Annotated in this window: 52 protein-coding genes (1 of these 52 running past the window's edge); 34 read left to right on the forward strand and 18 right to left on the reverse strand. The window is 52.0% G+C overall.

Features of this window, described 5'->3' with window-relative positions:
• Nucleotides 1-147, forward strand: the 3' end of a protein-coding gene (locus L2725_RS03260) for a putative bifunctional diguanylate cyclase/phosphodiesterase (RefSeq protein ID WP_249247632.1). 1,350 nt of this gene lie to the left of the window's left edge; 147 of the gene's 1,497 nt are visible here — the last part of the coding sequence; the start codon falls outside the window, past its left edge; it ends in the stop codon at nt 145-147.
• Between the two features lie 29 nt (nt 148-176).
• On the opposite strand, the gene L2725_RS03265 is transcribed toward L2725_RS03260, so the two are convergent.
• Nucleotides 177-509: a DMT family transporter gene (locus tag L2725_RS03265; RefSeq protein ID WP_162807077.1), complete on the reverse strand. Its 333-nt coding sequence runs from the start codon at nt 507-509 to the stop codon at nt 177-179.
• 105 nt (nt 510-614) lie between these two features.
• Nucleotides 615-1,034, reverse strand: coding sequence for a thioesterase family protein (locus tag L2725_RS03270; protein WP_249247633.1), 420 nt, complete (start codon nt 1,032-1,034; stop codon nt 615-617).
• A 210-nt stretch (nt 1,035-1,244) separates the two neighbouring features.
• Here L2725_RS03270 and L2725_RS03275 point away from each other — a divergent pair, with 210 nt between their 5' ends.
• Nucleotides 1,245-1,670, forward strand: coding sequence for an OsmC family protein (locus L2725_RS03275; protein WP_249247634.1), 426 nt, complete (start codon nt 1,245-1,247; stop codon nt 1,668-1,670).
• A gap of 338 nt (nt 1,671-2,008) precedes the next feature.
• Nucleotides 2,009-2,605, forward strand: coding sequence for an FMN-binding negative transcriptional regulator (locus L2725_RS03280; protein WP_249247635.1), 597 nt, complete (start codon nt 2,009-2,011; stop codon nt 2,603-2,605).
• A gap of 154 nt (nt 2,606-2,759) precedes the next feature.
• On the opposite strand, the gene L2725_RS03285 is transcribed toward L2725_RS03280, so the two are convergent.
• The 3 genes from L2725_RS03285 to L2725_RS03295 all read right to left on the reverse strand — a co-directional run bounded on the left by L2725_RS03285 (nt 2,760) and on the right by L2725_RS03295 (nt 8,113).
• Nucleotides 2,760-3,770 (reverse strand): FUSC family protein, encoded by a 1,011-nt coding sequence (locus tag L2725_RS03285; protein ID WP_249247636.1) that lies wholly within the window; start codon nt 3,768-3,770, stop codon nt 2,760-2,762.
• A gap of 105 nt (nt 3,771-3,875) precedes the next feature.
• Entirely contained in the window at nt 3,876-7,016 is a 3,141-nt protein-coding gene (locus tag L2725_RS03290) for a multidrug efflux RND transporter permease subunit (RefSeq protein ID WP_249247637.1), read from the reverse strand.
• Complete coding sequence (locus L2725_RS03295) at nt 7,016-8,113, reverse strand: efflux RND transporter periplasmic adaptor subunit (RefSeq protein WP_249247638.1); 1,098 nt, start codon at nt 8,111-8,113, stop codon at nt 7,016-7,018. The genes L2725_RS03290 and L2725_RS03295 overlap by 1 nt, the downstream gene beginning before the upstream one ends.
• A 410-nt stretch (nt 8,114-8,523) precedes the next feature.
• Between L2725_RS03295 and pyrC the strand changes: the two genes are divergently transcribed.
• Nucleotides 8,524-9,552, forward strand: a complete 1,029-nt coding sequence (pyrC, locus tag L2725_RS03300) for a dihydroorotase (RefSeq protein WP_249247639.1) — start codon at nt 8,524-8,526, stop codon at nt 9,550-9,552.
• 456 nt (nt 9,553-10,008) lie between these two features.
• On the opposite strand, the gene L2725_RS03305 is transcribed toward pyrC, so the two are convergent.
• The gene (locus tag L2725_RS03305; protein WP_283164199.1) at nt 10,009-11,100 is read right to left on the reverse strand and encodes a metallophosphoesterase; all 1,092 of its coding nucleotides are present in this window, start codon (nt 11,098-11,100) and stop codon (nt 10,009-10,011) included.
• Between the two features lie 183 nt (nt 11,101-11,283).
• Nucleotides 11,284-11,886: a TIGR02466 family protein gene (locus L2725_RS03310; RefSeq protein WP_249247641.1), complete on the reverse strand. Its 603-nt coding sequence runs from the start codon at nt 11,884-11,886 to the stop codon at nt 11,284-11,286.
• 250 nt (nt 11,887-12,136) lie between these two features.
• Here L2725_RS03310 and L2725_RS03315 point away from each other — a divergent pair, with 250 nt between their 5' ends.
• A complete protein-coding gene (locus L2725_RS03315; RefSeq protein WP_249247642.1) occupies nt 12,137-13,333 on the forward strand; it encodes a dicarboxylate/amino acid:cation symporter in 1,197 nt (398 codons plus the stop codon).
• A gap of 114 nt (nt 13,334-13,447) precedes the next feature.
• Nucleotides 13,448-13,984: an RNA polymerase sigma factor SigZ gene (gene sigZ / locus L2725_RS03320; protein ID WP_115135349.1), complete on the forward strand. Its 537-nt coding sequence runs from the start codon at nt 13,448-13,450 to the stop codon at nt 13,982-13,984.
• A 24-nt stretch (nt 13,985-14,008) separates the two neighbouring features.
• Here the strand turns inward: sigZ and hmuQ are convergent, their stop codons facing one another.
• The gene (hmuQ, locus tag L2725_RS03325; RefSeq protein ID WP_249247643.1) at nt 14,009-14,314 is read right to left on the reverse strand and encodes a heme-degrading protein HmuQ; all 306 of its coding nucleotides are present in this window, start codon (nt 14,312-14,314) and stop codon (nt 14,009-14,011) included.
• A 216-nt stretch (nt 14,315-14,530) separates the two neighbouring features.
• Nucleotides 14,531-16,198 (reverse strand): energy-dependent translational throttle protein EttA, encoded by a 1,668-nt coding sequence (gene ettA, locus L2725_RS03330; protein WP_115135346.1) that lies wholly within the window; start codon nt 16,196-16,198, stop codon nt 14,531-14,533.
• Between the two features lie 349 nt (nt 16,199-16,547).
• Between ettA and L2725_RS03335 the strand changes: the two genes are divergently transcribed.
• The gene (locus L2725_RS03335) at nt 16,548-17,609 is read left to right on the forward strand and encodes a hypothetical protein (protein WP_249247644.1); all 1,062 of its coding nucleotides are present in this window, start codon (nt 16,548-16,550) and stop codon (nt 17,607-17,609) included.
• A gap of 165 nt (nt 17,610-17,774) precedes the next feature.
• On the opposite strand, the gene L2725_RS03340 is transcribed toward L2725_RS03335, so the two are convergent.
• Nucleotides 17,775-18,989 carry an MFS transporter gene (locus tag L2725_RS03340; protein ID WP_249247645.1) on the reverse strand — a complete coding sequence of 405 codons (1,215 nt, stop codon included), beginning with the start codon at nt 18,987-18,989 and terminating at the stop codon, nt 17,775-17,777.
• An 8-nt stretch (nt 18,990-18,997) separates the two neighbouring features.
• Nucleotides 18,998-19,198, reverse strand: a complete 201-nt coding sequence (locus tag L2725_RS03345) for a hypothetical protein (protein ID WP_249247646.1) — start codon at nt 19,196-19,198, stop codon at nt 18,998-19,000.
• 429 nt (nt 19,199-19,627) lie between these two features.
• Here L2725_RS03345 and glyA point away from each other — a divergent pair, with 429 nt between their 5' ends.
• The 10 genes from glyA (at nt 19,628) to L2725_RS03395 (ending at nt 27,565) form a co-directional block, all read left to right on the forward strand.
• On the forward strand, nt 19,628-20,881 hold the full coding sequence (gene glyA, locus L2725_RS03350) for a serine hydroxymethyltransferase (RefSeq protein WP_115135343.1): 1,254 nt from the start codon (nt 19,628-19,630) through the stop codon (nt 20,879-20,881).
• A gap of 160 nt (nt 20,882-21,041) precedes the next feature.
• Nucleotides 21,042-21,491, forward strand: a complete 450-nt coding sequence (nrdR, locus tag L2725_RS03355) for a transcriptional regulator NrdR (RefSeq protein ID WP_115135342.1) — start codon at nt 21,042-21,044, stop codon at nt 21,489-21,491.
• A gap of 47 nt (nt 21,492-21,538) precedes the next feature.
• Nucleotides 21,539-22,681, forward strand: coding sequence for a bifunctional diaminohydroxyphosphoribosylaminopyrimidine deaminase/5-amino-6-(5-phosphoribosylamino)uracil reductase RibD (ribD, locus tag L2725_RS03360; protein ID WP_249247647.1), 1,143 nt, complete (start codon nt 21,539-21,541; stop codon nt 22,679-22,681).
• 55 nt (nt 22,682-22,736) lie between these two features.
• Nucleotides 22,737-23,393, forward strand: a complete 657-nt coding sequence (locus L2725_RS03365) for a riboflavin synthase (protein WP_249247648.1) — start codon at nt 22,737-22,739, stop codon at nt 23,391-23,393.
• 77 nt (nt 23,394-23,470) lie between these two features.
• Entirely contained in the window at nt 23,471-24,574 is a 1,104-nt protein-coding gene (gene ribBA, locus L2725_RS03370; protein WP_249247649.1) for a bifunctional 3,4-dihydroxy-2-butanone-4-phosphate synthase/GTP cyclohydrolase II, read from the forward strand.
• Between the two features lie 168 nt (nt 24,575-24,742).
• A complete protein-coding gene (gene ribH / locus L2725_RS03375) occupies nt 24,743-25,219 on the forward strand; it encodes a 6,7-dimethyl-8-ribityllumazine synthase (RefSeq protein WP_115135338.1) in 477 nt (158 codons plus the stop codon).
• Between the two features lie 15 nt (nt 25,220-25,234).
• Nucleotides 25,235-25,639, forward strand: a complete 405-nt coding sequence (nusB, locus tag L2725_RS03380) for a transcription antitermination factor NusB (RefSeq protein WP_115135337.1) — start codon at nt 25,235-25,237, stop codon at nt 25,637-25,639.
• 58 nt (nt 25,640-25,697) lie between these two features.
• Nucleotides 25,698-26,654 (forward strand): thiamine-phosphate kinase, encoded by a 957-nt coding sequence (gene thiL, locus L2725_RS03385; protein ID WP_249247650.1) that lies wholly within the window; start codon nt 25,698-25,700, stop codon nt 26,652-26,654.
• Complete coding sequence (locus L2725_RS03390) at nt 26,655-27,149, forward strand: phosphatidylglycerophosphatase A family protein (protein ID WP_249247651.1); 495 nt, start codon at nt 26,655-26,657, stop codon at nt 27,147-27,149. It abuts the gene before it with no gap.
• 230 nt (nt 27,150-27,379) lie between these two features.
• Nucleotides 27,380-27,565 carry a hypothetical protein gene (locus tag L2725_RS03395; RefSeq protein ID WP_115135334.1) on the forward strand — a complete coding sequence of 62 codons (186 nt, stop codon included), beginning with the start codon at nt 27,380-27,382 and terminating at the stop codon, nt 27,563-27,565.
• 50 nt (nt 27,566-27,615) lie between these two features.
• Here L2725_RS03395 and L2725_RS03400 read toward each other — a convergent pair whose 3' ends face one another.
• Nucleotides 27,616-28,539 carry a M14 family metallopeptidase gene (locus L2725_RS03400; RefSeq protein WP_249247652.1) on the reverse strand — a complete coding sequence of 308 codons (924 nt, stop codon included), beginning with the start codon at nt 28,537-28,539 and terminating at the stop codon, nt 27,616-27,618.
• Nucleotides 28,540-29,092: 553 nt separating this feature from the next.
• Here L2725_RS03400 and gltS point away from each other — a divergent pair.
• Complete coding sequence (gene gltS / locus L2725_RS03405; protein ID WP_115135332.1) at nt 29,093-30,316, forward strand: sodium/glutamate symporter; 1,224 nt, start codon at nt 29,093-29,095, stop codon at nt 30,314-30,316.
• Nucleotides 30,317-30,389: 73 nt separating this feature from the next.
• Here the strand turns inward: gltS and guaD are convergent, their stop codons facing one another.
• Both guaD and recN read right to left on the reverse strand, forming a co-directional pair.
• On the reverse strand, nt 30,390-31,763 hold the full coding sequence (guaD, locus tag L2725_RS03410; RefSeq protein ID WP_249247653.1) for a guanine deaminase: 1,374 nt from the start codon (nt 31,761-31,763) through the stop codon (nt 30,390-30,392).
• A gap of 259 nt (nt 31,764-32,022) precedes the next feature.
• Nucleotides 32,023-33,684: a DNA repair protein RecN gene (gene recN / locus L2725_RS03415; RefSeq protein WP_249247655.1), complete on the reverse strand. Its 1,662-nt coding sequence runs from the start codon at nt 33,682-33,684 to the stop codon at nt 32,023-32,025.
• 200 nt (nt 33,685-33,884) lie between these two features.
• On the opposite strand from recN, the gene L2725_RS03420 reads away from it, so the two are divergent.
• Entirely contained in the window at nt 33,885-34,784 is a 900-nt protein-coding gene (locus L2725_RS03420; protein WP_249247656.1) for a LysR family transcriptional regulator, read from the forward strand.
• A 19-nt stretch (nt 34,785-34,803) separates the two neighbouring features.
• Here the strand turns inward: L2725_RS03420 and L2725_RS03425 are convergent, their stop codons facing one another.
• The 3 genes from L2725_RS03425 to barA are packed head-to-tail and all read right to left on the reverse strand — an operon-like array spanning nt 34,804 to nt 38,423.
• Complete coding sequence (locus L2725_RS03425; RefSeq protein WP_249247657.1) at nt 34,804-35,028, reverse strand: hypothetical protein; 225 nt, start codon at nt 35,026-35,028, stop codon at nt 34,804-34,806.
• A gap of 4 nt (nt 35,029-35,032) precedes the next feature.
• Complete coding sequence (locus tag L2725_RS03430; RefSeq protein ID WP_115135329.1) at nt 35,033-35,629, reverse strand: YjaG family protein; 597 nt, start codon at nt 35,627-35,629, stop codon at nt 35,033-35,035.
• Nucleotides 35,586-38,423, reverse strand: coding sequence for a two-component sensor histidine kinase BarA (gene barA / locus L2725_RS03435; protein ID WP_249247659.1), 2,838 nt, complete (start codon nt 38,421-38,423; stop codon nt 35,586-35,588). Before barA ends, L2725_RS03430 begins: the two co-directional genes overlap by 44 nt.
• 100 nt (nt 38,424-38,523) lie before the next feature.
• Between barA and rlmD the strand changes: the two genes are divergently transcribed.
• From rlmD to L2725_RS03505, 14 genes are all read left to right on the forward strand, one after another.
• A complete protein-coding gene (gene rlmD / locus L2725_RS03440; protein ID WP_249247661.1) occupies nt 38,524-39,849 on the forward strand; it encodes a 23S rRNA (uracil(1939)-C(5))-methyltransferase RlmD in 1,326 nt (441 codons plus the stop codon).
• 196 nt (nt 39,850-40,045) lie between these two features.
• Nucleotides 40,046-42,253 carry a GTP diphosphokinase gene (gene relA / locus L2725_RS03445; protein WP_249247662.1) on the forward strand — a complete coding sequence of 736 codons (2,208 nt, stop codon included), beginning with the start codon at nt 40,046-40,048 and terminating at the stop codon, nt 42,251-42,253.
• Nucleotides 42,254-42,264: 11 nt separating this feature from the next.
• On the forward strand, nt 42,265-43,059 hold the full coding sequence (gene mazG / locus L2725_RS03450) for a nucleoside triphosphate pyrophosphohydrolase (RefSeq protein WP_346429380.1): 795 nt from the start codon (nt 42,265-42,267) through the stop codon (nt 43,057-43,059).
• A 119-nt stretch (nt 43,060-43,178) separates the two neighbouring features.
• The gene (pyrG, locus tag L2725_RS03455) at nt 43,179-44,816 is read left to right on the forward strand and encodes a CTP synthase (RefSeq protein WP_248934457.1); all 1,638 of its coding nucleotides are present in this window, start codon (nt 43,179-43,181) and stop codon (nt 44,814-44,816) included.
• A 247-nt stretch (nt 44,817-45,063) separates the two neighbouring features.
• Nucleotides 45,064-46,356: a phosphopyruvate hydratase gene (eno, locus tag L2725_RS03460; protein ID WP_249247663.1), complete on the forward strand. Its 1,293-nt coding sequence runs from the start codon at nt 45,064-45,066 to the stop codon at nt 46,354-46,356.
• A gap of 98 nt (nt 46,357-46,454) precedes the next feature.
• Nucleotides 46,455-46,754, forward strand: coding sequence for a cell division protein FtsB (gene ftsB / locus L2725_RS03465; protein WP_248934766.1), 300 nt, complete (start codon nt 46,455-46,457; stop codon nt 46,752-46,754).
• Nucleotides 46,755-46,768: 14 nt separating this feature from the next.
• A complete protein-coding gene (ispD, locus tag L2725_RS03470; protein WP_428985255.1) occupies nt 46,769-47,506 on the forward strand; it encodes a 2-C-methyl-D-erythritol 4-phosphate cytidylyltransferase in 738 nt (245 codons plus the stop codon).
• A complete protein-coding gene (gene ispF / locus L2725_RS03475) occupies nt 47,503-47,988 on the forward strand; it encodes a 2-C-methyl-D-erythritol 2,4-cyclodiphosphate synthase (protein WP_249247665.1) in 486 nt (161 codons plus the stop codon). Before ispD ends, ispF begins: the two co-directional genes overlap by 4 nt.
• 20 nt (nt 47,989-48,008) lie before the next feature.
• Nucleotides 48,009-49,085, forward strand: coding sequence for a tRNA pseudouridine(13) synthase TruD (truD, locus tag L2725_RS03480; protein WP_249247666.1), 1,077 nt, complete (start codon nt 48,009-48,011; stop codon nt 49,083-49,085).
• Nucleotides 49,082-49,828 carry a 5'/3'-nucleotidase SurE gene (gene surE, locus L2725_RS03485; protein WP_249247667.1) on the forward strand — a complete coding sequence of 249 codons (747 nt, stop codon included), beginning with the start codon at nt 49,082-49,084 and terminating at the stop codon, nt 49,826-49,828. The genes truD and surE overlap by 4 nt, the downstream gene beginning before the upstream one ends.
• Nucleotides 49,825-50,463 carry a protein-L-isoaspartate(D-aspartate) O-methyltransferase gene (locus L2725_RS03490; protein WP_115135318.1) on the forward strand — a complete coding sequence of 213 codons (639 nt, stop codon included), beginning with the start codon at nt 49,825-49,827 and terminating at the stop codon, nt 50,461-50,463. The genes surE and L2725_RS03490 overlap by 4 nt, the downstream gene beginning before the upstream one ends.
• A 30-nt stretch (nt 50,464-50,493) precedes the next feature.
• Entirely contained in the window at nt 50,494-51,384 is an 891-nt protein-coding gene (locus L2725_RS03495; RefSeq protein ID WP_428985267.1) for a peptidoglycan DD-metalloendopeptidase family protein, read from the forward strand.
• A gap of 85 nt (nt 51,385-51,469) precedes the next feature.
• Nucleotides 51,470-52,471, forward strand: coding sequence for an RNA polymerase sigma factor RpoS (rpoS, locus tag L2725_RS03500; protein WP_115135316.1), 1,002 nt, complete (start codon nt 51,470-51,472; stop codon nt 52,469-52,471).
• A gap of 165 nt (nt 52,472-52,636) precedes the next feature.
• Nucleotides 52,637-53,602 (forward strand): sigma-70 family RNA polymerase sigma factor, encoded by a 966-nt coding sequence (locus L2725_RS03505; protein ID WP_249247668.1) that lies wholly within the window; start codon nt 52,637-52,639, stop codon nt 53,600-53,602.
• Nucleotides 53,603-53,640: 38 nt separating this feature from the next.
• Here the strand turns inward: L2725_RS03505 and mutS are convergent, their stop codons facing one another.
• Nucleotides 53,641-56,220, reverse strand: a complete 2,580-nt coding sequence (gene mutS / locus L2725_RS03510) for a DNA mismatch repair protein MutS (protein ID WP_249247669.1) — start codon at nt 56,218-56,220, stop codon at nt 53,641-53,643.
• Between the two features lie 385 nt (nt 56,221-56,605).
• Between mutS and recA the strand changes: the two genes are divergently transcribed.
• Complete coding sequence (recA, locus tag L2725_RS03515; RefSeq protein WP_380712683.1) at nt 56,606-57,655, forward strand: recombinase RecA; 1,050 nt, start codon at nt 56,606-56,608, stop codon at nt 57,653-57,655.
• Nucleotides 57,656-57,671 lie beyond the last annotated feature (16 nt).

A 57,671-nucleotide genomic window follows, 5' to 3' on the forward strand; every position in this document is an offset into this window, starting at 1 on the left:
GGGGTGGAAACCCATGGCATTTGTGAAATGCTGACGACCATGGGTGCCGATAAGCTGCAGGGTGAGCTGATAGGTTTGCCTATGACCGCGGAAGATTTGGTACTGTTCCACCGCCAGAAACAGCAGCAGTCAGGAGCCTGCAGTTAACACCAACAGGTTTCAGCTCACGTCCTGAATCAGTGCCCGCCGGTTTTGGAAAACAGGCTGATCACCATCACTCCCGCAATAATCAGTCCCATGCCTATGACTGCTGGCCAGTCCGGGATCTGTTTATAAAGGACGGCGGCGACCACTGAGATCATCACAATTCCCAGACCACACCAAATGGCGTAAGCGCTGCCGACGGGCAGCGTTTTGAGCACCAGCGACAGCGAGTAAAAGGCAACGCCATATCCTGCAATTACCAGCAGGCTGGGCCAGAGTTTGGTGAAACCTTCAGAGGCTTTGAGCGCCGAGGTAGCAATAACCTCACCTATGATGGCGATGGCCAGATACATGTATCCCATGATGAACTCCTCAGATGCCGGACGTTGACGCGGCGGGGATGCGATCTGGCTATTTTGCCCGATGAAAACTGATTCGGCGCAGGGATGGCGGCGTTTATGTGAGCTGAGTCAGACCTCTTGCTGCAATCGGCTCAGAACCTGCTCCGGAATGGCTATCAGTTGCTTGTCAGGCCCAAGAGAAACCATCTCGATGGTGGCCGTGACTGCGGGTCGGCTGGCACCTTCTCGCCAGATAGATTGTTTCCACACGGTACGGAACTGACTTTCGAACGCCACCTGACTGCGGATATCCAGCATATCGGCAAACTCGACGCCCTGATGACAGGTCATATCGCAGCGATAAACGGCAAAACCGCAGCCCTGTTCCTGCCATAGTTGCTTAAGCAATTTGGCCCCAATCATCTCTTCCCGGGCGCGCTCAAAGTAACGCAGAAAGTTGGCGTGATACACCACTCCTGAGAAGTCAGTGTCTTCGTAAAATATCTGTACCGGGTAGTGAAATTCCCGGCTGAAATTCAGCTTGTCCATCAGCTTGCGCACCTAAGTTTGTGTTGGCGCACATTCGCATAATCAATTGCTTATTTCAACTTGCATGCTTTGTCAGCAGGGAGTAAAGTCTTATTAGATTTTTCTAATGATTGATTTGCAGTGTGTTGATTGGGCGAACAAAACCCGGGATTCAGCACTGCTAATCAGTTCTGTGGAACAGGATAGTCAGCAGTACAGTAGAGGTGGAATATGGCTGAAAAGGTAGTTGAAGTAACCACACAAATGGGCGCCGGATGGAAGGTGACGGCACAGGTAAGGGACCACCTGTTGGTGATTGACCAGCCAACCGGTACCAATGAGGGGGCGAACCCGCTGGAGACCTTTCTGTTCTCGCTGGCCGGGTGTATCTCTACCATTGCCAAGATGGTGGCCCGTGAAGAGAAAATCGCCCTGCGCGGCATTGAAATCAAGGTGCGTGGTTCCCTCAACAGCGCGGGTCTGTTGGGTCAGCCCAGCGACGACCCTGTCGGCTTTAAGCAGATAGATATTGATGCGGATATCGACGCCGATATGAGCGTCGATGAGAAACTGGCTTTCCTCGATCGGGTTTGCCACCGCTGTCCTGTGCACGACAACCTGCTCAACAAGACACTGGTGAATCATCAACCTGTTTGAGGCGGTAAAAGCTTAAAGCAACAGCGGCTTGCCACGAAGGACACGAAGCGCACGAAGAAGGGCAAGAGCACCTAAACGATAAAGAGCGGTTGCTGATTTGGCGTTTCGCTCTTGTCTTGCTTTCCCTTCGTGTTCTCAGTGCAGCGAGCAGCGCGAGCATTTCGTGGCTAAATCGTCTTTGTAAGCCGCAGTCAGATTACTGATTGCGGCTTTGTTTTTTATGGGGACAGCATCAGAGGGGAATATGGTCTGTCTGTGAAAATAATGCGCTGTTCATTTGGTACCGCTTTTTGCTAGCTTGGGCCTTCTTCAGGTGTTAACACAGGGACAAAACTCAGATGCATGTACCGGAAAAATGGCAAATGAATGGCACAGATGAGATACATGACTTTATTCGGACGCATGGTTTTGGGGCGTTAATCTCTCCTGACTTTGAAGCTTCCCATCTGCCACTGTTGCTGCGGGCCGATGAGGGCGAACAGGGCGTGCTTTACGGTCACTTTGCCAGGGCAAACCGTCACTGGAAAACAGCAGTGGGCAGGGTACTGGTGATATTTTCTGGCCCGCACTCTTACATCTCTCCGACCTGGTATAAGTCATCTCCTGCTGTGCCCACCTGGAACTATGCGGCCGTGCATGCCGTTGGCGTGCTTGAATTGACTGATGATGCCACCACAATGCAGATGCTGGATAAGACGGTCAGCAAATATGAACCCGAACTTGAGATACCTGCTGAGTACAAGGACAAACTCAGTAAGGGCATAGTCGGCTTTAAAATCACCATAGAAACCCTGCAGGGTAATGAGAAGCTGGGGCAACACCGCTCAGCGGCCGATCAAGCCGGGGTGGCGCAGGCTTTGTGTCTGTCGGACAGTCTGGAGAGCCAGCAGCTTTGTCAATACATGCGCAGGCGTGAAATCGGCCTGGGCAGCTGATATTAAAAGCGGCTCACCACGAAGGACACGAAGCGCACGAAGAAGGGCAAAAGCACCTAAAAGATATAGAGGCTGGTTGCTGATTTGGCATTGTGTTCTTGTCTTGCTTTTCCTTCGTGTGCTCTGTGCAGCGAGCAGCGCGAGCGCTTCGTGGCTAAATGCTCTTCTTGTTCCTGTTTTTTTCCGGCCACCAGTGCTTGGCAAATCTCAGAATGACCAGAGCGGTCGCTACCCACAGGCAGCCAATCAGGGTATCGAAGAAGCGCCAGCGAATAAGCTGCAAGTCGCCGCCCTGATGCACCATGGCAATATCAATCACCAACAGCACCAGGACTGAAATCAGCAAACTGAACCACTGGTAACTCTGGCGCATCACCGCCGGGATAAACAGTGCCAGCACCAGGATAATGGGCGGGTAAAAGTCTCTGGGCAGCCACATCACCAGCATATAAGCGATAAGCACTCCCAGCAGGGTGCCGATAATGCGTTGCCGCAGTCTTTGCCAGGTATTGGCGTCATTGACGTGCATGACAAACAGTACGGTCAGGCCTACCCAGGCGGCGTGCTGGGCATGCAGGGCAAGGCCACTCAAGGTGGCAGCCAGAATGGTGAGTGGCAGCGTCAGGCCAAACAGGGGGCCGTTGATATCGCCGGCCATCAGTTGTTTCAGCTCAGTGGCAGGCGACCAGCCCTGTGGGTCATCCTTTGCCAGTGCGGCGACAATAAAGCTGATAAGCAGCGCCAGTAATGCACCCAGCAGATAGGCGAGGGCAGTATTCAGTGTGGCGGGCAGTCCCATCTCGGCCAGCAACATGGCAGCGGCGGTGAATTTACCCAGTAAGCTCAAATACGCCTGTTCCGGCCTGGGCTGCCCGGCCAGAAACGCGATAAGCACCAGCGCGGCAATGGCCAGCTCTCTGTGGCCCACAAGCAGCACACCCAATGCGCCTGAAGCTATCATCAAACACATGCCGCCAACGATGGCAAACACCTGCTGGCTGGTACCGTGGCGGGGATCCAGCCGCAGAGCAAACATGGCTCCCAGCGCCACAAAGGCCAGGGTTTGCGGGGCATCGATAATATAGCTGAGCAGCAAGGGCAGACCCATTGCGATGGCATAGCCACTGCCACGGATCCACTCAAACCGGGTTGGCGATTCCAGCACCTGTGTTTTCTCTGAAGGGGGATTAGGATTAGTGTATGAAACCGCTAAAGCAAAGGGCAGCCTGAGCTGCCCTTTGTGAAGTATGTTTAATGGCTTTGGGCCAATTTACTGCCCGGCCTGAGGCTGACCTGTGGCAGGAGGCTCGCTGGCCAGAGCGGCGGCTTTGGCTTCCATGGCTTCCAGCTTCTGAGCCACAAAGCCCGGAGACTTGGTATTACCTGAGATCAAACGGTACATGGCCGGGATCACAAACAGGGTCACCAGGGTGGCAAAGCCCATACCGAAGAACACTACGGTACCCACGGCAATGCGGCTTTCTGCACCGGCTCCGGTACTGATAATCAAAGGTACCGCACCCACAAGTGTGGTGAAAGCTGTCATCAAAATGGGGCGCAGACGGCGGGCGGAAGCATCGATAATGGCTTCGTTCAGCTCGAGACCTTTGTCACGCAACTGGTTGGCGAACTCCACAATCAAAATACCGTTTTTGGTCACCATACCTATCAGCATGATCATACCGATCTGGCTGTAGAGGTTCAGACCCTGGCTCATCAGCAGCAAACCAAGCAGGCCACCGAAGATACCCATAGGCACAGTGAACATCACCACCAGAGGGTTGATAAAGCTTTCGAACTGAGCCGCCAGTACCAGATAGGCCACCAACAGCGCCAGACCGAACACCATGGCCATATTGCTCTGGTTTTCTTTAAAGTCTCTGGACTCACCGGCATAGTCGATACTGATATCAGCTGGCAGTTTTTCAATCGCCTGAGCATCCAGGAAGTCCAGCGCTTCACCCAGGGTATAACCCGGGCCAAGGTTGGCTTTCAGGGTAATGGACTTCTGCTTGTTGGTGTGGCTCAGCTTCTGGGCAGAGGCCACCTCTTCAATTTTGGTCAGACTGTCCAGCGTTACCAATGCGCCTGAGTCACTGCGCAGGTAGATTTGGCTCAGATCAGACACTGAGTCAAAGCTGTTTTCGTCACCGCGCAGGTAGACGTCGTACTCTTCACCACGCTCAACATAGGTGGTCTCTTTACGGCCGCCCAGCATCACTTCCAGGGTGTCTGAGATATCCTTGACGCTGACGCCCAGTTCGGCGGCGCGCTGGCGATCTACTGTGACCAGCAGCTCAGGTGTGGTCTCGGCGTAATCCAGATCCACCCCTGTGACTATGCCAGACTCTTCGGCGACGATTTGCAGCTGCTGAGCCCACTTGTTCAGCTCCTGATAGTCACTGCCTCCCAGTACAAACTGTACCGGTTCGCTGGAGCCACCGCGGAAGCCCGGCATCATGGGCCATACCTTCACATCGGGAATGTCCTTAAGGGCAGCAGAGATCATCTTCAGCGCGTCAGTGGCATGCACATCTCTGTCTTCCCAGTCTTCCAGCAGCATGATGACAAAGCCGGTCTGATCACCGGCGCGGCCACCGAATGCCGGAGCCTGCATATTGAATGAACGCAGTACACCCTGACCCAGCAGTGGCAGCAGGCGCTCTTCTACGATATCCATATTGGCTGTCATTCGGTTGTAGCTGGTGCCTTCGGCGCCTTTGACAAAGGCAAACACCACGCCACGGTCTTCCTGTGGTGCCAGTTGGGACGGTACCAGTTTGGCCAGGCCTACACTGCCTGCCACACAGGCGATAATCACCAGCGGGGCGGCAAAGCGGAAGCGAACTGCCACAGCAACGGCTTTGCGGTATACCCGCTCAAGACCGGCAAACTGCCTATCGACCCACTTGGTGAATGGGCCCGGTTTAACGTTGGCTTTCAGCAGGTAGCTGGACATCACAGGTGTAAGAGTTAACGCCACCACGGAGGAGAAGATCACCGCCATGGCCAGAATCACTGAGAATTCGGTAAACAGCAGACCCACCATGCCATCCATAAAGGAGATAGGCAGGAACACCATCACCAGCACTGCCGTGGTTGCCACTACGGCAAAGCCCACTTCACGGGTACCCTTGTAGGCGGCCAGCAGTGGTGGCTCACCCTTTTCGATATGGTGGAAGATGTTCTCCACCACCACGATGGCATCATCCACCACCAGACCAATGGCCAGGATAAGCGCCATCAGGGTTAACAAGTTGATGGAGTAACCCAGCAGGTAGGCGGCGATAAAGGCCGAGATCAGAGAGACGGGTACTGTGACCGCCGGAATAATGGTGGCGCGGGCCTGACCGATAAAGACATACAGCACCAGTACCACCAGAATACCTGTGACATACAGGGTGGAGTACACCTCTTCGATAGAGCGCTCGATAAATACTGTCTTGTCGTAGTTCACCATGAGTGTGGTGCCTTCCGGCAGGAACTTTTGCACCTTGTCCACTTCGGCAGACACGGCTTTGGCGACCTGCAGCGGGTTGGCGTCGGACTGGGTGATGATGCCGATACTCAGGTTGCCTTCACCGTCACTCTTGAACGAGGAGTTTTCGTTTTCGGCACCGATAAATACCCGGGCGACATCTTTCAGGTAGATGGGATAGCCATCGGCAGTGCGGCGCACCACCAGATAGTCGAAGTCTTCCGGCTGCTGATACAGACGGTCAGTACGTACTGACATGACTGTGGTGTCGTTACGCACCTGACCACCCGGGGCTTCAACGTTCTCGGCGCGCAGAGCGGCAATAATGTCAGCTGTGGTGACGTCACGACCCGCCATCAGCTCTGGCTCAAGCTGCACGTACATCACCTGATACAGGGCGCCAGTCATACTCACTGAGCTGACGCCGGTCAGCAGGCTGAATCTGTCTACTAACACTCTCTGGGCATAGTCGGTCAGCTGGGTGCGGTCCATAATCGCGGACTTGAGGTTCAGATACACAGCAGGCTCACCCGAGCCGTTATCCCGCGAGACCATAGGGTCGTCGGCATCGTCGGGCAGGCTGCGCTGGGCACGGGCCACGGCGTCACGCACGTCGCTCACACCTTCAATCAGATCCCAGCCAAGCTCGAACTCTACGGTAATACGGGACATACCGTTACGGGTGACCGAGGTGACCTCTTCGATACCAGAGATACCAGTGATCTGGTCTTCCAGTACCTGAGTGACCTGGCTTTCCATAATGGAAGCAGCGGCTCCCTTATAGGTGGTCATTACCGTGACAACCGGGCTCTCTACATCCGGCATCTCCCTGACAGACAGTTTGCTGAAAGAGACGATGCCGAATACGCACAGCAGCAGCGACAGTACGATGGCAACAACCGGGCGTTTTACCGATACATCAGACAGCAGCATCAGCCATGTTCTCCTGCGACTTCAACTTTGTTGGCGGTCTGCTGTGGCAGCACTTTCACTTTTACGCCGTCGCGCATATTCACCAGACCCTGTACCACGATAACGTCATTCACTTTTACGCCGTCGTTGATCAGTACCTTGTCACCGATACGGGCACCTAGTTTGACCTCGGTGCGCTTCACTTTGGAGTCATCACCCAGGATATAAACGAAACGTTTGGTGCCAGAGTATTCCAGCGCCTGTACCGGGATTGCCGCCTGAGTCACAGCGGGCAGCTTGATATCGGCAGACAGCATCATGCCTGGCATCAATTTCAGCTCAGGGTTGTCAAAGGCAACGCGCACAGTCAGGTTCAGAGTTTGCGGATTTACCCGGGGATCTATAGCCACCACTTGGCCGTTAAAAAGGGTGGTTTGCCAGGCCTGAGAGCGGGCCTGTACTGTCATGCCGCGGCTTAAGCGGGACAGGTATTGTTCCGGCACAGCCAGATCCAGGTGCAGTTGGCTCAGATCATCCAAGGTCACCAGTTCGCTGCCAGTGGTGACCATTTTGCCTTCGGAGAAATCAATCAGGCCGACATGACCGTCAAAGGGGGCCTTGACGTTGTGATAGTCCCGCTCTGCTGCAGCCGCTTCCAGACGGGCTTTGGCCATGGCGACTTTGGCGCGCTGAGCGTCAATTTCACTCTGGGTCACTGCGTCTGAGTCTTTCAGCTTTTCAAATTCGGTCAGTTTGCGCTGTTCATCTTTGAGGTAAGCCAGAGCTTCATCTTCGGCAGCCTGAGCACGGGCATGGTCCAGCTCGAACAACACCTGATCCTTGCTGACCTTTTGATTATCAGTCACCAGAATATGGCTCACCTTACCGGCGACCTGAGGTGCCAGCTCTACCGACTTTTTAGCGGCCAGTTTGCCGATGACGGTGACATGCTGGGCCAGGGTTTCCTGCTCGACCAGGCCGGTTACCACGGCCACTTCACGGGCGGCCCCGCCATGGCCGGGCTTGGCATAAAGGGAGGGACTGAACAGGCCCAGGCAAACCAGGAAAAACATGGTGAACAGGGACAGGGGTAGCAGCGGACTACTGGCTTTTTTCATGGGCTCTTATCTCGCAAAACGGCAATTACGCAAACTTGGACAGCGTATTCTATGAAATTGCAGTAAAAGCGGGGTAAAGCTATGTAAATATCACCACTGATTTGTTGATTTGTGTGATGTGGATCACTCTGGTTGTTCAGCTTTGTAACAAGGTATTACTGGCATTTGGCCTGAGTTCTTGTCAGGGAGATATAAGCTATCTTCTGAAAATTCGCCTTAGTTTATTGTTACCCTCTGGAAAGCCTGAAAATAGTGCTTTTGTTTGGCTATAAAGCCCTGGTTTTGGTAGTGGAATTGCGAACCGGGTAGATTTTACACAGCTTTGACATGAAATTAACGACGATAGACTTGCCCTTGGGATGTTGGGCACATAAGATCCCTGCCACCCACAAAGATAAAGAATAAGCACTATGACCACTTTGACTCTTACCCGCCCTGATGACTGGCACATTCACCTGCGTGATGGAGCCTCCCTGCCTGATACTGTTCGCGACGCCGGACGTTATATGGGCCGCGCCATTGTAATGCCTAACCTGGTGCCTCCTGTGACCAACACACAACTGGCACTGGAATACTATGAGCGCATCAAGTCTCACACTGAAACCGGTTTTGAGCCGCTGATGGTGCTGTATCTGACTGACAACACTGACCCTGAAGAGATCCGTAAGGCTAAGGCCAGCGGTAAAGTGGTTGCCTGTAAGCTGTATCCGGCCGGCGCCACTACCAACTCTGACTCAGGTGTGACCAATGTCGAGAAGATTTACCCTGTGCTTAAGGTGATGCAGGAAGAGGGTATCTTGCTGCTGGTGCACGGCGAAGTGACTGACTCTGCCATTGATATCTTCGACCGTGAGCGCATCTTTATCGAAAATATTCTGTCTAAAGTGGTGGCGGATTTCCCTGAGTTGAAGATAGTGCTGGAGCATATTACCACCAAGGATGCGGTGGACTTTGTGATGTCAGCCAACGACAACGTGGCGGCTACCATTACCGCTCACCACCTGCTTTACAACCGCAACCATATGCTGGCCGGTGGTATTCGTCCTCACTTTTACTGCCTGCCTATTCTGAAGCGCAATACCCATCAGGACGCCCTGCTGGCTGCGGCTGCCAGCGGCAGCAAGAAGTTCTTCCTGGGTACAGACTCTGCTCCGCACACCAAGGATAAGAAGGAAGCCAGCTGTGGTTGTGCCGGTTCTTACACCGCCCATGCGGCGCTGGAACTGTACGCAGAAGCCTTTGAGTCAGTCAATGCTCTGGACAAGCTGGAAGCCTTTGCCAGCCACAATGGCCCTGATTTCTACGGTCTGCCACGCAACACAGACACTGTGACTCTGGTGAAGGATGAGTGGCAGGTGCCCGCGAGCTACCCTATGGCTGATGGCACTGTGGTACCTATCCGCGCCGGTGAAACTATCAGCTGGAAAGTGAAGGCCTAAACTTTCACTTTAAATACAAAAAGCCGCTCATTGAGCGGCTTTTTTGATCCTGCGGGAAAAGCGGTTTCGACCACAAAGGGCTGTGAGGTTATGGGGAAAAGCCAAAGCCAGAGCCAAAGCGGATTACCACGAAGGACACAGAAGACACGAAGAAGGGCAAAAGCTTCACAGGCAAGGGCTTGGGAAATGGCTTTCGTGTTTGCGTCGCTTTTCCTTCGTGTTCTTAGTGAAGCGAGCAGCGCGAGTGCTTCGTGGCCAAACATTCTTTTGCTGTCAGCGCTGTGGCCTTGTTGTGTTTCTCAAAGCCAAAGTGGATCACCACGAAGAACACAGAGGACACGAAGAAAAGCAAAGGAGCTTACCGCCCTTAATGCCTTACCTTCGTGTTCTTCGTGAGTAAACGCAGTGAGCGCTTCGTAGTTAGTGGCTTTTATCCTTGTCAGCGCGACTTAAGTTTCAATCCTGGTCGCTGGTCAGGCTGACCTTGCCACCCTGATACAGGCCACGGCTGAGCTTGCCGTCCTCGACCCAAAGAAGTTCACCGGACTCACCTCTCTTAATGCTGGAGTCAATAGCGATAATCTTGTTGTTGAAACGCCCAAGCACTCTGTCCTGAGAGGTGTGGCCCACCACGATATGGTTAACGCCGAAATGTGCCAGCAGCTGGTCAATCTGCTTTTCATTCAGCATATTTTTGCCTTTGAAATAACCGCGATACCAGGTTGGGCCATTTTTGTAGAACAGGAAGTTGAGCAGCTCTGACTGTTTGATCTCCTGTTTGGGAGTATCTATGTGCTCGCGGTACAGGTTATTGGCCTTACTGATGGTGAGATCTGTCTCCAGCCAGTCAGGGCTGATGCCACCATGCATAAACAGCATATCGTTGATTTTCACCAGGGTGTGCTTACTACGCAGCCACTGTCCCAGCTCGGTTTCTGTGCCATACAGGGCATCATATTTTCTGTCGGTCAGCTCCTCTGTGACCTTGTATCTTGGATGGATATAGCGCAGGTCTCCTTTGAGCACCATCTGCTCATGGTTACCCATCAGCAGGTGCAAACGGCCTCCCGCTTCCTGAGCCTGTTTATCCAGTTGGTATACCAGCCAGAGTACTTCGTTGATTTGTGGACCACGGTCAAACATATCGCCGGTGATCACCAGATGTGCTTTACCCAGCGCCCAGTTGTCATCTTTGTCAATCACGCCCTGATTGCGAAGCAGTGTGTGCATGACATCGTACTGACCGTGGACATCACTGAAGGCGACTATGGTGTCGACACCGGAGAAGCTATCGGCTTCTACGGTGTTTTTCAGTTCATGCAGAGTCGGCTGCGGCAGTTCGCCACAGTTTTCAGGGCGCAGTACTTTGGGAGAGTCGATATGGGTTTGCTTGTGTTCGCTGTGACAGATCCAGCTGGCATTGTCTGGCTTTCTATCCGGTGCAAACACGTAAGGGCCGTCAGTCACATCATGCTGGCTGGCCAGGGAGGAGCCGGTCAGGACAGTAGCAAGCAGACCGGAGCTTAGGAATATCAGGGGCAAGGCCATCAGCGCAGGACGGCGGCTAATTTGGCGAAAAGGCACAGCTTCTTCCTTGGTTATCATTATTCAGGAGTAAGCCCGGTCTTTGCCGGGTAAAGTGTGCCTATCTTGCCAGCTGGTGAAACTGTATACAATCGACTTGTAACGAAAATGTAATTTTATGCAGTGGTTCCAGCTGAGGCCCCAGGGTCAGTCCTGAATATACACATTAAAACTCAGGGAGATCCGCACCTTGTCAGAACGGTTTTGCATCACGCCATGGGGGACGTGGGAGCGGAACAGCACCAGACGATTAGGTTTGGGGGCATAGCTGGCTTCAAAGGTCTCCAGTCCCTGTGAGGATTGATAGCCGCTGGCGCCAAAGGCGGGGTGGTAGAACTTGATATCCCCTGAGTTGGGCTCAGCTTCCAGGTACAGGCTACCGCTGATAAAGGAGGGGCTGGTAGGGTGCATATGGTGATGTACTTCCTGACTGTCGCCGGGGAAGTAGAAGTTCAGCCAACTCTCCCTGATCTCCAGCGCTTTGGCATCCGGATGCAGTTTTTTGATAAAGCCACCGCAGTGTTGAGTCAGCCAGTGATGCAATTCATCCAGTTGGTATTTGTGTAAGACCTGTCTGTGCTCAAGGTGCCGCGACTGAATATAGCTGCGGGATTTGGCGTCGTCCCGGGAAAGTATTTCTTTGTATTCGGTATCCAGCATTTGCGCTACGCTGGACTGGATCATCCCGGCCTCAGCCTCACTGGCATCATGGTGGTATACAGGGGTGGCAAACCAAAGATCGATTTTCATGGTAACTGACTGTTTTTATTGTTTGTCATAACCCTAACATGATGAATCCCTGATAAGAAGTGTTCAGCTATCTGCCCTTATTTTTCATAATTCTTCATCCAGTGGCGGAGCTTTTGTCACATTTGTAATCCAGTACGCATTTAGCGGGCTGATTACAGAGACAGGGCGGCATTATTTTGCGTCTTTTTATGGAAAGATACGTCTAACAGTCCGGTGCCACCTGAGGGCGCCGATTTCCGAGGATAAAAGCGTGCAAAGCAACAGATTCAAAGAGTGGGGATTAATCCTCAAATTGTTTGGCGGCATAGTGCTGGGGGCCGGAGTTGGCCTGGTAGCCGATGAAAATGCCATGGCCGTGGTGAGCTCCATTAAATACACCCTGGGCCAGTTTATTTTCTTTATGGTGCCTTTAGTGATTATTGGCTTTATTGCGCCGGCGATTACCCGCCTCAGGCACAATGCCAATCGTATGTTGGGGGCCGCTATCTCCATCGCCTACCTGTCTGCTGTAGGCGCGGCGACTATGGCGTATTTTGCCGGATTGTGGATTATCCCTCATATGTCGGTGCCCACCTCCATTGAGGCATTGCGTCATGTGCCTGAGGCGGTATTCAAGCTGGACATTCCACCTTTGATGTCAGTTATGAGTGCCCTGGTCACCGCCATCGTATTGGGGATTGCTGTGCTGTCCACCAAGGCCAAACAGTTTGAAGCCCTGCTGGGTGAATTTGAATCTATCATGCTGCTGGTGGTTAAAGGCATGGTGATCCCCGTATTGCCTTTCTTTGTGGCGGCCACTTTTGCGGGATTGGCCTATGAAGGCACATTGACCGAGCAGCTACCGGTATTCCTTAAAGTGGTGGTGCTGGCGATTATCGGCCATGTGATCTGGCTGGCGGTGCTCTATGGCATTGGCGGCGCTCTTTCGCGTAAGAACCCCTGGCAGGTACTGCGCCATTACGGCCCGGCTTACCTGACGGCGGTGGGTACCATGTCCAGCGCAGCCACTTTACCGGTAGCACTGGAGTGCGCCGGTAAGTCTCCTGTGCTGAGACGAGACACTGTGGATTTTGCTATTCCACTGGGAGCGACCATTCATCTGGCAGGCTCTGTGCTGACCGAAACCTTCTTTGTGATGGTGATTTCCCTCATGCTGTATGGCGCGCTGCCATCTATGGGCACCATGGCGCTGTTTATCCTGCTGTTTGGCATTTTCGCCATTGGTGCGCCGGGTGTGCCGGGAGGGACAGTAATGGCCTCCATGGGCCTGGTGGTTGGTGTGCTTGGCTTTGATGCCACGGGCGTGGCCTTGTTGCTGGCAGTGTTTGCGCTGCAGGACAGCTTTGGTACTGCTACCAATGTGACCGGTGATGGTGCCATTGCCCTGATGTTGGAAGGCCTGTTCCCCGGCTCTGATTCTGCATCGTCCCAGGTGGACAAAGTATAGTATCGGGCCTGAACCCGAGATTGCTTTAACACCCCGGGGAGTTTGTTCCCCGGGACTTTGCGGCTAAAATTGCCGGTATCTCATTCCAGCAAACGTCTGTCCCCGGATAACACTATGGAACATCACTGGCAGCTCCATAAAGCCAAACTGCGAAGTTATCTTGCCCGCCATCTTAACCATGATGCCGACACAGATGACATTCTGCAGGAGGTCTACATTAAGGCGCACACTCAGTGGCACACCCTGAAATCTCAAACCAGTTTGAGCGCCTGGCTGCATCGCATTGCCTATAACACTTTGATGGACCATTTTCGCCAATCAAAGCCCTGGGATGAGTTACCTGATTCTCTGGAGTCACCTGACGCAGACGAAACCGAGATGGCGCACCAGCAATTGTCTGAGTGTTTGCGCCCTTTGATGGAAGAGTTACCGGAGAAATATCGTGTGCCACTGGAGATGGCTGATCTGGATGGTAAGAATCAACAACAGGTGGCGGATGAACTCGGATTGTCCCTGTCCGGTGCCAAGAGTCGCGTTCAGCGCGGCCGGATACTGCTCAAAGAGAAGTTCACTGCCTGTTGTGATATTGAGGTTGGCCGTGGCGGAGTGACTTCATTCAGTCCCAAAAAACCGGGATCTCAACGCTGCTGAAAGCCCGGCTTGATTATTAGGTGGTTAAAGCACGGCTTCAAAACACTCCAGCTTTGGTGGGCCTGCATAGATATCCTTGCGGCCTTTACCTGCATTGGCATGGGCCTTACGGAAGGCGTCTGACTTGGTCCAGGCTTCAAATGCCTGTTTTGATTCCCAGATGGCGTGTGAAGAAAACAGGGTGAACTCTTCACTACTTTCGCCCTGCAGCAGATTGAAGGATTTAAAACCCGGCACTGTCTCCAGATAGCTGTCACGGCCAGCCCAGATATCGATAAAGTCCTGTTCACAGCCAGGTTTAATTTTGAAGCGGTTCATGGCGATATACATGTCTGCATTCCTTTCTTTAATGGCTGAGCGATAGACGCTCGCGCAGATTCAACCTTTGAGAGGTCACCCTAACTTGTCCTTTGTCTATCGACAAGCCTTTGAAAACAGATGGCTATGATTTCATTTATCGTTTAAGTGCAAGCTTGTTTCCGAATGAAGCAGGCAATAAAAAAAAGCCAGCGCTGGGCGCTGGCTTTTCAAGGGACAAGAGTAAGCTTATTTGCTCATACGCTTGTACTTCAGACGGTGCGGTTCTACCACATCGGTGCCATAGGTGTTCTTCAACCAGGTTGAGTACTCAGTGTAGTTACCTTCGTAGAAGTTCACCTGACCTTCATCACGATAGTCCAGGATGTGGGTACAGATACGGTCGAGGAACCAACGGTCGTGGGAGATCACCATGGCACAGCCAGGGAATTCCAGCAGAGCCTCTTCCAGTGCACGCAGGGTTTCTACGTCAAGGTCGTTGGTTGGTTCGTCGAGCAGCAATACGTTACCGCCAGCCTGCAACAGCTTGGCCAAATGTACACGGTTACGCTCACCACCGGACAGCTGACCGATAATCTTCTGCTGATCGCCACCACGGAAGTTAAAGCGACCCACATAGGCGCGGCTCGGGATTTCAGTGTTGTTGATACGCATGATGTCCTGACCACCGGAAATCTCTTCCCATACTGTGTTCTTGTCATTCATGGAATCGCGGAACTGTTCAACCGAAGCAATTTGCACTGAATCACCCAGTGAGATTTCACCGCTGTCCGGTTGCTCTGCGCCACTGATCATACGGAACAGGGTCGATTTACCCGCACCGTTGGCACCGATAATGCCGACGATAGCGCCTTTGGGTACAGAGAAAGACAGGTTGTCGATCAGTACGCGGTCGCCATAGGTCTTGGTCAGGTTGTTGACTTCAATGACCTTGTCGCCCAGACGTGGTCCAGGTGGAATGAAGAGTTCGTTGGTCTCGTTACGACGCTGGTAATCACTGGTGTTCAGCTCTTCAAAGCGGGCCATACGGGCCTTACCTTTGGACTGACGACCCTTGGCACCCTGACGTACCCACTCCAGTTCTTTGGCAATGGTCTTTTGACGGGCGCTTTCGGCGGCAGATTCCTGCTGCAGACGGGCATCTTTCTGCTCCAGCCAGGAGGAGTAGTTACCTTCCCATGGGATACCTTCACCACGGTCCAGTTCCAGAATCCAGCCAGCGGCATTATCCAGGAAGTAACGGTCGTGGGTAATTGCCACAACAGTACCTGAATATTCCTGCAGGAAGTGCTCAAGCCAGGCTACAGACTCGGCGTCCAGGTGGTTGGTCGGTTCGTCCAGCAGCAGCATGTCTGGTTTTTCCAGCAGCAGGCGACAGATAGCGACACGACGGCGCTCACCACCAGACAGCACCTCAATTTTGGCATCCCATTCAGGCAGACGAAGAGCATTGGCTGCACGTTCCAGAATGTTGTCCAGGTTATGGGCATCCTGAGATTGAATGATAGCTTCCAGTTCACCCTGCTCTTTGGCCAGGGCATCGAAGTCGGCATCTGGCTCAGCATATGCGGCGTAAACTTCGTCCAAACGGGTCAGAGCGTTTTTGGCCTCAGACACTGCTTCTTCGATGGCTTCACGAACGGTTTGCTCAGGATCCAGTTTTGGCTCCTGTGGCAGGTAACCGATTTTAATGCCTGGCATAGGGCGGGCTTCACCCTCAATTTCGGTATCGATACCGGCCATAATGCGCAGCAGGGTAGATTTACCCGAGCCGTTCAGACCCAAAACACCAATCTTGGCGCCTGGGAAGAAGCTTAACGAAATATCTTTGAGGATCTGCTTTTTGGGGGGAACGATTTTCCCTACCCTCAGCATGCTGTAAACAAACTGAGCCATGGTTAATTCCTGTGTTCAAAATTGGCCGCAGTTTACTAAATTGCAGCATTTACTGCCAGAGAGTAGCGTGGTGTTACTACTCATGGATGATGAAAAAACATTCGCTATTCATTGCTTTGTTGGAGGATTGAACAAGTTGAGGGATAGCTCTTTTTGTTCCTGGTATTTACACCCTGGATTCTACTATCAACAGTATAGTAGGTTGAATGGGACGGCTCGGTTTGGTGACATGAGTTGCTGGTACTACAACAAATACATATAGACTGGTTCGAAAATCCTCCAGTTGTCTGATAGTGTTTTATTGGCGTTGGTAACGGATTGATCGCTTTTCCATATTGAGGAAGATGAGATGATTTTCTTGAGACAGTTTCTAAACGTTATAATCGTTTTGTTAATTTACGCCCCATGGGAACGAACAGAAGCGTTTCAGCTTGATTTAGATAGCAAATTGAAATCAGAAAATGGTGCGTGGTATTTCAATGATAGTAAGTTTATTAGTGGTAAAGGAGTTCCGGTTCATGAATCATTGATTCTGAAATCCGTTCTGGCCGCGAATCTTCCTCAACTGAACGATGAGGAAAAAGTAAATTTAATAGAAGATCTAGTTATAGGTGTCCGCTGGAATGATGACCCTCTTCAAATGTTTCGCCAAGACATTTTAGGGGGCGCCTTAACGTTCAAGCATTCTTGTAAAAAAGATATTGCAGAAAAAGTGGATTCAGAATGGGATTTGCACTACAGAACACATTGCGGAGACATGCAGTTTTTACATGCTATGGCCAGTAGTGAATCAGAGGTAGCAGCAGATACATACAAAAAAATGATTGCTTGGATGGAGTATTCGTATCGGGTGGCGACGGGCTCATTACATGGGGATCTTTACTTTAAAGGCGTTCATTACCGGATGACGGGAGAAAATGCAAAAATATTTAAATCGATAATGCTTGAGGGAAATCCTAAAAGGAAAATGTGGAGAGCGGACGGACTATTTAGTTTGAAATGTAAAAGGCGCTCAGATTTAAAATGTGAACAAATTCCATTTAGCCAAGAAACAACACGCAATATTGCTTTGGGTTCATTACTTCATGTATTGCAAGATTCATTCTCTAGGTCACATACAGCAAGGAACTCTTCGGGGGAGTTGCTATATTTTGGTTTTTATAATGATCAACGCCAAATTCTTCATAATGCTCTTGATAGGGAATATGTCCCACCAACCGAAATTGAGTTGATAAATATATCCGCGAAGATTATTGAGGCAGTAGTTAATGATAGATATAGAGATTACCCATTTGACAAAGTTATAAGAACAGAGCTGGACAGCTGGGGAGAGGTTTCGAAGGAAGTTATAGTGCCCGCATTACGGCCTGTCCGTATGGAGTCCAAGGCTACCGATTTAGGATTGATGTAACACTCAAATTTTAGTTATGGACGTAAGGAATTGCCCACGGCTCAAACTCTTCTTCGATACTTGATTTTGTAAAACATGATCAGTTAAGACCTCTTTAGCCAAGCGGGCTGCAACTCTTCAGTAGCAGCCCGCTTTAGTACAGTACCTTTAAGATATCGTCTCGGGTTAAACGACAGCAAGCTGATTACGCTCAATCGGCTTATCGTTAATTGGCAGGTGCAGAATACCTGCGATAAAGGCCAGTACCACAGTGGCATACCAGATCGCATCGTAGGAGCCGGTAATGTCGTACAGGCGGCCACCGGCCCAGGCACCCAGGAAACTGCCGACCTGGTGGGTGAAAAACACCAGACCGTACAGGGTCGACAGATAACGGGCACCGAAAATCTGACGTACCAGGCCTGAGGTCAAAGGCACAGTGCCCAGCCAGCAAAAACCAATGGCAGCGCCGAATATGGCGGCGGTATCCACGGTGACAGGCAGCATCACAAAGGCACCGATAACCGCAGTACGCATCATATACAAAGCACACATCACGTGGCGTTTGTTGAATCTGTCACCCATTACGCCCCAGAAGTAGGAACCGAAGATGTTGAAGATACCCACATAAGCCAGAGCCATGGCTGCGCTGGAGGCTGGCAGGTGTTTATCTGCCAGATAAGAGGGCAGGTGGGTGGCAATAAACATCACATGGAAGCCACACACAAAGAAGCCAGCATGGATCAGCCAGTAGCCTTTGTGATGGAAGGCTTCACTCAGCGCCTGTTTCAACGTCTGTTCCGGTACTGGAGTCGTTTGATTCTGGCCGTCTGGCTTTGCTGCTGTGTTCATAAACAGACCGAAGGCAGCCATGACTGAGCACAGAGCGGCGAATACCATCATTGCTTGCTGCCAGCCAAAATCACTCAACAGATACTGAGCGCCGGGGATCACCGCAAACATGCCGAAAGAACCTGCGGCCGTTGTCAGGCCAAAGGCCTTGGCAGCATGTTCGGCAGGCACGACTTTGGCCACGGCACCAAGAATAATGACATAGCTGGTGGCACTCAGGCCCAGACCGACCAAAGCGCCCAGTGAGAACAGCAATACACTTGGCTCAGTGGCTATTGAGGTCAGGTATAAACCCAGGCCATAGGCTATTGAGCCACCAATGACCACGCGCTTGGCACCAAAGCGGTCAGCAGCCATTCCCACAAAGGGTTGAAACACGCCGAACAACAGGTTCTGCAGCGCAATGGCAAAGCTGAAGAACTCGCGGCCAGTGCCGAAAAACTCGGAAACCGGCATCATGAAAATGCCGAATGATTGTCTAATCCCCAGACAGATGATCAATATCCCTATCCCCAACCAAACCAGCAGGGGGAAGCGGAAAATACTCATAGAAAAACTCAGTGATGGTGGTGGGCAGAGTCGCCCTGACGGGTGTTTTGTTCGCCGGTTGAATGCTGACCGCCCTGATGGCAACCGGCCTGTGTAGCATGACTGGCCAGCAGCTCAATCAAGCCGGGCGTGTGGTGTACTACCAGCAAGGTGGCAGTCAGCAGCAGTGTCATTCGACACAGCTGGGCACGCAGGGATTGGGAGAACATAAACAATGCCTAATGTAATGAAAGCCGCGCAGTTTACTGGGCCGATCACAGTTTCTCCAATAACAAATTGCCCTTGCCCCTATGCCTCAGGTGCATAGTGTGAAGGTATTCGTGATTTGGAACTGGCTCCAAAGGGAATTTGGCACAAAGACGGCAGGTAAACTGAATGGCGACAATGCACGTAGCAAGATAGGGGACAGGAATTGAGTTTACGTTTTGCCGAACAAGTCAGGCTGTTCATGTCAAAGCCTTGTGCGAAAAGGGATTGTCGTTTGCAGGCTGTGTGAAATAGCGACGATGAACGGATTTCTATACAGCCTTGCAACATTTTCAGGATGACTGGACTGTGATTGTGATCAATCGCGGAGTAGAATACCGCGCAACCCTACGATTAAGAATAAGTTTATTAATTTAACAGCCGGAGTGACCATGCTGACTAAAGACATGAACATCGCGGATTACGATCCCGACCTGTTTGCGGCGATTGAGGATGAGACCCGTCGTCAGGAAGAGCACATTGAACTTATCGCCTCCGAGAACTACACCAGTCCTCGCGTAATGCAGGCGCAGGGTTCTCAGCTGACCAATAAGTACGCCGAAGGTTATCCGGGTAAGCGCTATTATGGTGGTTGCGAGTATGTCGACAAAGTAGAAACCCTGGCTATCGAGCGCGCTAAAGAACTGTTTGGTGCCGTGTATGCCAACGTGCAGCCACACTCAGGTTCTCAGGCTAACCAGGCCGTCTATATGACTCTGTTGAAGCCAGGCGACAAGGTACTGGGCATGAACCTGGCACACGGTGGTCACCTGACTCACGGCTCACCGGTTAACTTCTCCGGCAAGCTGTATGACATCATTCCTTACGGTATCGATGAAGCGGGCAAGATTGATTACAACGAGCTGGAAACTCTGGCCGTTGAGCACCAGCCAAAGATGATTATTGGTGGCTTCTCTGCCTACTCAGGCGTGGTTGATTGGGCCCGTATGCGTGAAATCGCTGACAAAGTGGGTGCTTACCTGTTTGTGGATATGGCTCACGTAGCAGGTCTGATTGCAGCCGGTGTTTACCCGGACCCACTGCCACACGCTCACGTAGTGACCTCTACCACTCACAAGACCCTGGCCGGTCCTCGTGGCGGCATCATTCTGTCTGCCCATAATGACGAAGATCTGCACAAGAAGCTGAACTCTGCCGTATTCCCGGGTGGTCAGGGCGGTCCTTTGATGCATGTTATCGCCGGTAAAGCGGTGGCCTTCAAAGAAGCACTGGAGCCAGAGTTCAAGGTATATCAGGCGCAGGTTGTGGCTAACGCCAAAGCTATGGTGGAAGTGTTCCTGGAGCGCGGCTACAAGATTGTTTCCGGTGGTACTGAAAATCACCTGATGCTGGTGGACCTGATCGACAAAGATATCACGGGTAAAGAAGCTGACGCTGCTCTGGGCCGCGCCAACATCACAGTGAACAAGAACTCAGTGCCAAACGACCCTCGCTCTCCGTTCGTGACTTCCGGTATCCGTATCGGTACGCCTGCCATCACCCGTCGTGGCTTTAAAGAAGATGAAGCCAGGTTGCTGACCGGTTGGATCTGTGACGTGCTGGATGACGTGAACAACGAAGGCAACATTGAGAAGGTGAAGCAGCAGGTTCTTGAGCTGTGTGCCAAATTCCCTGTGTATGCCTGAATCCTGAATTGATGCTGATGGATTGAGTAATTTACCCAGATATGAGGTAGCTCAGCTTTTTCCATTGGTGTAAATAGGATAGACTTTGATGGCCGCCGGCAGCTTGACTGCCCGGCGGCCATTTTGATCTATATCCAGTTAAGGCTCTGCCGGAGGCACAATGCACTGTCCGTTTTGCAACGCAACCGATACCAAGGTTATCGACTCACGTTTGGTGGGTGAGGGCCATCAGGTCCGGCGTCGCCGTGAATGCACAGAGTGCCACGAAAGATTTACCACCTTCGAAGGTGCTGAACTGGTGATGCCACGTGTGATTAAGCAGGATGGCAGTCGTCAGCCCTTTGATGAAGAGAAGCTGCGTGGCGGTATGCTCAGAGCGGTAGAGAAACGCCCTGTGTCCATGGATCAGATTGAGCAGTCGCTCAGTAAGATTAAGTCCATGGTGCGTGCAACAGGTGAACGTGAAATTCCGTCTGAGTTGATTGGTAACCTGATGATGGAGCAGTTGATGCACCTGGATAAGGTTGCCTATATTCGATTTGCGTCGGTATACCGCGCATTTGAAGATGTTTCCGAGTTTGGTGAAGCGATCGCCAAACTGCAAAAGTGATTGAATGCCGGGCTTCACTGCCCGGTTTTACTACCCGGGTACTTCCCATGTGGTCTGCTCAAGATATTCAAATGATGGCCCGTTCCATCCAGCTCGCCAAACGTGGCCGCTTTACCACGGCACCCAACCCCAACGTGGGCTGCGTGCTGACCGTCAATGATGAAATCGTCGGTGAAGGCTTTCATATTCAGGCCGGTGGTCCCCACGCCGAAGTGCATGCCTTGCGCATGGCCGGTGATAAGTCCCGGGGCGCAACTGCCTATGTGACTCTTGAACCCTGCAGTCATTACGGCCGCACACCACCCTGTGCCAAAGGCTTGATTGAAGCCGGTGTCGCCAGAGTCGTGGTTGCCATGACAGATCCCAACCCTCAGGTCGCCGGTCGCGGCATCAATATGCTTAAAGATGCCGGTATTGAGGTGCAGACGGGTCTGCTGGAAGTGGAGGCTCGTGCCCTGAATCCGGGCTTTCTGACCCGTATGGAAACCGGCTTACCCTTTGTGACTGTGAAAGTCGCAGCCAGCCTTGATGGTAAAACCGCACTGTCCAACGGCGTCTCCAAGTGGATTACCGGCCCCCAGGCCCGCGCGGATGTGCAGCGCCTGCGTGCCCGTCACCCGGCGCTGGTTACCGGCATTGAAACCATTCTGGCTGACAATCCCACTCTGAATGTGCGCTTTGATGAGCTGGGCTCAGTGGTCGATGAGACTGGTGTACTGAATGAATCAACCCTGCAGCAACCCTTGCGTGTGGTGCTGGACTCGAGTGCCAGACTGACAGCTGAACAGGCGTCGAACCTGTTTGGTTTTGCCTCGCCCATACTGCTGGTGTCGACTCAGGCATACAGTGATGCGCAATTGGCCGCTTTTCCTGAGCATGTTGAAACCCTGGTGCTTGCCGCCAAAGATGGCCGTGTTGATTTGGCCGCCTTGCTGGCTGAGCTGGGTAAACGGGTGAATGCCGTGCTGGTGGAAGCGGGTGCAACCCTGGCCGGGGCATTTGTGGCGGCTGATTTGGTTGATGAGCTGGTTTTGTACCAGGCGCCAAAATTGCTCGGCAGTCACGGTCGTAACATGTTGGTCTTGCCCGACTGGCAAACCATGGATAGCATTCCTGCCATGACATTGTGTGATGAGCGCAAAGTGGGTGAAGACAGGCGTTTTGTCTTTAACCTGACAAAGCAGCAATAGACAAGATTTTCATTCCGGGACGCTATACGTGCCGGAGTATAAAGAGTGAGTAACTATGTTTACCGGCATTATCGAAGCAGTAGGGACGATTCGTCAGATCCAGCGTCGGGGCGATGATATTCGCCTGACCGTCGCCAGTGGCACTCTGGATTTGGCCGATGTAAAGCTGGGTGACAGTATTGCCACCAATGGTGTGTGCCTGACGGTAGTTGAGCGTCTGGCCGATGGTTATGTGGCTGACGTGTCAGCTGAAACTGTGGCTCTGACCGGCTTTAACCGTTATCAGGTAGGCACTAAGGTGAACCTGGAAAAGGCGGTGACCCCAACTACGCGTCTGGGCGGGCATATGGTGTCAGGTCATGTGGATGGTATTGCTACCGTCGCTGAGCGCAGCAATCGTGGCGCCGCCATTGAATTCTGGCTGGAAGCGCCGGCTGAGTTGGCTCGCTATATCGCCCACAAGGGATCCATCACTATTGATGGCGTGAGCCTGACCACCAACGAAGTGGACGGCAACCGTTTCCGTCTGACGATTGTGCCCCACACCGCGGCTGAAACCACACTGCTGGATATGCATGCCGGCACTCAAGTGAATATAGAAGTGGATCTGGTGGCTCGCTATCTTGAGCGGCTTATCAGCTTTAAAGACGATGACAAATCTGCCGGTGGCGTCACCATGGAGCTGCTGGCCCGCGCTGGTTTTATGCGTTAATCGACAGTATTTGAGTCAAATCTTTCTACAATGCTGGGAGTGTTTCCTTCCAGTCAAAGCAAAATAAAGGTCTTACAATGGCGCTACATACAATCGAAGAGATCATTGAGGATATTCGTCAGGGCAAAATGGTAATCCTGATGGATGATGAAGACAGGGAAAATGAAGGTGATCTCATCATGGCCGCCGATATGGTGACCCCGGAAGCGATTAACTTTATGGCGACCCATGGTCGCGGCCTGATCTGCCAGACCATGACCCGTGAGCGCTGTCAGCAGCTGAACTTGCCGCTGATGGTAAGCAACAACAATGCTCAGTTCTCTACCAACTTTACCGTTTCCATTGAAGCCGCTGAAGGCGTGACCACTGGTATCAGTGCCCACGACCGTGCGGTGACTGTCAAAGCCGCTGTTGCCAAAGATGCCAGGGCGTCTGATCTGGTGCAGCCCGGTCATATCTTCCCGCTGATGGCGCAGGAAGGTGGCGTGCTGATCCGTGCCGGTCACACTGAGGCAGGTTGCGATCTGGCCCGTCTGGCTGGTTTCGAACCTTCAGGTGTGATTGTTGAGATTCTGAATGAAGATGGCACCATGGCGCGCCGTCCGGATCTGGAGATCTTCAGTGAGAAGCATGGCATCAAGATTGGTACCATCGCCGACCTGATTGAATACCGCAACAATACTGAAACCACAGTGGTGCGCGAAGCTGAGTGTCAGCTGCCAACCCGCTACGGCGATTTCACCATGGTGACCTACCGCGACACCATCGACAACCAGTTGCACTTTGCGCTGGTGAAAGGTGATGTTACTGAGGATGTGCTGGTTCGTGTGCACCTGCCAAGCACCTTTAACGACCTGCTGTTCTCTGAGCGTAACCAGAGCCGCAGCTGGCCGCTGGATCTGGCGATGGGGCGTATTGCCGATGAAGGTGGTGTGCTGGTGCTGCTGGGCAATGAAGAGAGCACTGATGACCTGCTGGCCAAAGTGCGTGCCTTCGAAGCGGAAGATAAGGGCGCTCAGCCAATTGCTGCCAAGTGGCAGGGGACATCCCGTCGCGTGGGTGTAGGTTCTCAGATACTGGCTGACCTTGGTGTGACCAAGATGCGACTGCTGAGCTCCCAGAAGCGTTACCACAGCCTGTCCGGTTTCGGCCTGGAAGTGACTGAGTACGTTTCCGAATAAGATTTTGTGCTGCCGCCTGCTAACTATTTGTCATAACAGGCGGTCTGCATCATTGAGTCGAATTTAACTTTTTCAGAAAAATTGCATAGAGCTTGGACGAAAAGCCTGTGGTATCATACCGCCACTTTTCGCCCCGAGCCCGGGTGCTATAGCAACATAGGTAAGATAATGAACGTAGTTCAAGGTAATATCGAAGCGAAAAATGCCAAGGTGGCGATTGTTGTTTCACGTTTCAACAGCTTTCTGGTTGAGAGCCTGTTGGAAGGGGCGATTGACACGCTGAAACGCTTTGGTCAGGTAGCTGATGAAAACATCACTGTTGTCCGTGTTCCAGGTGCGTTTGAGCTGCCATTGGCTGCACGTCGTGTAGCTGCCAGTGGCCAATTCGACGGTATCATTGCGCTGGGTGCAGTGATCCGTGGCGGTACGCCGCACTTTGATTTCGTTGCAGGTGAATGTAACAAAGGTCTGGCTCAAGTTTCTCTGGAGTTCGACGTACCCGTATCTTTCGGTGTACTGACTACAGATACCATTGAGCAGGCGATTGAACGTTCAGGTACCAAGGCCGGTAACAAAGGTGGCGAAGCTGCCCTGGGTCTGCTGGAAATGGTCAATGTGCTGCAAGAACTTGAACAACAGCTGTAATTAACAGGAAATTCAATGAAGCCTTCTGAGCGCCGTAAGGCCCGCCGTTTAGCGGTACAGGCCGTATATTCATGGCAATTGAGCGGTAACAACGTCGCTGATGTGGAACATCAGTTTCTGACTGAGCAGAACCTGGACGGTGTTGATGTTGCTTATTTCCGTGAACTGTTTGCGGGCGCTGCAACCAAGACTGCGCAATTGGACGAGATGCTGGTTCCATTCCTGGAGCGTCCTCTGGATGAAGTGGATCCAATCGAGAAAGCCATTTTGCGTTTGGCTGCCTTTGAACTAACCTTCCGTAAGGATGTGCCGTTCAAGGTAGTGATCAATGAAGCTATCGAGTCTGCCAAGACCTTCGGTGCCGAAGATGGTCACAAGTTTGTCAATGGTATTCTGGACAAGCTGGTTGCACGTAAGTAACAGACAAAACGGTATCCTATGGATACCGTTTTTCTATGGATTGCTCCGGTAATTTACAGTGAAAGAATTTCAACTGATCGAAAATTTCTTCAGCGGACGGGGTCCCCTGCGCCGCGATGTCTTGCTAGGGATTGGCGACGACTGTGCTGTAGTACAACCTGCTGCCAATAAAGCCCTGGCGATTTCCGTCGACACCCTGGTGGAGAATGTCCACTTTTTGCCTGCCATGCCGGCTGCTGATCTCGGCTATAAAGCGCTGGCAGTTAACCTGTCTGATCTGGCATCTATGGGCGCTGAGCCTGCCTGGATGGCGCTGGCGTTAACTCTGCCTGAGCCCGATGAGCTGTGGCTGCGTCGTTTTTCCGAAGGCCTGCTGGATGCTGCGGAATACTATGGTATTGCGCTGGTCGGCGGCGATACCACACGTGGCCCCAAATCTATCACCATTACTGTCAATGGACAGGTGCCGGAAGATAAGGCGCTTACCCGTGGTGGAGCAAAAGCCGGTGACTGGATCTATGTGACAGGAACTTTGGGTGATTCGGCTCTTGGCCTGCAACTGCTGCAGGGTAAACATGATGCCAGATCGGAGCACAGAGAGTACCTGATAGGTCGCCATTACCGGCCAACGCCACGAGTGTTGGCAGGGCAGTGCCTGCGCGGTCTGGCGTCCAGTGCTATCGACCTGTCTGATGGTTTGATGTCAGATATTGGCCATGTGCTGAAAGCATCTGGTGTTGGTGCTGTGGTTAAGGTGGAAGATTTGCCTTTGTCCCAGGCGATGCTGGATACTGTGTCTCCTGAGTTTGCCCAAAGCCTGGCACTGACGGGTGGCGAAGATTATGAGCTGCTGTTTACCGTGCCGGAAGCCCAGAAAGGGGCTTTGGAAACCTCACTGAGTCAAAGTGGCGTTAAGTTTGTCAAAATTGGCCAGATCTGCGCCGGGAACCAATTAAAGCTGCTCAAGGACGGCGAGCCATTTACCCCCGAGAATCTGGGGTTCGAGCATTTTTAAATGAAGTTGTTTGCAAAAGATGAAGCACTGAATCGCCTGTCACTGGCCAATCCGGTGCACTTTCTGGCTTTGGGTTTCGGCAGTGGTCTCGCTGCCAAGGCACCGGGCACATTCGGTACCCTTGCCGCCATTCCTCTTTATCTGGTGCTGGCTCCTCTGGGGCTGACCTGGTATCTGGTGGCGACCGCACTGGCGATTCTGGCCGGTATCTATATCTGTGGTAAAGCATCTGAAGATATGGGTGTACACGACCATGGCGCCATTGTGTGGGATGAAGTGGCCGGGCTGCTGATTACCATGATTGCAGCCCCTGTGGGATGGCAATGGCTGGTTGCCGGGTTTGTATTGTTCCGCCTGTTCGATATTTTCAAACCCTGGCCTATCCGTATTCTGGATGCCAAAGTGCATGGCGGTCTGGGCATTATGGCCGATGATGTATTGGCTGGTGTATTTGCCTTTCTGTCGATGCAGGTACTGGTGCACTTCTTCGGCTAACGCCAGGCCTAACTATCCCATTGATAAAAACCGCTCATTGAGCGGTTTTTTTGTGAGCGGATAACGGGCCTTATTCGTACACTTCTCAAGCCATAACATTTGTAAATGAGAATTACTTGCAAATGAGATTCAATTGCAATAAGCTCTGCGGTATCTGGTTAGGCTTGGTCTGAATTCATCGCTCATATATTCAGGCTGGACGACAGGATAACGGACTGGAGGAGGTCAGGATGAGTGCCAGAAAAGCAGGGCTCTGGAATATTTTGCTGTCGATAGCATTTGGCGCAGCTATTGTATTAATGTCGATTGCCGTGGAAGATCAGGAATTTGTTACCACCGCCATGTTGGTTATGGTGGGCATATGGTTTGTCCCTTTCGCCTGGTTGGCCAGCCGGGGACAGGCTGATGAGCATTAATGCGATAACCAATAGCGAGAAAAAAGGAGCCATCAGGCTCCTTTTTCAGTTTACTGCTTAAGTTGCGCCAGTACGTAATCCAGTCCAGCGGTTACGGCTGCGACCTGAGCATCATTACATTCATCGTCGGTGACCTTGGGGCTGTCCGGGTACACTTCTGTCGTGGTGCAGTATTCGCTGTCGGTCACACCTGCGCACAGGCCCAGCTTCTTCACCGGATAGTTGATGACACCTTCCTGTTCGACCGGCGCACCAATAATATTGCCATTGCTGTCTGGTGGCGCGATATGGGTCACTTTGCGCACTGAGTCGATCATGGCTTTCTGGAACCCTTCCTGAGGGTTCTCGCTGTCGCCGACCAGATAGAAACCATCAGGCACGATATCAGGCTCATACTCTTTACCGTCACGGGCGGCCAGGGCAGGGCGGAACTCACCTTCGTCAGAATCTGTGGTTTCGTGCAGGTCGATATGAATCAGGAAGTCTTTGCCATAAAGGGCAACCAGAGACATCAGGCCTGCCGATTCTTCTGCCGGGCTGTTTTCCACAAAGGAGCGGTTGGGGTCTACGGCATTAGGGTTCCAGCGGTTGATGACCTCATAGCCCCATGGGCTGATACAGGGGGCAATCAGCAGGTTGAAGTCATGCTCGTATTCGCAAGCACGGGTTTGAGCGAACTTAATCGCCCCCTGCACACCACTGGTTTCATAGCCATGTACACCGCCGGTCACCAGCACTTTGGGTTTGTGCTCATCCCAGTTTTTGCTTTTCAACGCCAGCAGTGGAAAACGGGTTTCATCGTAGCTCAGCGCGCCATACTGAATGACATCAAACTTGTCGGCCAGTGCATGGATCTTCTCTACCACTTCTTTGTGGTAGCTGCGCTTTACGGTAATGGATGCCAGCCACTGGGCTTTTTCCTGCTCACCCCAGGGCATACCCGGCGTTCCGATTGGATAGAATGCTGTGCTCATTTTGATTCTTGTTCTCGAGAGTTTGGTAGGGAAAGCATACGTATCCAGAGTGCTGAAAACCAGCCTCATTAAGGAATTATTACTTATTGGAAAGCACTGAGTAAGCCAGGCTTTGCTATATTCCCCTCCGTCAGCAGTCAGTCTTATCCCGGGCAACAATATTCTCTGTCTGAAACGCCTTGAATGTTAGCATTTGCTAATTATCATTTGCCCGTCTGCAGAGTTTCCTTCCGGCATCAGAATCCGCACTTTTTACCCCTTGAATGGATGCGTTTGTTTTTGAAATGTGTTCATGTTCTGCGCTTGGTAAGTTTTGGTTTTGGTATTGCGATCAGAATAGGTTGGAAATTAACAAGATTTTGCCAGAATTTTGAAATAGATCAGGAAGTTGACTGGTTGATTGTCATTTATCATTTAATCGTGATTCCATAGTGAATTCGCAAATGACGATATACCAATTGACGGCACACGGCCCCTTAGGGGAGCCAGTACATGGAAGAATGCAGAATCAGGTATCAGGGAGGAGAGTATTACAACAACTAAATGAGGTACTATGAGTCATGTAATTTCCGTCGGCCCGCTGGAGTCCTTCCTAATCGCTATCAGCGTACTTTTCCTGGGTCACAGTATTAATGCCAAGCTGCCAGTACTGAAGCGTTTCAATATTCCTGAGCCCATTGTGGGTGGTCTGGTGGTGGCAGCAATTATTACCGCGCTGCACTTTAATCACATAGAGCTTAAATTCGACCTGCCATTGCAGAACACCTTTATGTTGATGTTCTTCGCCACTGTGGGTTTGTCTGCCAACTACACCCAGTTGCTAAAGGGTGGCGCCAAGGTGTTTGTGTTTCTGGCTATTGCTTCCCTGTTTATTGTGGTGCAAAACGCTGTGGGTGTTTCCCTGGCGACCATGCTGGGGCTGGACCCGCTGATGGGCTTGATTGCCGGCTCCATTACCCTGACAGGTGGACATGGCACCGGGGCGGCCTGGTCACAGACCCTGTCTGATATGTATGGCCTGCACAATACCCTTGAGATCGCCATGGCGTCAGCCACCTTTGGTTTGATTATGGGCGGTATTATCGGCAGCCCGGTTGCTCAGCGTCTTATCAAAAAGCATAAGCTGGAGTCTGAGTATGGCTGCGGTGACAAGTTGCAACCACACCCGGAAGTGGTGACCTATAACGAAAACGAAGAGGATAAGGTGACCGCCAAGAAGGTCATTGAGATGCTGTTTATCATGATCCTCTGCGTGACCGGCGCCAAGTATCTGGAGCAGTGGGTGAGCGGCTTTGAGATCTCCTGGCTGACGATTCCTGACTTCGTTTATGCCCTGTTTATTGGTGTGGTGGTGACCAATGTATTGGAGGTCACCAAGACACGCCATATCGATACTGAAACCATTGATATTCTGGGCACTGTGTCGCTGTCGCTGTTCCTGGCTATGGCACTGATGAGCCTGAAGCTTTGGAACATCTTTGACCTGGCAGTGCCATTCCTGATCATTCTGGCGGTACAGTCAGTGGTGATTGGCCTGTTTACCTACTGGATTACCTTCAAGATGATGGGCAGTAACTATGACGCTGCCGTGATGGCCAGTGGTCACTGTGGGTTTGGTCTGGGGGCAACGCCAACGGCGGTAATGAATATGGGCTCAGTGGTGAACCGCTATGGTCCTTCACCTCAGGCCTTTATGGTTGTCCCTATTGTGGGCGCCTTCTTTATCGACATTGTTAACCTGATTATCCTGCAGGCGTACCTGTCGGTTATGGGTTAACATCTGCCTTAAAAATAAAAAGGAGCCAATTGGCTCCTTTTTTATATTTGGCTTATACCATGTCAGACAAGCCTCAGGCGTCTTTATTGATCACCTGCTTACCCTGAACATACACCTTGCGCACATTGGTGCGGCGGTTCAGGGCAATAATTTTCTCCAGTCTGTCTCTTGGGGTATCCAGCTCGGGAATCACAAACAGATCTGAGTCGGGCGCCTGAGTATCGATAATCAGGGCATCGAAGGCATATTCTGGGGCGAATAGACCTACTTTGGTATCGATTGCCAGACCGCCGCCGACAGTGGCCATCCAGTAAGACTCCAGGAAGCTGATACGGCTACCGGCTTCGCCACGCTCAGGTGCCGGCAGATGGGTATTGGTACCATCTTCGCGGACACGGGAGTGGTTAACTGCATCCAGACAGGTATGGAACACCGAAGGCACAGGTGCACCTGAGATGTCGGTTCCCAGACCCACATGCAGATCTTTATCCAGGATCTCGCGGGTCTTCATGGCCGCGTTGGCAAAGTACATATTGGACAGTGGGCAGTGGGCGATGCTGGCACCGGTTGCCTTAATGGCTTCACAGTCGTCATCACTCAGGAAGATAGAGTGCGCCAGTATGGTTTTTCGGGTCAGCAGCCCCATCTCCTGATAGATGGCCACATCACTCTTGCCATAGTGCTCCAGACTGTAATCCCGGGCCCAGTCACTCTCGGAGCAATGGGTCTGAACATGACACTTGTACTTAGTTGTGAGTTCGCCAAGCCCCTTCAGCATTTGAGGGGTGCAGCTTGGGACAAAGCGTGGGGTGACCACAGGGGATACCAGACGCTGCTCGTTGCCCGGCAACGCCAGAACATCCTGAATAAACTGCTCTGTATCAGCCAGCCCCTGAACTGTGTCTTCCAGATAGTAATCGGGACATTGACTGGCATCATCCATATTAATTTTACCCACGAAGCCACGCTGTCCCAGCTCCAGACAGGTTTTTGCCAGGGTGACAGAAGCTTCGTTGTGTATGGTCGCGAAGTACACGGCACTGGTGGTGCCATTGGCAAGCAGAGTCTCTACCGCACTGCGATACATAGGCTGTGCAAAGCTGTTATCGGCAAATTTGGCTTCCAGTGGGAAGGTGTAGTCCTGTAGCCAGTCGTACAGCGGCAGGTCCAGTCCTTTACCAGCCTGAGGCCATTGTGGGGCGTGAACATGCAGGTCTACCATACCTGGCATCAGGTATTGGGAGTCAGTCAGGCGGGTCAGTTTTCCGGCTTGCTCAAGCTGCTGGATATTGGCGTCGAATCCGCTGTCATCATCCGTGGTCACAGACAGGATATTGCCCAAATTGTCGATGCATACCAGTGCCTGAGGCAGGTATTCAAAATCGCCTTTAACCGGCGTATGGAAAAGCTGTCCCAATACAGCAAATTGAACTTGGTTCAGGGTCATCTTGGTACTTTTTGTTGAGGGTATCTTTATGGCGCGAAGCATACAGCAACTGCATATATCAGTTATTCAGAATGTGAGATGTGTGGGGGCTGGATCACACTTGGCGTGAGTTATTTATCAGTTCAGTAGTGAGCTCAGTAATTAGGTTAACAAGATAGGTGCAGCTGAACTGATGTGCCGATCATACTCAGGAGAGGGCAGGAGAGGTGAGCGGGAAAACAATAAGCCCGCATGGCGGGCTTAACTGGGTAGCTGAGGCTTAATGCTGCAGTAACTCTTTGGCATTGGCCAGGGTATTGGTGGTGATGGTATCGCCGCCCAATAGTCGCGCCAGTTCTTCGATACGCTGATCGGCATCCAGCGAGGTCATGGAAGTCTCAGTTTGACCCCCTTTGTTGGCTTTATTAACGAACATATGTTGATGTCCGTTACCGGCAACCTGAGGCAGGTGAGTTACACAGAACACCTGAGTGGACTCACCTAACTGTCGCAACATGCGACCAACCACAGCGGCCGTCGGGCCGGAAATACCCACATCTACCTCATCGAAAATCAGGGTTGGGGTAGAGACCTTGCGCGCGGTAATCACCTGAATACCCAGCCCAATTCGCGATAGCTCGCCCCCTGAGGCGACTTTGGAGATCGGCTGTAGTGGCTGCCCTGGGTTGGTGGTCACCAAAAATTCGACACTGTCAGAGCCAAGGGGTGACATGGTCTGCTCGCAGAAATTAACATCAATAGTGAATTTGCCCTTGGGCATATTCAGCTCTTTGATCGATTGAGTTACCAATTTATCCAGCTCTTTGGCATACCGGCTGCGGCTTAGGCTCAGCTTTTGCGCCTGGGCGATATAGGCCTGACGGCTGGCCTCAAGCTCCTGCTCTATCCCTTCAAGCTTGCTGTTGTCGCCATCGATGGCGTCCAACTCCTGTTTAAGCTTGGTATGATGGGCAACCAACTCCTGTGGCGAGACTATATGTTTGCGGGCCAGTTGCATTGCCTGAGACATTCTTTGTTCCAGTTGGGCAAAGTGCTCAGGATCCAGCTCCAGATGACTTTGGTAGCGCTGCAGTTCCGCTGCACTTTCCTGAACAGAGATAAGCGCCTCATTAAGCATATTACCTATGATTTCCAGTTCCGGATCATAGTCCTTAAGTTCATCGGCCAGCATAACGGCTTTGTTCAGCAAAGACTCCACATTGGCATCTTCACCTTCACTGAGCAGATACAGACCCTGCTGACAGTTCTCTATCAGGGCACTGCCATTGGCCAGGCGCTTGTGTTCGGCTTCAATCTCATCGAACTCACCGGGCTGCAGGGCAAACTCATCCAGCTCTTCTACCTGATATTGCAGTAGTTGTTTGCGGGCAATACGCTCCAGAGAAGACTGTTGCAGTCGTTTCAATTCGGACTGGGTTTGTTTGTATCTCTGATAGGACTTGGCAACATTTTCCAATAACAGCTTATGATTGGCATAGCTGTCCAACAGGGTAAGTTGATGCTCACTTTTCAGCATGGCGTGATGGGCATGCTGGCCATGTATACCAACCAGTAGCTGACCCAGTGACTTGAGTTGCTGCAGGGGAACCGGGTTGCCATTGATATAAGCGCGGGAACGACCATCTGCGTTAATGGTGCGACGCAGGATGCACTCATGCTCAGCATCCAAGTCGTTGTCTTCCAACCAGCGTTTGGCCAGGGGGATATCATCAACAGAAAAACGGGCGCTGATTTCAGCTTTACCTGCACCGGGCCGAACACTGGATGCGTCGGAGCGATTACCCAGGCAGAGACCCAGGGCATCGATGGCGATGGATTTACCTGCACCTGTTTCACCGGTAATACTTGTCATACCGGGGCGAAAATCCAGCTCGAGAAAGCGGACAATGGCATAATTGTTGATGCTGAGTTGGCAAAGCATAGTGATTCCCCGTGGAATACGCTGATTGACTAAAAACAATGCAAACACTGTATTGATACACAGTATATACTGATTTTATATACAGTAAACTACTGGATGTGAATTTCCTCTCCCTGTGCCGGAGAAGATTTGATTAACTTCGCATTTTCAGGGGTTTATTGTCTAATTCTAATTCATGGTTGAGGTGTGAGGAGGGGCTGTTGACCGTCACCAAAGTGAATGATTTGGAACTTATCTACCTGTTCGTGCACGTAGTAAACGCCGGCAGTATGTCAGCTGCTGCGCGCAACTTAGGGGTGCCGGTCGCAACCGTAAGCCGCAAACTGGCTAAGCTGGAAGCGGTACAGGACAGACACCTGTTAATGCGCAATACCCGTAAGCTCAGACTCACCGAAGAGGGGCTGATCCTGTTTCAGCGCTATTGCAGTGTGGTCAGCCAGTTTGATGAGCTCAGCAGTGAACGCAGCGACAGACCCGAAGGAACCCTGAGACTGGCTGCGCCTATTGCGATTGTGTCCATGGTATTAATGCCTGCCTTCAACGAGTTTTGCCGGCGCTATCCTGATATTCGATTGCATATCAGCCAGTCCAATCAGGTGGTTGACCTGATTGATGAAGGGGTGGATGTGGCGATAGTGGGGGGGCGACAACCAGATTCCTCCTGGATTTCCAAAACCCTGGGAGTTCTGGACTATAAGTTGATGGCCTCTCCCGACTATCTGGCTGCCAATGGCCGACCTGAACATGCCAATGATCTGTCCAATCACAGACTCATCAAGGTCTGGCCTCTGTATAACTGGCATCTGAAACACCCAAATGGTGAGAACTTTTTCCATGAAGGCGCAGGGCACTTAACCCTGTCTGATCTGCATGGCGCTATCCGTTCGGCGGTCGATAACGGCGGCATTTTGTATGGGCCTGAATTGTTCGCCAAAGGTCAGTTGGAGCGGGGGGAGCTGGAGGTGTTATTGCCCCAATGGATTGGCGAGCAACGGCGTATCTCGCTGCTTTATCACCAGCGAATCCATCAACCTGTGAAGGTGAGACTGTTTCTGGAATTTATGCAACAGCAGGCGGAAGAGTTGTTCGCCCTATCTTGATGCAGTAACAAGCTGCTGGCTATCTGCGTGAACGCAGCAGAGTTGAACCTGGGGAGGTGGCTGGCGGCAGGGTTTGAGAGCGAACCTCGGGAATCACCCCGAGTTCACGGTAAAACTTAATCACCCGCTTAAGCTCAAACAGCGAGCCCAGGCGGGTTTCATCACCTATGGTCAGCTTCCAGCGATCAGTTTTTCCTGAATCATTGGTGAGCATATATCCATCGATGATGAGCTTGTGGGACATGGTATCAGTCTGCCGATATGCCGATATTGGACACGCCGGAGGCGATAATGTCTTTGCGCAGCTCCTTCACCAGCTCAGCGCTGATAGGGTTCTGCTCGATAATATCCAGCAAAGAGGACTGGAGTTCTCGCTCTTCCTGCATGATCTCCTGCTCGAAGATAAAGTCATCCAGCGCATCGCCGTCCAGCTCTGTATCTATTGTAGCTTCAATATAGTTGGCTACGGTGGCAGAAGACAGTTTACTGATGTTCACCATGTCATCTTCCTGTTTGCCCTGAATAGCGCTGAGCAGAGAGGTGAGGGCAACAGCAGCGTCCATCGCCGGGTAAGCGCCGTAAACAACAAAGTCCTCCGGGTCAGGAGTAACAGCATCCAGTCGCTCAAGGTGGACTTCATAGTTGAACTTCAGTTTGCGGTCGTACAAAGATTGCCACAGGAGTTCCAGAACAGTAGACAGCACCTGGCTGTCACCAAACTCACAGACCTCTGCAAAAAGCTGATAGTTGGGATACATGCGCTGACAAAGCGCGGTGGCAAACAACTGCTTCTGCAGTGGTTCAAGCGCCTTTAGGCGTTTGAAGAAGCCGGGTTTTTTGGTCATTGGTTTCGTCCGCAGTTAGCTGGGAAATCACATGTTTCGCAGCAGATTCTACCTTAGTTAGTTCATCAAGTAACTCCAGAATTTCCGGCTCGAGGTCACTGATTTCGGTATTGTGTTTCAGGGCTGACTCTATCTCCTGACACAGTTTGCGGGTGTTTGGCACGCCACAGTAACAACTGGCACCATGAAGCTTGTGTACTGTGCTCAACATGGTCTGTTGGTCATTGTCCTGCAGGGCTTTTTCAATCTGTGTAACTGTTTGTGGCAGGCTGTCGAGCAGCATAGTGAGCATTTCCAGCGCCAGGTCTACTTTTTGATTCGACTGTGCCAGGCACTGCTCCCAGTTCAGGGTTTGCAGATCAAACTCGGAGAATTCAGGCCGGGTGATCCAACGGGTTATCACCTCTTTCAACGCTGCTTCATCAATCGGCTTGGGCAGGTAGGCATCCATCCCGCTGCTCATAATGCGTTGCCGCTCTTCTGCAATGGCGTGGGCAGTTACCGCAATGATGGGCGTTCTGCGATTATTGGAATTCATCCGGATGCGACGGGTCGCGGTAATACCATCGGTACCCGGCATCTGAATATCCATGAAAATCAGGTCGAACTTATGGGCCTGGGCTTCGCTGATCGCCTTGTCACCACTGTTGACCGTGACCACATCTGTCACCAACTCATTGAGCAGGGTATCCATCAACTTGAGGTTGGCAGGGTTGTCATCGACTGCCAGCACTTTAAGCTCATGCTTTTGATGTGCAGCGGCGACCGGGCTTTCCACATTGACAAAGGAGTCGCCCAACTGGGTAAACAGCAGCGCCCGGGCCAGCACATTGTCACCCACTGGTGGAGTTAACAGCTTGTCAGCCAGACGGGTGCAGTTTTCCGGCAGCATCTGTTTGCTGAGGCAATCATCCAGCAATATTAGTTTGCCGACTCTGGGCTTCAGGGTTTCGACAGCTCGGCTGATGCTTTCGGTATCGGGGAATCCAAGGCAGCTGAGGATGGCTATATCCACCTGAGGTGCGTCTTCTATCAAGTGGCATAGGGCTGTGTAGTCACTCACTGGCAGCAGTTTCATACCCCACTTGCCCAAACGGTTGGACAGTACCTGCATACTCAGATTCTTGGGCTGGAACAACAGTACCTGGGCATCCTTTAGTTGGGCAACCGACAGGCTGTCACCAATGGGGAACTTGGCATTGAGCAGGGGCAGGGTAAACCAGAATGAAGAGCCTTTGTGCTGTACTGAGTTAAAGCCGATCTGACCGCCCATCTGGTTAATAAGGCGCTTGGTGATCACCAGCCCCAGGCCTGTACCACCGAAGCGGCGAGAGATAGAGGAGTCGGCCTGACCGAAGGCCTGGAACAGGAGTTCCTGATGGTCTTCACTGATGCCGATACCTGTGTCGATAACTTCACATCTGAGAGTGACTTTATCGCCGGTTTCGCCCACCAGTTTGATATTCAACTGAACACTGCCTTCATCGGTGAATTTGATGGCATTGCCCACCAGATTGGTAATGATTTGCCCGACGCGCATGGCATCGCCACTGACCCCTTCGGGCACGTCATCATTAATATTGACCACCAACTCAAGGCCTTTTTCCCGTGCGCTGCCTGCAAGCAAAGCCAGGGTGTCATCCATCAGATCCCGCAGGGCAAATGGCATGTTCTCCAGTACCATTTTGCCGGCTTCCAGTTTGGAGAAATCGAGAATGTCGTTAATGATGCCAAGCAGGTTGGCGGCGCTGCGCTCAATGGTACGAATATATTCAAGCTGACTGGCGTGAAGAGGCGTCTTTAACAACTGGCGGGCAAAGCCAATCACACCATTCAATGGGGTTCTGAGTTCGTGGGACATATTGGCAAGGAACTCAGACTTGATACGGCTGGCTTCCAGCGCGCGTTTTTTGGCGAGATCCAACTCCACGTTCTGGATCTCAATCTGTTCCAGAGTTTCCCGTAAATCCGATGTCGCCTGGTCAATATTCTGCTGCATCTCGTCATGGTATTCCGACAGGGAGGACGCCATGGCGTTAATCCCCCGTTTCAGCAAATCCAGCTCACCAATCAGGTTGCCTTCAAGTCGGGTGTCCAGCTTACCCTCACGGATTTTCGCCACGACTTTTACCATTTCGGTAATAGGGTGGGTCACGTTCTTAAGCAGGCGGAAGGTAAACAGCAGATTCAGCTGCACGCCAACCAGCACAATAATAAAGGCGGCAACGGCGGCTCTGTGATATTCCAGCAGGGTTTTTTCTTTGTTGAGCAGCAGGGCGATATACCCCAGATACCTCGGACTGTCCGGCTGTCCCTTGGCGCCCTGGGATGGCTCGACAATTCTCAGTTCGCCGGGTTTATACCCCTCATAAATAGGCGTACGCATGATGACGGTATCGCCCAGGGTTTCATGCTCTGTATTCAGCAGCTCGGCCACATTGCCGGGATAGCGCATCACCTCAAAGTCTTTATGATAGTGAGAGGTGATAAACAGTTGATTGTTCTTGTCGAAAATCGCAATGGATTTGACCAAGGGGGAACGACTTAATTGGGCACTTGCCAACAGGCGTTTGCTGGATTCTCTGTCGTTGTTTTCCAGGCCCACTTCGGAAGCGATGGCCAATGGCTCGATGATATTGCTTCCCTGTTCAAGCAGGGTTTCTTCGAGCTGATAAAATCTGTCTATGGTAAAATAGCTGCCCAGCAGGATCCCCATCAGAATAGTCGGTGCCAAAGCCAGCACCATTACCCAGGAACGCAGGCTGTATTTGGTCATGTCTTGGGCATTATTCATTGAAGCGGGAAGATCCTTAAACGGACAAATCATTGTAATGGTACAAGACTGCCAGATATTTCGCAGGCTTTACCAGAGATTTATCGATTCTGAGGCCGAAATGGCACAATTTTTCAAAGCAAAACCAAATAGATCCAAACAACTCTCGGCAAAGCTGTCACTCCAGATCACCTCACTGGATCATCTCGGGGCTGGTATCGCCCAGCATCAGGGCAAAGTGGTGTTCATTCCGGGGGCACTGCCCGGAGAGACTGTCACCGCGCAATTAACTGAACAGAAAAAGCAGTATGCCAGGGGCAAACTGCTGAAAGTTGAACGTGCCAGCGACGCCCGTATCCAGCCAGAGTGTCCTCATTTTGCCCGCTGTGGCGGCTGCGACTTGCAGCATATGGATGTCGCCGCTCAGCGTAACGCCAAAGCTGACGCGCTGGGGAATATGATGAGCCGTGCCTGGGGGCAGGAGTTCAAGGTGGAAGATATTTTGTCGGGCAGTGCCTGGCATTACCGCCGTCGTGCCCGTCTTGCGACCTGGTATGACAAACAAAGCAAGCAGCTGGAGCTGGGGTTCCGTCAGGAAGCCAGCAGCAAAGTGGTTGCGATCGATGCTTGTCCCGTGTTGGCCGAGCCCCTGTCAGACCTGATTTCTCCTCTGCACAGCCTGCTGAATAAGCTGAAGCTGAAATCGACTCTGGGCCATGTGGAACTTATTGAGGTGGAGTTGGGTCGATATGTGGTGATTCGGGTCACCAAAGCCATCAGTGAAAAGGATGGTGCAGCGCTGGAAGCCTTTGCCGCAGAGCACAGGGTAATTGTGCTGTTGGCCGACAACGAGGGCCACTGCTACGACCTTAAAGGTGAGGAAGCCAGCGTCGCCTATCAACTGGATGAACTGGAGTTGGCGTTCAAGCCCGGCAACTTTATTCAGGTTAATGGCGAGATCAATCGTTTGATGGTGGAGCGCGCGGTCGCCTGGCTAGCGCCACAGCCAGATGAGCGGGTACTGGATCTCTTCTGTGGTGTGGGCAACTTCTCTTTACCACTGGCCAGGACAGGTGCTCAGGTTGTCGGTGTGGAAGGTGTGCGTGAAATGGTTGAGCAGGCCAGAGGCAATGCGACTAAAGCGGGAATGGATAATGTGGCGTTTTTCCACGGCGACCTGAGCGCTGACCTTTCGGCCGAGCCCTGGCTGGGCAAGATAGATAAATTGCTGTTGGATCCGGCCCGCGCCGGAGCGTTTGAAAGTCTGCAGTGGCTCAGCAAAATGAAGCCCGCCAGTCTGGTGTATGTGTCCTGTAATCCATCCAGTCTGGCCCGGGACAGTAAAGTATTGCAGGAGAAAGGCTATCGTCTGGCTCAGTTGGCTTTGGTAGATATGTTCCCCCAGACTCATCACATCGAGGCGATGGCACTTTTTGAGCGCTGCTGAAATTAACTGCTGAATCTGCAGGTTTTACACTCAAAACCTTGAATGAATTGTTAAATTCATAATTTTTGTGCGAAATAAGGTAAAAATCTGCGCACTTAACGCCAGCTTGTTTGACAAGCTTCAAACAATGCTGATGATAGGCAGTACAGTAAGGCCTGCAGGACTTTGTCCTGATGTAATAAGGAAGTATGACACCATGGTATCTGTTCGCGAAGCACACTTTAATGATCCGGATTTTCAACTGGAAAAGTGGGTAGACCGTTATGTGGCCGACACCAAAGATGCCGGCATGCTGCTGGCACTTATCCGCCGCATCGATGCCATGGCAAAAGCACAAGAGGTCGAAAGCCGGGAGCTGGTTTCCAAGGCGCGGGAGATGGTGGAGATCCTCGCTCCCCTGAATATGGATATCGAGACGCTGCAGGCGGCGGTGCTGTTTGAGGCCCTTGAAGCCGGATTGATGGACGCTGAGCAGCTGGAAGAGCTGTTCGGTAAAGGCATGGCTCAGCTGGTTGAAAGTGTTATCACCATGGACGGCATCAGCGCCCTTAAGATTAATAATCAATCCCGCTCAGCCGAGCCGCAGATAGACAATATTCGCCGCATGTTGCTGGCCATGGTTGAGGATGTTCGTGCCGTGGTGATCAAGCTGGCCGAGCGTATCTGTCTATTGCGGGCTGTGAAAAATTCAGATGAAGAAACCCGGGTGCTGCTGGCCCGGGAGATCGCCGATATCTATGCCCCTTTGGCCAACCGCCTGGGGATTGGTCAGCTCAAATGGGAGCTGGAGGATATCTCCTTCCGCTATCTGCATCCCGAGACCTATAAAGACATTGCCAAGCAGCTGGATGGCAAGCGGCTGGATAGAGAAACCTTTATCGACAGCTTTGTCAGTCAATTGCAGGCAAGGCTGGATGAAGAACATATCCGCGCCAAGGTGTATGGTCGTCCCAAGCATATTTACTCCATCTGGCGCAAAATGAAGGGCAAGGACCTTGCCTTCGATGAACTGTTTGACGTGCGCGCCGTGCGTATCGTTACCGAACGTCTTCAGGATTGTTACGGTGCCCTGGGTGTCGTACACACCATGTGGCATCACATCCCGCGGGAGTTTGATGACTATGTGGCCAACCCTAAGCCCAATGGTTATCAGTCAATCCACACTGTGGTGGTGGGGCCTCAAGGCAAAACCGTAGAGATACAGATCCGTACTCAGCAGATGCATGAAGATGCTGAGCTGGGAGTGGCAGCTCACTGGAAATATAAAGAGGGTACCAGCGGCGGTAAGCAAAGCGGTTACGAAGAGAAGATTAATTGGCTGCGTAAAATTCTGCAGTGGCAGGAAGACGTGGCTGAAAGCGGAAATCTGGTGGAAGAGATCCGCTCTCAGGTGTTTGAAGACAGAGTCTATGTGTTCACGCCATCCGGCGAAGTGGTAGACCTGCCGCTGGGCTCCACTGTGCTCGACTTTGCCTACTATATTCACTCTCAGGTGGGGCATAAGTGTATCGGCGCCAAGGTGGATGGCCGCATTGTGCCCTTTACCTATCAGGTGGAAACCGGCGAGCGTATCGAGATCATCACCTCCAAGACCCCCAACCCGAAGCGAGATTGGCTGAACCCCAACCTCGGCTATATACGGTCATCCCGTGCCCGCTCCAAGATCTTGCACTGGTTTAAACAGCAGGACAGGGATAAGAACATTGTTGCCGGTCGAGAGATGCTGGAAACCGAGCTGTCCCGTCACAACCTTAAACTCAAGGATGCCCTGTCTGCGGTAGAGCGTTTTAACGTGACATCCATGGATGACCTGCTGGCGGCCATTGGCGGTGGCGATGTTCGCCTGAATCAGGTGGTAAACCATACCCAGAGTAAGTTGCGCAACGACGAGCCGACTGAAGAGGAAGTGGTTGAAGATCTGGTTAAGAAGACTCAGCCAAAACCTGCCAGCAAGAATCGCGACCAGGTTGAGGTAAATGGTGTGGGTAATCTGCTCAGCCATATTGCCCAGTGCTGCCACCCTGTACCCGGCGACGAAATTATCGGCTTTATTACCAAGGGGCGTGGTATCTCGGTTCATCGAGAGGATTGCGAACAGGTTAAAGAGTTGATGCGTCAGCACCCAGAGCGCACGGTGGATGTGGTCTGGGGCGAGAACTACTCAGGTGGTTATCGGGTTAAAGTGCGGGTTACCGCCAATGACAGATACGGCCTGCTGCGGGATCTCACCTCTGTGCTGGCATCGGAGAAATCCCATGTAATGGCAATGAGTTCAAGCTCGGAAGTCAAGACGCAAACTGCCACCATTGATTTGGAACTGGAACTCTATAATTCCGATGGCGTCTCCAGAGTCCTGTCCAGGTTGGGGCAGATTGAAGGCGTTTATGAGGTTCGCCGCAAGTGAGGAGTGACACAGTGCAGGGGAGTAACCTCGACCGTTTACTGCAGATTATGGCCAAACTGCGGGACCCGCAGGGTGGCTGTCCCTGGGATCTGGCTCAGGACTTTAAGTCCATCGTACCTTTCACTCTGGAAGAGGCCTATGAAGTGGCGGACACCATAGAACGTATGGCCTGGGATGAACTGCCCGATGAGCTGGGCGACCTCTTGTTCCAGGTGGTGTTTTATTGCCAGCTGGGCAAGGAGCAGGGCAGATTTGACTTTGAACAGGTCGCCGGTCGTATCTGTGACAAGTTGACCCACAGACACCCCCATGTATTCGGTGAACTCAAGAACCTCTCCAGCGAGGAGATTAAGTCCAACTGGGAGCAACTCAAGGCTGAGGAGCGGGCTGAAAAGGATATGCACAGTGTGCTGGATAATATCCCCAAATCTTTGCCTGCGCTGTCCCGCGCGGCCAAAATACAGAAGCGGGTCGCCCGTGTGGGATTTGACTGGGATAACACCGCCGATGTGGTGGCCAAAATCCATGAAGAGGTGGACGAGGTACTGGCTGAGGTGAATGTGCCCCAGCCGGATAACGCCAGAGTGCAGGATGAGATGGGCGATCTGCTGTTTGCCGTGGTTAATCTTGCCCGCCATCTGGGTATCGAGCCGGAACAGGCGCTGCGTCAGGGGAATGATAAGTTCGAGCGACGTTTTCGTCAGGTTGAACAGTTGGCTTCACAGTCCGGTCGGGAAATGACTGAGCACACTCTGGATCAGCTGGAAGCCTATTGGCAGCAGGCGAAGGCCAAAGAAGCAAAATAAAATCACCGGATCAGGTGATTCTTTGTTTGTCTAAAAGGAGCGACTTTAGTAAACTGTCGCCCCGTCCTAGTGCTTTCTTACAAGCACGAAATTTTCATATTCATTTTCTCAGGTTCAGCATGACTACTAGGTATATCTTCGTCACCGGCGGCGTGGTTTCGTCGTTGGGTAAAGGCATTGCAGCAGCTTCTCTGGCAGCCATTCTCGAGGCACGTGGCCTCAATGTTACCATTATGAAGCTGGATCCATACATCAACGTTGATCCAGGCACCATGAGCCCAATTCAACACGGTGAAGTATTTGTTACTGAGGACGGCGCAGAAACAGATCTGGACCTGGGTCACTATGAGCGTTTCATCCGTACCAAGATGAACCGCCGTAACAACTTCACTACCGGTCGTATCTACGAAGAAGTTCTGCGTAAAGAACGTCGTGGTGACTACCTGGGTGCAACCATTCAGGTGATCCCGCACATCACCAACGCCATTAAAGAGAAAGTTCTGGAAGGCGGTGAAGGTCATGACGTGGCTATCGTGGAAATCGGTGGCACAGTGGGTGATATCGAATCTCTGCCATTCCTGGAGTCTATCCGTCAGCTGGGTGTAGAACTGGGTCGCGATCGCACCATGTACATGCACCTGACTCTGGTTCCTTTCATTGGTCCAGCTCAGGAAGTTAAAACCAAGCCGACTCAGCACTCTGTAAAAGAGCTGCGTTCTATCGGTATTGCGCCTGATATCCTGGTTTGTCGTGGCGACCGTGCTATCCCTGCTTCTGAGCGCGCCAAGATCTCCCTGTTCTGTAACGTTGAAGAGCGTGCGGTTATCTCTCTGCGTGACGTAGACAGCATCTACAAGATCCCTGCGCTGTTGCGTTCACAGGGTCTGGATGAGCTGGTTGTTAAGCGTTTTGGCCTGAACTGCCCAGAAGCTGATCTGTCCGAGTGGGAACAGGTTATTTACCAGGAAGCCAACCCGAATGGCGAAGTGACCATTGGTATGGTGGGTAAGTACATCGAACTGCCTGATGCTTATAAGTCTGTTAACGAAGCGCTGAAGCATGCCGGTCTGAAGAACCGTGTTTCTGTGACTATCAAGTACATCGACTCTCAGACTGTTGAAGCCAAGGGTGATGAAGTTCTGGCTGGTCTGGACGGTATCCTGGTTCCTGGTGGTTTCGGTGAGCGTGGTGTGGAAGGTAAGATCCTGGCCGCCAAGTACGCTCGTGAAAACAATATCCCATACCTGGGTATCTGTCTGGGTATGCAGGTAGCACTGATTGAGTTCGCTCGTCATGTTGCCGGTCTGGCCGGTGCGCATTCCACTGAGTTTGACAAGAACTCTCCACACCCAGTTGTGGGCCTGATCACTGAATGGATCGACAAAGAAGGTAACGTTGAACAGCGTGATGACCTGTCTGATCTGGGCGGTACCATGCGTCTGGGCGCTCAGCTATGTCACCTGATTGAAGGTACCAAGGCTGCAGCTGCCTACGGTGGTGCATCTTGTATCGAGCGTCACCGTCACCGTTATGAAGTGAACAACAACTATGTTGAGCGTCTGGAGAAAGCCGGTCTGGTATTCAGCGGCCTGTCTACCGACCGCAAGCTGGTTGAGATGATTGAGCTGCCAAACCACCCATGGTTTGTGGCAGGTCAGTTCCATCCGGAATTCACCTCTACTCCTCGCGATGGTCACCCTCTGTTCGAAGGCTTTGTAGCCGCCGCCAGAGATTTCCAGAAAGGCGATGTAGAGTAAGACTTAAAACCGGACCCGGTTAGCGGGGCCGGTTTTTTTTTGCATTGGGACGTGCAAAAGTCATTGCGAACCACAGGGGCAATAGCTCATCATATTGCCCCGCATCAAATCGAGCAGTTTTCACAAATATCTGCGTTTTCATCAGCCTAAGTTCACGCCATCCAGGGTGGCAAAACCGGTTTTTCCCGGATTGAGCTCAGCGCAGACATTTGTGTGAATTTATTATTAGGACTAAGTCGAGGACATTATGGCTAAGATTGTTAATGTGATCGGTCGTGAGATCATGGACTCCCGCGGTAACCCAACCGTAGAAGCAGAAGTACACCTGGAAGGTGGTTTTATCGGTATGGCTGCTGCGCCATCCGGTGCCTCTACCGGTAGCCGTGAAGCGCTGGAATTGCGTGACGGCGGCAAGGCTCGTTACCTGGGTAAAGGCGTACTGAACGCTGTGACCAACGTAAACGGCCCTATCCGTGAAGCTCTGCTGGGTATGGATGCAACTGCTCAGGCGGATCTGGATAAAACCATGATCGACCTGGATGGCACTGAAAACAAAGACAAGCTGGGCGCCAACGCCATTCTGGCTGTGTCTCTGGCTGCCGCCAAAGCTGCTGCCGCTGCCAAAGGTATGCCACTGTACGCTCACATTGCTGAGCTGAATGGCACTCCTGGTCAGTACAGCATGCCACTGCCAATGATGAACATCCTCAACGGTGGCGAGCACGCCGACAACAACGTTGATATTCAGGAATTCATGATTCAGCCTGTGGGTGCCAAGAGCTTCCGCGAAGGTCTGCGTATGGGTGCTGAAATCTTCCACAACCTGAAGAAAGTACTGTCTGCCAAGGGCATGAGCACTTCCGTCGGTGACGAAGGTGGTTTCGCGCCGAACCTGGCCTCCAATGCTGATGCACTGGCTGTGATTAAAGAAGCCGTTGAAGCCGCTGGCTACAAGCTGGGTACTGATATCACTCTGGCTCTGGACTGTGCTGCGTCTGAGTTCTACAAAGACGGTAAGTATGACCTGTCCGGTGAAGGCAAGGTATTCACTGCTAACGAGTTCTCTGATTTCCTGAAGTCTCTGACTGAAGCGTATCCAATCGTTTCTATCGAAGACGGTCTGGATGAGTCTGACTGGGATGGCTGGGCATACCAGACTCAGATTATGGGCGACAAGATCCAGCTGGTTGGTGACGATCTGTTCGTAACCAATACCAAGATCCTGACCCGTGGTATCGAAAACAGCATCGCTAATTCCATTCTGATTAAGTTCAACCAGATCGGTTCTCTGACCGAAACTCTGGCTGCTATCCGTATGGCTAAAGAAGCGGGTTACACTGCCGTTATCTCTCACCGCTCAGGTGAAACCGAAGATGCCACCATTGCCGATTTGGCAGTAGGTACTGCAGCAGGCCAGATCAAGACAGGTTCTCTGTGCCGCAGCGACCGCGTAGCCAAGTACAACCAGCTGCTGCGTATCGAAGAGCAGTTGGGTGATAAAGCACCTTTCCGCGGTCTGAGCGAAGTTAAAGGTCAGTAATTTTACCGACTGTTGAAAAAGGCCACCCCAGGGTGGCCTTTTTTGTTGTACTATTTGGCTATTTTCTACTGATTGCCAACGAGTTTGATTATCAGGCCATGAAGCGCTTTTTGTTTGTACTTATTCTGCTGCTGGGAATGCTGCAATACCGACTCTGGATGGGCGAGAACAGCCTGCCCGAGTACTTTGCCCTGAAGGAGCAGATCCACAGTCAACTGGAAAGCAATGCCAGACTGATAGAGCGTAATCAGGTGCTGCGCGAAGAGATCAGCGACCTGCGACAGGGCACTGAAGCTCTGGAAGAAAGGGCCCGTAATGAGCTTGGCATGGTTAAGGAAGGCGAGACCTTCTACCGTGTTGTCGGCAGCGAACAATCCCCATCCCGAACTTTTGATTGATGACCCCTTCTCCAATGGATAAGCAACACACTCTGGCCATAGTTCCCGCTGCCGGTATCGGTGCACGTATGGGAGCTGGCTTTCCAAAACAATATCTGCAGCTGGGTGACCAGACCATTATCGGTCAGACACTGGATAGATTGCTGTCGCATCCCGGCATAGACGCCGTGGTGGTTGCCCTGCATCCGGATGATGTGTGGTTTACCAAACTGCCCCAGGCAACCCATGCCAAGATCCGAACTGTGATAGGTGGCAAAGAGCGGGCTGACTCGGTCCTGGCTGCCCTCGACAGTCTGACGGAATCTCAGGATGTATGGGCACTGGTACATGACGCCGCGCGTCCCTGTTTGCACCATGATGATATCGATACGCTGCTGGCTTCCCGCGATACCTTTCCTCAGGGAGCAATTCTGGCTATGCCGGTGCGGGATACCATGAAGCGCGCCAAGGCCAATGGTGAAATTGAGCAGACAGTGTGTCGCGATAACCTATGGCATGCGCTGACACCACAGATGTTCCCGGCTAAAGCCCTGGCTGACAATATCCGCAACGCTACTGCTGCAGGCGCTGTGGTAACCGATGAAGCGTCAGCGATGGAGTGGGCGGGTGTTCACCCCGGATTGGTGTCAGGACGTGCAGACAATATTAAAGTGACACATCCGGATGATCTGCCGCTGGCGGAACTCTTTATCCAGGCTCAGAGTCAATCCTCTGATGTCACTAAGCTTAAGACTGAGGAATCACAACAATGAAGATGCGTATTGGACATGGATTCGATGTTCATAAGTTCGGCGGCGAACTGCCGCTGATCCTGGGTGGCGTTGAGGTGCCTTATGACACAGGTCTGGTTGCTCACTCTGATGGTGACGTTGTTCTGCATGCGATCTCAGATGCTATCCTTGGCTCGGTTGCTCTGGGTGATATTGGCAAGCATTTCCCGGATACAGACCCTGAGTTTAAAGGGGCTGACAGTCGGGTGCTGCTGCGCCATTGCTATAAACTGGCACAGGAAAAAGGGTTTGAACTGGGCAATCTTGATGTGACCATCATAGCCCAGGCGCCAAAAATGCTGCCCCATATTCAGGCCATGCGTGAAGTGCTGGCCAGTGATCTGGCATCGGATATAGACCAGATAAATGTTAAAGCGACCACCACGGAAAAATTGGGTTTTACCGGTCGCAAAGAGGGGATCGCCGTTGAAGCCGTTGTGCTGATGACTGCGGTTGCCCGGTAATACAATAGCGATAAGTTGACATGATTGAATTGACATACCTGTACGGCAAGCCGGGCATTACCGCCGACTTGCGCACCCATAACGCTGATTTCCAGGTTCAGGAAATCCTGCCGTTTTTGCCGTCCGGGGAAGGCGAGCACCACCTGCTGCATATTCGTAAAGATGGCCTGAATACCGTTCAGGTGGCAAAAATGCTGGCTGAGTTTGCCAGGGTACACCCTAAAGAGGTGACCTATGCGGGTCAGAAAGACAAGAACGCCGTCACTGAGCAGTGGTTTGGCGTGCGTATTCCCGGTAAGGAAACACCGGACTGGCAGGCGATGAATAGCGAGTCTCTGACTGTACTGTCCAGTGCCCGTCACGCCAAGAAATTGCGTATTGGTGCACTGGCCGGTAACCGTTTCAAGCTGACGCTGCGCAATGTGTCAGATATGGCTGGCATGCAAGCACGTATCGAGCAGGTTAAGCAGGGCGTGCCCAACTATTTTGGTGAGCAGCGTTTTGGCCATGACGGTCGTAATCTGGATCAGGGTCGCAAGATGTTCGCTGGCCGTAAGGTTAAGGACAGAAACAAGCGCAGCATGTATCTGTCTGCCGTGCGCTCCAACCTGTTTAACTTGATCGCCTCAGAGCGACTGGCGCAGAAGGGAACGGGTGTACTCACCGGAGACTGTGTCATGCTGGCGGGGACGCGCTCTTTCTTTGTCGCTGAGCAGTGGGACGAGACCTTAACCCGTCGCCTGGCAGAGCGTGACATTCTGCTGTCTGCACCTTTGTGGGGACGGGGAGCCTTGCCATCTCAGGCGGAGGCTGCAGAATTTGAGCAGGCGGTTATCCGCAAGTATGAGTTGGCTGCCGATTGCGATGGTCTTGAAAAGGCGGGTCTGGAACAGGAGCGCCGTAATCTGCTGCTGTGTCCTGAGATGATGAAGTATGCGGTCTTGGATGACACCACTATCCAGCTGGAGTTTATGCTGCCTTCAGGCTGCTTTGCGACCTCAGTGCTGCGTGAGCTGTGTGAATATGAAGATGTCCAGGAGCGTCTGTTCCAGGAATATCTGGCGGCCAAACAGGCAGAACAAGCGGGACAGGAATGAAAATACTAATCAGCAATGACGACGGTGTTCACGCTCCGGGCATACGTGCCCTGGCAGACGAGCTGGCGTCAGTGGCCAAGGTGATGGTCGTCGCACCTGACCGTAATTGCTCCGGTGCCAGCAACTCGCTTACCTTGACCAATCCGTTGAGAATTAATAGGTTAGAAAACGGCTATATCTCGGTAAATGGTACGCCGACTGATTGTGTGCACTTGGCAATACGTGAACTTTACGAAGATGAGCCGAGTATAGTGGTGTCCGGTATCAATGCCGGCGCCAACCTAGGGGATGATACGCTTTACTCCGGGACAGTTGCTGCAGCCATGGAAGGGCGTTTTCTGGGGCTGCCGGCCATTGCTGTCTCACTGGTGGGCCGCAAATTGCAGCACTATGCAACAGCTGCCCATTATGCCTGTCGTATTGTAGAGGGGTTAAAGAACTCCCCTTTGGCTGCGGATCAGATACTCAATATCAATGTTCCGGATTTACCATTGCATGAGATCCAGGGAATTAAGATCACCCGACTGGGGGCCCGGCACAGAGCTGAGGGTATGGTCAGAACCCAGGATCCGGCAGGTCGCGAGATATTCTGGCTTGGCCCTCCGGGTGAAGAGCAGGATGCCGGTGAGGGTACAGATTTCGATGCCGTAGCCAATGGCTACGTATCAATTACGCCATTAACTGTTGATTTGACGGCCTATCGTCAGATTGCACAACTTCAGGACTGGATAGAACAAATATGAATGGCTTTGCCTCGATGACTGCTGCTCAAAACCTTGCCCGCAAACTGAGCGAGGTCGGTATTTGCGATCACCGGGTGTTGCAGGCCGTTGCTCAAACTCCCAGAGAGTTGTTTCTTGACGGTGCTTTGGCCCATAAAGCTTATGAGAACACGGCGCTGCCGATAGGTCAGGGACAGACCATTTCCCAGCCCTATATTGTCGCTCGCATGACGGAACTGGTGTTGCAGTCCAACCCCTCAAAGGTGTTGGAAATCGGTACTGGTTCAGGCTATCAGGCTGCGATTCTGGCGCGCCTTGTGCCTCAGCTCTGTACCGTTGAGCGCATCAAGAGTCTTCAGATTCAGGCTCGTCAGCGACTGAAGAGATTGGATTTGCATAATGTGTCTTTCAAGTATGGCGATGGTTGGCAAGGCTGGGCAAGCAAGGCTCCCTATGACGCCATTATTGTGACCGCCGCTGCAGCAAGCCTGCCGCCGGTATTAACCGAACAGTTGGCTGTGGGCGGACGTCTGATTATCCCCGTGGGTGAAGCACATCAAAATTTGTTGCAGATCACCCGAACTGAGACAGGCCTGCACCAGGAGATCATCGAAGCTGTGCGCTTCGTACCTCTGGTAAATGGTGAACTGGCATAATAATAACTACCGGAAAATGGCCTGGTGTTGATTCGACTGATTTTATTGACAGGAATATTGGTTTCGCTTGGAGGCTGCAGCTTTCAGGCCGGTCGTCCTGCGCCTGTAGAAAGCATCAGCTTCGAGTCCAGGCCGGTTCACCAGAAGGGATCTATCGACGGCACAAAATACCAGGTTAAGCGGGGTGACACCCTATATTCTATCGCCTGGGGTGCTGATAAGGACTTCCTTGAGGTGGCAAGAATCAATGGATTGAATAAGCCTTACACCATCTATCCGGGCCAATGGCTTACATTGACGTCAAGGTCAAAGTCGGTGAAAGCCCCGTCGCCAAAGCCCAAACCCCCTGTCAAGACTCAGGTGGCGTACAAATCACCCAAAAATACTAACCCTGTCAAATCTCATACGAAGGTTGGAGATCGCGTAAATACCGGTCAAAGCAGCGAAAAATCCCTTGCCAAGGAAAAATCACAAGCGTACGCTGTTACAAGTGCGCAACAATCTGTTAACCGTCGTGTCGTTCCCGAGGTGAGTTCACTACCCGATAAAGTGAATCGCTGGGTGTGGCCTGTACAGGGTAAGTTGATCGGCACTTTCTCTGCCAATGGGCAGGGAGATAAAGGAATTAAGATCGCCGGAGAGCGAGGGACAGTGATCAAATCCGCTGCTGAGGGAAGAGTCGTTTATGCAGGCAATGCTCTCAGAGGATATGGAAACCTGGTCATTATTAAGCACAGTGATGATTATCTGAGTGCATATGCCCACGCTGAAAAGATCTTGGTTAAAGAGAAGCAACTCGTCAGTGCCGGACAGGCGGTTGCGAAAATGGGAAGTACAGGGACCAATCGGGTCATGTTGCATTTTGAGATTCGATACCATGGTAAGTCTGTTAACCCTTTGAAATATTTGCCTAAGAGATAACTTTGTTAGGTTGCCAGTTTGGCATTGGAGGATAAAAACGTGCAGTAGTTTCTAGATAGTGTTACTAGGTTTGGGAGAGTAAATTATGAGCCGTAAAAAAAACACTGCTGTGGCAGACGAGCTTGTAGATTTATCAGTAGATCAACCCGATCCCCATCTTCAGGGTGCGGTCGATGACAAGGAGTCAGATACACTTAGCCCGGTTCAGGAAGCAGAACTGGAGCAGCAGGTTCAGGAAGACCTGCATAAAAATCTTGATGCCACTCAACTCTACCTGAGTGAGATCGGATTTTCCCCACTTCTCAGTGCAGAAGAAGAAGTTTACTTTTCACGTAAAGCTCTCAAAGGTTGCGAAAAATCCCGCAATCGTATGATCGAGAGTAACCTCAGACTGGTCGTTAAGATTGCCCGCCGTTACAACAATCGAGGGTTAGCGCTCCTTGATTTGATCGAAGAGGGTAACCTTGGTCTCATCCGTGCAGTAGAGAAGTTTGACCCTGAAAGAGGATTCCGTTTTTCAACTTATGCCACTTGGTGGATTCGTCAGACGATTGAACGGGCGATTATGAATCAAACCCGCACCATACGTTTGCCAATACATGTGGTGAAAGAGTTGAACGTCTATCTGCGTACCGCGAGGGAGCTGGCTCATAAGCTGGATCATGAACCTACTGCGGAAGAGATTGCAGAGAAACTGGATATCGACAGTGCAGATGTCAGCCGTATGCTGAAGCTGAATGAGAAGATTTCATCAGTGGATACCCCATTGGGTGGCGAGAACGACAAGGCATTACTCGATGTATTACCCGATGATGATCGTGTTGGACCTGACTTTAAGGTTCAGGATGAAGATATCTCCAATTCCATCGTTCGTTGGTTGAACGAACTCAATACCAAACAAAGAGAAGTGCTGGCGCGCAGGTTTGGTTTGCTGGGTTATGAACCATCGACTCTGGAAGATGTTGGAGCCGAAATCGGCCTGACCCGGGAACGGGTTCGTCAAATTCAGGTGGAAGCACTGAAGCGTCTGCGGGAGCTGTTGAGCTCTCAGGGACTCTCTGTTGAGGCGCTGTTCAGAAGCGAATAGCCTGTAACACGACGTTATAAACGCACCTTTGGGTGCGTTTTTTTATGCGTGCTCCAGTGATAAATCCGGTTGCAAGTCTCAGGACTGAACAATAAAACTAAAGTTGCAGAATTTTGTGCCGATAAGATTTCGCTTTGCATTGAAATTGTTTGGGGGGAAGCAAAGATGCGAAACGATAATCTGGCCAAAGAAGCCAACTACGGCACACTTGCCGACATGCCCGGGTATAACACCAGCTATGGACAGTCCCGGCCGTCGTCATATCCGGCAGGTGCCACAGAAGATATATATGGTGAGTTAAGCGCAACTCAGTGTTACCTGAATCAGATTGGACAGTCGCCCTTATTAAGTGCTGATGAGGAGGTTTACTTTGCCACCAAGTCGCGCAAAGGCTGCGTAAAGTCCCGTAATAGAATGATTGAAAGTAATCTGAGGCTGGTCGTTAACATCGCCCGTCGATACCGTAACCGTGGCCTGGCGCTGCTTGATTTGATTGAGGAAGGTAATCTGGGACTGATGCGGGCCGTGGAGGGGTTTGACCCTGACAAAGGCTTCAGATTCTCCACCTATGCCACCTGGTGGATCCGCCAGAATATTGAAAGGGCGATCATGAATCAGGGGCGAATGGTGCGCTTACCTGTCTATGCGGTGCAGAAACTCAATACCTGTCTCAAGCAGAAAAGGCAGTTGGAGAAGGACCTCGACCGTGAAATTTCAGAGCCAGAGCTGGCCAAAGAGCTTGAGATGGACACCCGGGAGGTTCGGCAGACTTTGAGTTTGCGCGAGAGTGTCGTTGGTCTGGATAAGCCTCAGGGAAGCGAAGGTGGGCAAAGTTTATCTGAGGTGTTGCCCAGCAGAGCCGGGGTAGAACCTCAGGCACATTGTTATCATGATGACCTTAGCAATGCCATGTCTGTGTGGGTATCAGAGCTGAATAACTCACAGCAGGAAGTATTGAACCGTCGGTTCGGTTTGCAGGGACACGAGCCCGGCACTCTTGAGCAGGTTGCCAAGGCGCTGAATATGACCCGGGAAAGAGTCAGGCAGGTTCAATTTGAAGCGCTGGGACGATTGAAGAATATGCTTGGACGTGAAGGCATGGACCTGAGGTTTCTGAGTGCTCAGGAATAAAAAAACGCACCTCAGGGTGCGTTTTTTATTATTCTGAATCAGACGTCTGCCAGCTTTTTCAGCTCGTAGATAAGGTCCAGAGCCTGGCGGGGTGACAGTTCATCCGGTTGCAGCTGTTTAAGGCGGGTAACAGCTGCTGACTCTTCCGGCTCGGCAAACATCAGCTGCTGTTGTGATGGGGCTGATGCCATATCCAGATTCTGTTCACGATTTTCCAGTTGCTTCAGCTTATGTTTGGCACTGCGGATAACCTGGGCAGGAACGCCTGCCAGCGCAGCGACCTGCAAACCATAACTCTTACTGGCAGCGCCTTCCTGTACGGCGTGCATAAAGGCGATGGTATCGCCATGCTCTACCGCATCCAGATGCACGTTGTGTACATGAGGAAGCGTCATCGGCATCTGAGTCAGCTCAAAGTAGTGGGTCGCAAACAGCGTCATAGCGGCAATGTTGCGTGCCAGATACTCAGCTGCTGACCAGGCCAGAGACAGACCATCATAGGTAGAAGTACCACGGCCAATCTCATCCATCAGCACCAGAGAGTGGGAGGTGGCGTTGTGCAGAATATTGGCTGTTTCAGTCATCTCCACCATAAAGGTCGAACGCCCGGATGCCAGGTCGTCCGAGGCACCTATGCGGGTAAAGATACGATCAACAGGACCGATTACCGCCCGCTGTGCCGGCACAAAGCTGCCTATGTGAGCCATTAGGGTGATCAGCGCAACCTGACGCATATAGGTAGATTTACCGCCCATATTGGGACCGGTCACAATCAACATACGGCGGGAAGCGTGCAGCTCTACCGGGTTGGCAATAAAGGGCTCGCTGCTGACCTGCTCAACCACAGGGTGGCGACCGCCTTCGATACCTATACCCGTTTCCTGGCACAGTTCAGGGCAGTGGTAGTCCAGCATATCGGCGCGCTCGGCGAAATTACTGATCACATCCAGCTCGGCAGCCGCCAACGCAAAGGTCTGCAGTTCATGCAGATGGGGCAGGATCAGGTCAAACAGCTCTTCCCACAACTGCTTTTCCAGTGCCAGCGCCTTGCCCTGGCTGGAGAGTACTTTCTCTTCATGCTCCTTCAGCTCTGGCGTAATGTAACGTTCAGTGTTCTTCAGCGTTTGTCGACGCTGATAATTCAGAGGCACAAGATCTGACTGGGCGCGGCTCACTTCGATGTAGTAACCATGGACCCGGTTATAGCCCACCTTAAGGGTATGAATACCTGTGCGGTCTTTTTCTCTGGCTTCCATCTCTTCCAGATAACCGGTGGCACCGTCACTCAGGCCGCGCCACTCATCCAGTTCGGCATTGTAGCCCTCGCGGATGACTCCGCCGTCACGGATGAGCACTGGCGGGTTATCTATGATGGCGCGTTCCAACAGTTCATACTGCTCAGGGAATTCCCCTAGCATGCCAGCCAGACGAACCAGATAATCGGACTGACAACCGCTCAACATGCTCTGCAGTTCAGGCAGCATGCCCAGTGCCTGACGCAAACGGGCGAAGTCGCGGGGGCGGGCACTGCGCAGTGCCAGACGGGCCATAATTCGCTCAACATCGCCGAGGGTCTTTAAAGAGTCGTGGATATCGGTATACAGACCGGACTCCAGCAGCTCTGTCACACCTGCCTGTCGGGCCTTGATCTGCTCATGGCTGCGCAGTGGTTGATGCAGCCAGCGTTGCAACATACGGCTACCCATAGGTGTCGCCGTTGCATCCAGTACCGAGGCCAGTGTGTTGTCGCGGCCGCCCCCAAGATTTATCGTCAGTTCAAGGTTTCTGCGGGTTGCCGCATCCAACACGATAGTGTCGCTTTGGTTAAAGCGAATAATGGAATTGATATGGGGCAGGGCTGTGCGCTGGGTGTCTTTTACATACTGCATCAGACAGCCGGCGGACTGGAGTGACAGTCGGGCGTCGGTAATACCGAAACCACGCAGATCTTTGGTACCAAATTGCTCCAGCAACAGGCGGATACAGGTGTCGTAATCGAACTCCCATTCAGGGCGACGACGCTTGCCCTTAATCTGGTTAATCAGCTGCATCTGGCTGAAGTCTTCGCTGTAGAGCAGTTCGGCCGGATTGGTACGCTGCAGCTCAGCTTCCAGCGCCTCAGTGGTATCCAACTCTGCAATGACAAAACGTCCGGAGGCGACGTCCAGAGTGGCGTAGCCATAACCCTGTTTACCTTCGTAAACCGCGGCCAGCAGGTTGTCCTGACGCTCTTGCAGCAGGGCTTCATCTGTCAGGGTTCCCGGGGTGACAATACGCACCACTTTACGCTCAACCGGACCTTTTGAGGTCGCCGGGTCACCAACCTGTTCACAGATGGCAACTGACTGCCCCTGCTGCACCAACTTGGCCAGGTAGCCCTCTACGGCATGGTAAGGAATACCTGCCATGGGAATAGGGTCGCCACCACTCTTGCCTCTGGCGGTTAATGAGATACCCAACAACTCAGATGCGTTTTTGGCATCGTCGTAAAAGAGTTCATAGAAATCTCCCATACGATAAAACAGCAACATATCTGAATGCTCTGCCTTCATCGTCAGATACTGACGCATCATTGGAGTGTGCTTTTCCAGGTCCAGGTTGTTGATTTCAGTCGTCATTAACGCGTTTATGCCTATATTGTGCCGTCGTGACTACGCCTGTATCTACATCTCCCATTGGAGGCTGACAGGCGAGTCCAGGCTTTGGTGTCATTCTTATTGGGGGCGATTTTAACAATAAACCCGGCGGATGTGTGGAGCAGTTTGAGATTTATCTGACGCCAATCAGCGAGAGCGGGAGGAGAGCAAAAATAATTTTATACAGCACTTGATACTGTATGATTGTACAGTATACTAATTTGCAAATGGTCATCCGGTGCGTGAGCTGGATTTTGAATTGGCTCCGGCTTCCTGAGTCAACTCAAAAGACACTGCTTCGGGTGTGATGAAACGAATATTAGCCATAGTGGTGGGTTAAACCACTGAGTGATTAAAGGATCTGTTAATGAACGAGAACAAACAGAAAGCGCTGTCAGCTGTGCTGGGCCAGATTGAAAAGCAGTTTGGTAAAGGCTCTATTATGAAGCTGGGTGATAACCGCACCATGGATGTGGAAACCATTTCTACCGGTTCTCTGTCATTGGACGTAGCGCTGGGTGCTGGTGGTCTGCCGCTGGGTCGTATTACTGAAATCTATGGTCCAGAATCATCCGGTAAAACCACTCTGACTCTGGAACTGATCGCAGCGGCTCAGCGTCAGGGTAAAACCTGTGCCTTTATCGATGCTGAACACGCACTGGACCCTGTATACGCCAAGAAACTGGGCGTAGATATCGACAACCTGCTGTGTTCTCAGCCAGATACCGGTGAACAGGCTCTGGAGATCTGTGATGCACTGGCCCGCAGTGGTGCAGTAGACGTTATTGTTGTTGACTCGGTTGCAGCGCTGACACCTAAGGCTGAAATTGAAGGTGAAATGGGTGACTCACACATGGGTCTGCAGGCGCGTATGCTGTCTCAGGCAATGCGTAAGCTGACCGGTAACCTGAAGCAGTCCAACTGTATGTGTATCTTCATCAACCAGATCCGTATGAAGATTGGTGTGATGTTTGGTAACCCTGAAACCACTACCGGTGGTAACGCCCTTAAGTTCTATGCCTCTGTTCGTTTGGATATCCGTCGTACCGGTGCCATCAAAGAGGGCGATGAAGTTGTGGGTAACGAAACCCGCGTGAAAGTGGTGAAGAACAAGATTGCAGCCCCATTCAAGCAGGCTGAATTCCAAATCCTTTATGGCCAGGGGATTAACCGCACCGGCGAACTGGTTGACCTGGGTGTTGCCCATAAACTGGTTGAGAAGTCTGGCGCCTGGTACAGCTACAAGGGTGACAAGATCGGTCAGGGTCGTGCCAACGCAGGTAGATACCTGGTTGAAAACCCACAGGTGGCTGCTGAAATTGACCAGCAACTGCGTGCCATGCTGCTGAGTAAAGGCGAAGCTGCACCAGCTGAAGGCAATGAAAACATCGATATGGAAACCGGTGAAGTATTCTGAGCCAGGAAGTAAAGCA

The sequence above is a fragment of the Shewanella corallii genome, from assembly GCF_023349125.1.
GTDB classification, from domain to species: domain Bacteria; phylum Pseudomonadota; class Gammaproteobacteria; order Enterobacterales; family Shewanellaceae; genus Shewanella; species Shewanella corallii.

Bases quoted from the DNA above. Each gene is read 5' to 3' on its own strand.
- ftsB (WP_248934766.1), top strand. From the start codon at position 46,455: ATGAAGCGCTTTTTGTTTGTACTTATTCTGCTGCTGGGAATGCTGCAA.
- nrdR (WP_115135342.1), top strand. From the start codon at position 21,042: ATGCACTGTCCGTTTTGCAACGCAACCGATACCAAGGTTATCGACTCA.
- relA (WP_249247662.1), top strand. From the start codon at position 40,046: ATGGTATCTGTTCGCGAAGCACACTTTAATGATCCGGATTTTCAACTG.
- ettA (WP_115135346.1), bottom strand. From the start codon at position 16,198: ATGGCTCAGTTTGTTTACAGCATGCTGAGGGTAGGGAAAATCGTTCCC.
- L2725_RS03290 (WP_249247637.1), bottom strand. From the start codon at position 7,016: ATGCTGCTGTCTGATGTATCGGTAAAACGCCCGGTTGTTGCCATCGTA.
- pyrG (WP_248934457.1), top strand. From the start codon at position 43,179: ATGACTACTAGGTATATCTTCGTCACCGGCGGCGTGGTTTCGTCGTTG.
- rpoS (WP_115135316.1), top strand. From the start codon at position 51,470: ATGAGCCGTAAAAAAAACACTGCTGTGGCAGACGAGCTTGTAGATTTA.
- ispF (WP_249247665.1), top strand. From the start codon at position 47,503: ATGAAGATGCGTATTGGACATGGATTCGATGTTCATAAGTTCGGCGGC.
- sigZ (WP_115135349.1), top strand. From the start codon at position 13,448: ATGGAACATCACTGGCAGCTCCATAAAGCCAAACTGCGAAGTTATCTT.
- L2725_RS03430 (WP_115135329.1), bottom strand. From the start codon at position 35,629: ATGACCAAAAAACCCGGCTTCTTCAAACGCCTAAAGGCGCTTGAACCA.
- L2725_RS03335 (WP_249247644.1), top strand. From the start codon at position 16,548: ATGATTTTCTTGAGACAGTTTCTAAACGTTATAATCGTTTTGTTAATT.
- L2725_RS03390 (WP_249247651.1), top strand. From the start codon at position 26,655: ATGAAGTTGTTTGCAAAAGATGAAGCACTGAATCGCCTGTCACTGGCC.
- gltS (WP_115135332.1), top strand. From the start codon at position 29,093: ATGAGTCATGTAATTTCCGTCGGCCCGCTGGAGTCCTTCCTAATCGCT.
- truD (WP_249247666.1), top strand. From the start codon at position 48,009: ATGATTGAATTGACATACCTGTACGGCAAGCCGGGCATTACCGCCGAC.
- ribH (WP_115135338.1), top strand. From the start codon at position 24,743: ATGAACGTAGTTCAAGGTAATATCGAAGCGAAAAATGCCAAGGTGGCG.
- hmuQ (WP_249247643.1), bottom strand. From the start codon at position 14,314: ATGTATATCGCCATGAACCGCTTCAAAATTAAACCTGGCTGTGAACAG.
- ribBA (WP_249247649.1), top strand. From the start codon at position 23,471: ATGGCGCTACATACAATCGAAGAGATCATTGAGGATATTCGTCAGGGC.
- rlmD (WP_249247661.1), top strand. From the start codon at position 38,524: ATGGCACAATTTTTCAAAGCAAAACCAAATAGATCCAAACAACTCTCG.
- pyrC (WP_249247639.1), top strand. From the start codon at position 8,524: ATGACCACTTTGACTCTTACCCGCCCTGATGACTGGCACATTCACCTG.
- eno (WP_249247663.1), top strand. From the start codon at position 45,064: ATGGCTAAGATTGTTAATGTGATCGGTCGTGAGATCATGGACTCCCGC.
- L2725_RS03310 (WP_249247641.1), bottom strand. From the start codon at position 11,886: ATGAAAATCGATCTTTGGTTTGCCACCCCTGTATACCACCATGATGCC.
- L2725_RS03365 (WP_249247648.1), top strand. From the start codon at position 22,737: ATGTTTACCGGCATTATCGAAGCAGTAGGGACGATTCGTCAGATCCAG.
- recA (WP_380712683.1), top strand. From the start codon at position 56,606: ATGAACGAGAACAAACAGAAAGCGCTGTCAGCTGTGCTGGGCCAGATT.
- ribD (WP_249247647.1), top strand. From the start codon at position 21,539: ATGTGGTCTGCTCAAGATATTCAAATGATGGCCCGTTCCATCCAGCTC.
- ispD (WP_428985255.1), top strand. From the start codon at position 46,769: ATGGATAAGCAACACACTCTGGCCATAGTTCCCGCTGCCGGTATCGGT.
- barA (WP_249247659.1), bottom strand. From the start codon at position 38,423: ATGAATAATGCCCAAGACATGACCAAATACAGCCTGCGTTCCTGGGTA.
- L2725_RS03425 (WP_249247657.1), bottom strand. From the start codon at position 35,028: ATGTCCCACAAGCTCATCATCGATGGATATATGCTCACCAATGATTCA.
- L2725_RS03490 (WP_115135318.1), top strand. From the start codon at position 49,825: ATGAATGGCTTTGCCTCGATGACTGCTGCTCAAAACCTTGCCCGCAAA.
- L2725_RS03345 (WP_249247646.1), bottom strand. From the start codon at position 19,198: ATGTTCTCCCAATCCCTGCGTGCCCAGCTGTGTCGAATGACACTGCTG.
- mutS (WP_249247669.1), bottom strand. From the start codon at position 56,220: ATGACGACTGAAATCAACAACCTGGACCTGGAAAAGCACACTCCAATG.
- L2725_RS03395 (WP_115135334.1), top strand. From the start codon at position 27,380: ATGAGTGCCAGAAAAGCAGGGCTCTGGAATATTTTGCTGTCGATAGCA.
- recN (WP_249247655.1), bottom strand. From the start codon at position 33,684: ATGCTTTGCCAACTCAGCATCAACAATTATGCCATTGTCCGCTTTCTC.
- L2725_RS03275 (WP_249247634.1), top strand. From the start codon at position 1,245: ATGGCTGAAAAGGTAGTTGAAGTAACCACACAAATGGGCGCCGGATGG.
- surE (WP_249247667.1), top strand. From the start codon at position 49,082: ATGAAAATACTAATCAGCAATGACGACGGTGTTCACGCTCCGGGCATA.
- guaD (WP_249247653.1), bottom strand. From the start codon at position 31,763: ATGACCCTGAACCAAGTTCAATTTGCTGTATTGGGACAGCTTTTCCAT.
- L2725_RS03400 (WP_249247652.1), bottom strand. From the start codon at position 28,539: ATGAGCACAGCATTCTATCCAATCGGAACGCCGGGTATGCCCTGGGGT.
- L2725_RS03340 (WP_249247645.1), bottom strand. From the start codon at position 18,989: ATGAGTATTTTCCGCTTCCCCCTGCTGGTTTGGTTGGGGATAGGGATA.
- L2725_RS03270 (WP_249247633.1), bottom strand. From the start codon at position 1,034: ATGGACAAGCTGAATTTCAGCCGGGAATTTCACTACCCGGTACAGATA.
- L2725_RS03505 (WP_249247668.1), top strand. From the start codon at position 52,637: ATGCGAAACGATAATCTGGCCAAAGAAGCCAACTACGGCACACTTGCC.
- L2725_RS03280 (WP_249247635.1), top strand. From the start codon at position 2,009: ATGCATGTACCGGAAAAATGGCAAATGAATGGCACAGATGAGATACAT.
- L2725_RS03295 (WP_249247638.1), bottom strand. From the start codon at position 8,113: ATGAAAAAAGCCAGTAGTCCGCTGCTACCCCTGTCCCTGTTCACCATG.
- nusB (WP_115135337.1), top strand. From the start codon at position 25,235: ATGAAGCCTTCTGAGCGCCGTAAGGCCCGCCGTTTAGCGGTACAGGCC.
- glyA (WP_115135343.1), top strand. From the start codon at position 19,628: ATGCTGACTAAAGACATGAACATCGCGGATTACGATCCCGACCTGTTT.
- L2725_RS03305 (WP_283164199.1), bottom strand. From the start codon at position 11,100: ATGGCCTTGCCCCTGATATTCCTAAGCTCCGGTCTGCTTGCTACTGTC.